Source organism: Reyranella sp., assembly GCF_004296935.1.
In the GTDB taxonomy this organism is placed as follows: domain Bacteria; phylum Pseudomonadota; class Alphaproteobacteria; order Reyranellales; family Reyranellaceae; genus Reyranella.
In genome coordinates this window covers 1-53,412 of the sequence record NZ_SCVH01000042.1, presented here as the reverse complement: position 1 = coordinate 53,412, position 53,412 = coordinate 1, and the positions used below count along the sequence as shown (strand labels likewise).

Genomic DNA, 53,412 nt, shown 5'->3' with positions numbered 1-53,412 from the left:
CGGCGCCACGGTGTGCACGCCGCGCAGGCCGCTCTGCGTCATCTGCCCGCTCAGCCCGAGCTGTCGGGCGCTAAAGCTCGGCCTCGCCGAGACCCTGCCGCGACGCGCGCCCAAGGCGGAGAAGCCGACCCGCCGCGGCCTCGCCTTCGTGCTGGCGCGCAAGGACGGCGCCGTCCTGTTGCGCAAGCGGCCGACCAAGGGGCTTTTGGGTGGCATGGACGAGGTACCGTCGAGCCCGTGGCGCGAGGGCAGGTTCGTGGCGGCCGATGCCCTGGCCGACGCGCCCGTGCCGGCGCGCTGGACGCTCCTGGACGGGTTGGTGCGTCACACGTTTACACACTTCCATCTCGAGCTCCGCGTCGCCCGCGCCACCGCCACGACCGATCGCCTGGCCCGGCTGCTGCCCGGCAGCGCCTGGTGCGCCCTCGATCTCCTCGACGAGCGCGCGCTGCCCACCGTGATGCGCAAGGTGATCGAAAAGGCCAGCCTTTCGTAAGGTCTGAGTGGACCATTTCGCGGCACACCTCGTTGTGCCACGCGATGTCCGGATGCCTGTGCCACAAACCCCAGCCAAGCCCTTGATCCGGCGGCTCAATCGCCCCCTGACAAACTGTGCCACCGAGCCCGGCCCGACGCCGTCATCGGTGTTCACGACGGAACGCCGGATTGGACCATTTCGTGGACCACGAAAAACGCCCGGAAGCGGAGCCTCCGGGCGTCATTGAGGGGGCGTCAGATGCCGCCCATCGTAGGATAAATCCTAGCCGAAACCTGCGGATTCTGCAAATCGCAGAAAGCGCCGCCTAGATCAGATTGGGCTTCGGCAGGCTCGTAGGAAGGATCTCGATCACCGAGTAGCCGTCCCGCTCGAGCGAGACCGCCTGAAGCTGGGCTTCCTTGAGGGTCGAGTAGGCGATGCCGATGCGGCGGCCGCCCTTGGGCTTTTCCACCCAGACCATGTGTTTGCCGATTGCGGTTGTTGTCATGGCGGACCCTATACAGGCAAACGCCGGCATTAGCGAACAAAGCCCATGCGCCCGTATTGACAAGAAATGAATTTGAATTCATTTCTTTGCGTATGGCCTACCGGCGCACCGAACGGGTCCAGGAGCAGCTTCAGGACAAGCGCGACCGCATCCTGCAGGCGGTCCGCGCGGTTGTGGGCGAGGTTGGCTTCCGCGGCGCCCAGGTCGCGGTCGTGGCCGAAGCGGCCGGCGTGGCGACGGGAACGGTCTATCGGCATTTCCCGTCCAAAGGCGAATTGTTCGCCGAGGCGCTGGCCCTCAATGCGGGCCACGAAGTGAGCGTCATGCAGGCCGTGGCCGACAGCGAGGGAACGGCTACGGCACGGCTGGCCGACGCGATACGCGTGTTCGCGCTCCGCGCCGTGCGGGCACGGCGGCTGGCCTGGGCGATGATCGCCGAGCCGGCCGAGCCCGAAGTCGACGCCGCCCGCCTGAAATCCCGTCGCGCCTTCGCCGATGTGCTGCAAGGCCTGATCGAGGACGGCATCGCTGGCGCAGAGTTCCCGCCGCAGAACGCCCGCATCGCCGCCGCCGGCCTGATCGGCGCCCTGACCGAGGGACTGATCGGCCCACTGGCGCAGGATGCGGAAGCACCGCCCAACGCCTTGACCCTGTCGCGCGAGATCACCGCCTTCTGCCTGCAGGCCGTCTCCGCCCGGCCTTACGAGGAGTCCCGATCATGACCATGACCGACACCGCGGCTCCCCATTGGCAGAACCTGTTCCAACGCCTTCTCGGCGAGATCGACGGACGCACCAGCCCCGACTGGCAGGCCGATGAGGCGAGCCTCGCTCCTGCCCTCTACATCGACCCGGCGCGCTTCGGACGCGAGCGCGAGCGCCTGTTCCGCCGGATGCCGCTCTGCCTCGGTCCCGTCGATCAGCTGCGCGAGCCCGGCAGCGTCATGGCGCGCGAGATCTGCGGCGTGCCGGTGCTGATCACGCGCACACGCGAGGGCGACATAAAGGTGTTCCTGAATGTCTGCCGTCATCGCGGCGCTCGGCTGATCGTGGAAGAGGACGAACCTTGCAAGCGCCAGAGCCTGGTCTGTCCCTATCACGGCTGGACCTACCGGCTCGACGGATCCCTGGCCGGCCTGCCGCGCGCAGAGGCCTTCCCGACGATCGACAAGCACACGCTGGGCTTGCGCGAGCTGCCGTCAGCCGTGCGGCACGGCATGATCTGGGCGGTGCTCGATCCCGCCGCACCCGCGCCCGACATGGCGGCGTTCCTGGGCCCGCTCGACCGCGACCTCGAGGCGATCGATCTCGGCGGCCATCGCCTCTATCGCCAGCACGCCATCAAGCGCGCCGCCAACTGGAAGCTGATCGTCGAGGCATTCCTCGAGATCTATCATCTGACGCGCCTTCACTCCGGCACGATCGGACCCTTCTTCGCCGACGCGGTCTCGGTGAGCGACGCGGTCGGCCCCCACATCCGCTTCCTCGCGGCGCGCGACCGCACGGCCGATATCCGCGAGCTGCCGCCCGAGCGCTGGAGCCCGCAGCATCACGGCACGCTGGTGCACTTCGTGATGCCCAGCAGCATCTTCATCTACCATCCCGGCTACATCAGCCATCCCGGCTACATCAGCCATCTCGGCCTGTTCCCGAGCGCGCCTGATGAGACGCTGTTCGTGCATTCCATGCTGACGCCGGATGTGTCCGAGGACGACAAGGCGGCGGCGCACTGGGCACGCTCGTTCGAGCTGATCGACGGCAAGGTATTCAACTGCGAGGACTTGCCGACCTGCGAGCAGATCCAGCGCGGCATGGGCAGCGGCGCCAACGAGCGGCTGATCGTGGGCCGGCTGGAGCAGAACCTGCAGCGGTTCCACGCCAGCCTGGATGCGGCGCTAGGGTAGAGCCCCGCCCTCGCCCCCTCCGCCCCGTAAGACGGGGCGGAGGGGGTCAGGATTGTGCGCGCTGGTCGAAGTGGAAGACCTTCGAAATGATCTGCCAGCGACCCTCGACGAAGACGAAAGTCAGAAGATCGCTGAAGAATTTGGCGCCGATGGCGCATTCGACGCGGGCGAAGGCCGTCACGGGCCCGGCGAACTCGATGGCGACGATGCGGTCCGCCCGCACCTCGTTCCGGCTCGCGGGCGATGGCCGCTGGTCGACGATCGGGAAGTACTCATCCATGCCGAGATGGACGAGCGTGCCGTCCGTCGCAGAGACATAGTGCGCCTTGGGGTGAAACACCGAGCGCAACAGGGCCGTGTCGCTGTTGTACAGCCCATCGAAATACCGGCCGAGAACGGCGGCGACGGCGGCGAAGTTCGTATCCATCGGTGCAGGCTAATCGCAGTTGGTAACCTTTGTATATGTCATAACCATATGTTACTTCATTTTCAGATAACCTCCCGGTAACCAGCGAAAGCGGCGATGGCGCTCAAGGTACGGAAGAACAAATCGCCCGCACCCCCGCCCACTTGTCCGGTTGGCGAGTGCATGGCGCTTCTTGGCGGTGCGTGGACACCGAACGTCGTCTGGCATCTCAGCGGCGGCCCGCGCCGCTTCGGCGAACTCAGGATCGACATGCCGCCGATCTCGCCGAAGATGTTGAGCGCACGGCTGAAGAAACTAGAGGCGAAGGGCGTCGTCCGGCGCGCGGTCGTTCCGACATCGCCGCCGTCGGTCGAATACGCGCTGACGGAACTAGGGTGCGAGCTCGTACCCGCGATCAACGCGATCGTCCGGATCGGACACAGGCTGAAGAGCAGGCAGGCCTAAAGCCCCGCCCGCACCTGCTGGCGGAGATGATCGATCGGCAGGCGGGCGCCCGCGACCTCGACATGCCAGAAGGTCCAGCCGTTGCAGGCCGGCGCGCCCTGTACCGCCGCGCCCACCTGGTGGATCGAGCCGCGATGCTCGCCCAGCGCATTGGCGGCCGAGAGCGATCCGTCGGCGCGCACGCGGGCATGCAGGCGGCCGCTGTGGTCGCAGAGCACCGTGCCCGGCCGCAGGAGGCCGGCCTCGATCAGCACGCCGAAGGCGATGCGCGGTTCGCTCCGCTTGCTGGGCTTGGGCGTCACGTCCTCGCCCGACAGAGGCTCGATCTCGGCGATGCGTTTGCGCGCGATGGCGGCGTAATCCGGATCGCGCTCGAGGCCGATGAAGCGGCGGCCGAGGCGGCGCGCGACGGCGCCCGTCGTGCCGGTGCCGAAGAAGGGATCGAGGATCACGTCGCCCGGATTGCTAGCCGCCATGATACAGCGGAACAGCAGTGACTCGGGCTTCTGCGTCGGATGCGCCTTCTTGCCGTCCTCGCCCTTCAGGCGTTCGCCGCCGGTGCAGAGCGGCAGCAACCAGTCGGAACGCATCTGCAGGCCCTCGTTCAGCTCCTTCATCGAGTCGTAGTTGAAGGTGTACTTCTTGTTGGCACGATCGCGCGCCGCCCAGATCAGGGTCTCGTGCGCGTTGGTGAAACGCTTGCCGCGGAAGTTCGGCATCGGGTTCGACTTGCGCCAGACGATGTCGTTCAAGAGCCAGAAACCCTGGTCCTGCAGCGCCGTGCCGATGCGGAAGATGTTGTGGTAGCTGCCGATCACCCAGAGCGTGCCCCCGGGTTTCAGCGCGCGACGGGCGGCCGCGAGCCAGGCGCGGGTGAACTGGTCGTAGCGCGCGAAGTCGGCGAACTTGTCCCAGTCGTCGTCGACCGCGTCGACCTTGCTGTGGTCGGGCCGCAGCAGCTCGCCCCCAAGCTGGAGATTGTAGGGCGGGTCGGCGAAGACCATGTCGACGGAAGCTTCGGGCAGCGCCTGCATCAGTTCGATGCAGTCGCCCACCAGGACGCGGTCGAGATTTTCCACAGGCATCTGTGGAAGATGAGTCATCCACCGAGTCCCGGTCAAGAAATTACAATTGATTCAATTATTTACGAGATCGATCCACAAGATCGAGTCGCGCGATTCGATGGACCTACCAGACCTAGGCATGGACGCGCAGCGAAGCGTCGGGTTTTGGAACGACACCCTAGCGACGTTGCTAGACTTGTCCGATCGCGGGAACAGCGACCGCCGGAGCCGCGCCGCGCGCACCTAGCCGCAGCCACGTCCGCAACAGGCTGAAAGGCTTTTCCAGCAGGACGTAGGACAGCGCGCCGGCAAGCAAGGCTGCCAGCAGCCTCACCTCGGTCGAATGGCTCTGCAGCCAGGTTTCGGTGAAGGGCTGCTGCCAGATGTAGACGCTGTAGGAGATGGTGCCGAGGAGGACGAGCGGGGCCGTGTTCAGCACACGGAACGGCCAGAGCCGCGGCCACAGAACCGAAACGACGAGGAGAAGTGCGCAGCCCACGGAGCTGATCGTGTGTCCGGTGAGGTAGAGCGCGACACTGGGGATTTCAGCCAGGCGCGCCTCGGTGGGCAACACCGTCATCGCGGCACCAACCGCTGCCAGCACTGCGGCGACCCAGAGCGGCAACTTCAGAAGACCCGGCCGAAAATGGAAGACGAGGCAGGCGGCCAAGGCGCCGAGGCTGAGCGAGTCGAGGTAGTTGAACGGCGACACCTGGGAGAAGAGGCGCTCGAGCACGCTCTCGTCGACTGACACCGACAGGGCAACGACCCGCGCCGCAACCCTGAAGCCAATAGCCACGGCAACCAGCACAACGCTCCAGATCGCCACGCGGCGTAGTGACAGCCACGGCGCCAGCAGCACGAAGAAGACCGGCCACAGGAGATAGAACTGCAGTTCGACCGACAGCGACCACAGATGGAAACTCGACCACTCGTTGCCGGAGTCGCCGAGGAAGCTCTGGGTGAAGGTGAGTGCGGCCATCCAGTCGGCGGCGGAGAAATCCGCCGCGCCCCAAGCCTGCGTGACTGCCAATACCAACAGGAACGCGACATACACCGGTAACAGGCGAAGGCCACGGCGCAGGATATAGTTGCGGAAATCGATGCCCGAGGTCCTTGCGGCTTCCGACAGCAGCGTGCAGGTGATGAGAAAGGCGCTCAAGACAAAGAAGCAGCGCACGCCCAGCAGACCATAGGCATCACCGGGGCGAACGAAGTGGCTCCACAGAACGGCGGCGCAGAAGACGGCACGCCAGCCATCGAGACAAGGCAAGCGGTCGACAAGAGGCATTGCAAGAGGTGGCAACGCATCGCCACGACGCTTGCGATACATCAGAACGGCCTGCGGGTGATGCTCGGTGCCATGACTTGCGGAGAAGCAGTACCCCGGAAGCGCTTACGACGACATTACTAGATTCGATAGCGATTCTCACTGCAAGCGAATCGCAAGACCCCATGACTCTTGTGCTTAAGCGAGTTCCTGGGCGATCGCCTTCTGCACGCCGGGACGCTCGGCCATGCGGCGGCGGTGATCGATCACCTTCGGGCTGCGCGCAGGTTCGACGCCGTCGGCTTCGAGCCATTGCGCGAGGGTGAAGAGATAGGGATCGCAGATCGTGTAGTGCTCGCCCATCACCCACGGACCTTTCAGCATGTCGCGCTCGACCAACTCGAAGGCGGCGCCGACCGACTCGGGCACCTTACGCTGCATGGCGGCGATGGAAGCCTTGTCGTCGGCATCGACCCAGCGATGGCCGCGCATGCGGTGTGCGTGCGCCACGTGCAGGTGCGAGCAGAGATAGGCGTTGAACGCCTGGACCTGGGCGAAGGCGAAGGGATCGTCCATAAGCGCGAGCCGTGATTTCGGAAAACTCTGCGCGACATAGACCAGCATGGCCGGCGTTTCGGTCAGGATGCCCCTGTCGGTGACAAGCGCCGGCACGCGGGCCTTGGGATTGACCTTGAGGAATTCCGGCGACTTCTGCTGCTCCTTGGCGAAGTCGACGCGCACGGTCGAATAGTCGGCGCCGACCTCTTCGAGCACGATGTGGGTGGCGAGCGAACAGGTGTGAGCGGCGTAGTAGAGTTTCAGCACTGATGTCTCCGTCAGACTTCGGCGTAGACTTCTATGACGTTGCCCTCGGAGTCGCGGAAGAAGATCGCGCGGTGGCCCCAGGCCGGAATGTCGCGCGGCGGGCCCAGCATCTCGACGCCCTGGGCGATCAACTCCGCCTGGCATTCGTCGATCTCGGGTGGCGACACGCGAAAGGCGAGCTGCACCGACGCCGAGCCGGGCGCGCCCGGCCCGTCCTGAAAGACGCCCTCCAGGGTGCGTGGCCGCAGGCAGAGGAGGCCCGAGCCGACATGGAAGCTCACCCACCGGGGCGTCTCCCGTTCGAGGCGGAACTTCATCACCTCGAGATAGAATTTCCGCGCGCGGACCATGTCCTCGCAGAGGAGAACCACGTAGTCGATGTTCCGGATCGAGGCGATGCCCATGCGATCAGACTAACCTGCTGAGGGGCGCGAAGCTCATACGGTGGTGCGGGGTCGGCCCGAGAAGTTCGAGGGCTTTTAGATGCTGCGCGCTGCCGTAGCCGCGGTTGCTCTCCCAGCCGTAGCCGGGAAACGTTTCGGCAAGCTTCGTCATGTGTCGGTCGCGCGCCACCTTGGCGAAGATCGAGGCGGCGGCGATCGAGTAGGAGTGCGCGTCGCCGCCGACGATGGTCTCGGCACGACAGGCGAGGCCGGGCGGGACGCGGTTGCCGTCGACCAGCGCGACGACCGGCGGTTCGGCCAACGCCTGCACCGCGCGACGCATGGCAAGGAAGGTGGCCTGCAGGATGTTGATACGGTCGATCTCCTCGACGCTCGCTTCGGCGATGGCGAACTGCACCGCACCGGAGGCGATCATGGCCTCGTAAGCCTCCTCACGCCGCTCGTGCGTCAGCTTCTTGGAATCGTCGATCAGCTTCAGGAGCTTCCGCGTCGCGCGCGCGCGATCGATGACGGCGGCGGCGGCATAGACCGGGCCGGCCAGCGGTCCGCGCCCGGCCTCGTCGATGCCGGCCACACGTCCGTCGCAACGCAGTTCGAATCGGAAGCTCGGCATTATCCCCATCGAGGCCGGCTAGACTGCGGCCATGTCCCCAAAGTCGTCAGTCGTCGCAGACATCATCGCCCAGGACCCCGTGGCAATGAAACAGCTTCGTGCAGCGCGCGAACTGGCGCTGCCCGACTGGTGCGTCGCCGCCGGCTTCGTGCGCAACCGCGTGTGGGACCACCTGCACGGCATCGTGCCGCCGCGCGCGCCTGTGGATATCGACGTCATCTATTACGACGCGACGGATCTCTCGAGGGAACGCGAGCGGGACTACGAGGCGGCGCTCGACTGCCTGCTGCCCGGCCTGCCCTGGCAGGTCCGCAACCAGGCGCGCATGCATGTCTGGAAGAACCTGCCGCAGCACAAAGATACGGCGGACTCGATGATCTACTGGCTGGAGAGCGTGACCGGGATCGGCGTGCGGCTCGAAGCCGACGACCGGCTCACCGTGGTCGCCCCGCTCGGCACCGACGATCTCCTGAACCTGCGGTGCCGGCCGACGGAATTCGGCCGCACAAAGCTTCACGAATATGAGGAGCGCATCTCGACGAAGCGCTGGCGCGAGCTGTGGCCGAAGGTGCAGTTCCTCGATTGATCGAAGCAAGGTCTCTCCACTTCGCCTCGCTGCGCTCGACTCCGGTTCGGGCGGAGTAATCTCCGCCCTGAGACGACGGTGGGTATTCCTACAACAACCTCATCTGCCGCGCGTCGCGCCTGGCGTCGACCAGCGCGGTGCGCGCGGACTCAGGCACATGGAACGCCGACGTGTCGAGCCGGTAGCGCGTGCGGTTGAGGCCGAGCCTCCTGGTGGCGGCGGCAAAGCGCGCGCTCAGCAGCTGGGCGATCGGCCCCTCGCCCTTCATGCGCGTGCCGAACTCGGCCTGGTAGAGCTCGCCGCCGCGGATCTGCCGGATCAGCGACAGCACGCGCTCGGCGCGGTCGGGCCGGTGGGTGCGCAGCCATTCCTCGAACAGTTCCTTGATCTCGAGCGGCAGGCGCAGAACGATGTAACCGGCGCGCGTGGCGCCGGCATCCACCGCGGCCTCGAGGATCGATTCCATTTCATGGTCGTTCAGGCCCGGGATCATCGGCGAGGTCATGACGCCCACGGGAATGCCGGCGCTCGCCAGGGCGTGAATGGCGTCGAGCCGGCGCTGCGGCGTCGAGGCGCGCGGTTCCATCGCCCGCGCGAGATCCTTGTCGAGGGTCGTCACCGACAGGAACACTTCCACGAGATTGCGTTTGGCCATGTCGCCCAGGATGTCGATATCGCGCGTCACCATGTGGTTCTTGGTGACGATGCCCAGCGGATTGTTGAAATCGCTCAGCACGCGGAGGATCTGGCGCGTGACCTTCAGCTCGCGCTCGACCGGCTGGTAGGGATCGGTGTTGGTGCCCATGGCGATCACGTCGCAGCGGTACTTGGGCGAGGCCAGCTCGGCCGCGAGCAGCTTGGCCGCCTCGGGCTTGAACAGGATCTTGGTTTCGAAATCGAGGCCGGGCGAGAGGCCGAGATAGGCATGCGTCGGTCGGGCGAAGCAGTAGATGCAGCCGTGCTCGCAACCGCGATAGGGATTGATCGAGCGGTCGAAGGGAATGTCGGGCGAGGAATTGCGCGCGAGGATGGTGCGCGTGGCGTCGCGCGTCAGCGTCGTGCGCAGGGGCGGCAGTTCGTCGTCCTCGGCCGCCGCCGCGACTTCGGCTTCCCAGCCGTCGGTGGTGCGGATGCGCTTCTCGGCGTCGTAGCGGCTCGTCTCGTTCGACAGCGCGCCGCGGCCCTTGTGCACGGGCTCGGCGATCGGGTCGTCGGGATAGTCGGGCGGAGCGGTTGGCCTCATGCATCGACTATTGGAACAAAAAGAGAACGAGTCAAGCTGCCACCCCTAGTAGCCGTTGTGACAGGCCGCTGCCATCCCTAGAGAGAAACCATGACCACGATCGAGTTACGCACCGCTCGCCCCGAAGACAGGGACTTCCTGCAAGCCCTGTCGCCCCGCCTGTCCAGTGTCCCCGGTCCGGCATGGCACGACCTCGCGGCAATGGAAGGCTTCCAGGCGCGCTACATGGCGGCGACCTTTGCCGCGGCTGACGACAGCTCGCAGACGCTCATCGCCTGGTCGAGCGAAGGACGACGCCTCGGCTACGTCCATATGCGGCCGGCCAAGGACGGCGTGACCGAGGAGCCCTGCGGCTATGTCTCGCTGCTCGCCGTCGACAAGGACGCCGAAGGATCGGGCGTGGCGACACGGCTCATGGCCGCGGCCGAAGACTGGGCACGAGCACGCGGCTACCGGTTCCTGAGCCTCGACGTGTTCGCCGACAATCGGCGGGCGGTCGACTTCTACAAACGCGGCAGCTTCGAGGCCGAGACGCTCCGCATGGTGAAGCCGCTATAGCCATTCGGCGCGAATGGCCCGGATGGTTTCGCGATCGAAGCACTGATCGATCCGGGATTTGAGGTGGGCCCTCATGGCCGGCTCCAATCCTGCGTCGCTCCATTGGCCGGGATCGTCCGGATCGCGGGCCTGGCTGGTCTGGACCCGCCAGCGAGCCATGAACATGGTGGTCCGGAGCCAGGTGAGCCGCCGCATCGGCACCAGCCAGGGTTCGAGCGCCGCCGCCCGTGTCTTGCCGATCCTTGCGAGATAGTGGGCGTAGAAGCCCGCCACCTGCCCCGGCGTCAGGATCTTTCCGACCTCTGGATGCCAGAGCGTCGAGGTGGGCAGCGTGGCATGCGCGAGATCGATGGCGGGCGAGCCGACGTGGACCTTTTCCAGATCGACGAACCAGGCCGTGCCATCCGGTGTCATGATGAAGTTGCCCGGATGCGTGTCGGCCAGCGCGATGGTGAGCGGCTGCGGCCGCTTGGCGATGGCCAGCGCCATGCCGCGCATCAGGCGCAGCTCCTCGGCGATCTCGGCGCGCGCGCCCTGGTCGGGCACGGCCTTGTCGAGGAAACGGAGCGCGCCCTGCTCGATCACTTCCAGCGTTTCCAGGAAGGGATTCTTCTGCCGCGGGATCGGCGAGGTGGCCGGCGGCTTCTTCAGGGAATGAATCGCCGCCAGCGAGGCCGCGATCGCGCCGAGGTCGCGCGGCAGCGTCGGAACCTGGCCGTCGATGCGATCCACGATCAGCGCACCACCAGGCAGGCCCGGGCGCGGCTCCACGATGTCGTGCAGGGCCGGCGTGCACTTGCTGGGGGCGAGAAGACGGAAGGCCGCCGCCTGGGTTTCGAGCCGCGCCGCCGCCGCCGCGTCACCTTCATAGGCATAAGCCACGCGCGCGATCAGGCCGCCGGGCAGGCTGACATGGCCATGCGCCGTGCCGGTCGCCGGCAGCGGTTCGAGATCTTCGGCGGTCAGATTGGCGAAGCGCGGCAGGTTCTTCAGGGCCGCCAGGAGGGCATCAATCACTGCCCCTCACCCGCTCCTGGGCATCTTGCCTTCGTTCAGCCGCGGCATCAGCTCGGCGAAGTTGCAGGGCCTGAAGCGGATGTCGAGCTGCTGGCGCAGGATATCGTCCCAGCCGTCCTTGCAGGCGCCGGTCGAGCCGGGCAGCGCGAAGATGTAGGTGGCGTTGGCCACGCCCGCGGTGGCGCGGCTCTGCATGGTCGAGGTACCGATCTTCTGGAAGCTGATCCAGCGGAAGGTCTCGCCGAAGCCCTCGATCTTCTTCTCGAACAGCGCCTCCAGCGCCTCGGGCGTGACATCGCGGCCGGTGACGCCGGTGCCGCCTGTGGTGATCACGACCTCGACCCTGGGATCGTCGATCCATTTCTTCACCTGGGCGCGGATCAGCGCCACGTCGTCGGTGACGATGGCGCGGTCGGCCAGGGTGTGGCCGTCGCGCTGGAGGCGTTCGACCAGGGTGTCGCCGGATTTGTCGGTCTCCAGCGTGCGGGTGTCGGAAACCGTCAGCACGGCGATGTTGACCGGCTTGAAGGGTTTGCTCTCGTCGATGCGATTCATGGCTTCATTCTATAGCCAGCACCTTGCCGAGGCGAGGTCGGCGGCCTAAATCGAGGGCATGACTGATTGGAAACACGATGGCGTCCGCGTCATCCCCGCCGGCTCGCTCGACACCAATACCGCCCAGACGCCGGGCATGAATCGCGCTGCGGCCATCAATTTCGCCCGCGTCGGCGCCCAGAAGTTGTGGGCCGGCACGGTCACCATCCATGCCCACGCCAAAACCGGCGCCCATCATCACGGTCACCTCGAGAGCGTGATCTATGTCGTGAAAGGCAAGGCGCGCATGCGCTGGGGCGACCAGTTGCAGTTCACCGCCGAGGCCGGGCCGGGCGACTTCATCTATGTGCCGCCCTACGTGCCGCACCAGGAGATCAACGCCTCGGAGACCGAGCCGCTGGAATGCGTGCTGGTCCGCTCCGACAACGAGGCCGTGGCGATCAACATCGACATCACGCCGGCCGAGAAAGTCGAAGAAGTCTACTGGGTGGATCCCACGCATCCACACCCTCATAAGCACTAGCGCTGCGCGCTAGTGCTTATGAGGGTGGGCGGGCGGCAGCGCATTCCAGCGGCTTGGCTACAAGCCGCGAATGCGCGAGAGCCCGCACCGCGCAGAATAGACATGATGCGCCACTGGAGTGGCGCGCTCCCAGCTAAGACCCCGCCCTCGCCTCCGCCGACCGGTCCCACAGGTTCGGCAGCGCCTGGTTGGTGTAGCCCGACACGAACAACTTGGGCTCGCCACTCGCCTCATCGAACGTATGCCGGCGCACGGCGCCGATGTTGCCGCCATAGACATGGATGCTGATCGAGCCGCAATCGCTCAAGGCATTCGTCACCTGATGAATGTCCCCCAGCGCCGGTAGCAGCGCCTCGACGTCGCCCGGTGCCAGCGTCGCAAGCTCTCCCATCGCGAGCGCGCCCGTCACCGGATCGCGCACAAAACGCTGCGACGTCTCCGAGCCGCGCAGCATGCCGACCAGGCCCCACATCTGATGATCGTGGACCGGCGTGCAGGCCGACGGCGCCCAGACGAAGCTCACGACGCAGAAGCGCTCGAACGGATCGCACCACAGCAGGTTCTGCGCGTAGCCGTGCGGCGGACATTTCGCCATGGCCTCGGGCAGCCAGTCGTCGTGCCTCACCAACTCGCCCAGCAGCTTGGCGCCGACCTCGATGGTCGCCGCCTCGTCCCGGTCCTGCCACGCGCCACCGACCAGGGATGTCATGTCGCCGATGAAACGGCGCAGGCGATCGACGCTCATTCGGCAGCCTTTCGCAGCCCCTCGCCGCCCAGCACGGCCTCGGTGCTGGCGCCCAGCGCCGGCGGTTCGCGACGCTTGCGAAGATCGGTGCCGGAAATCTTCACGGGCACGCCGAAGGTCTTTGTCTTCACGCCCGACGGCAGTTCCATCTCCTCGACCCAGCCCATGTGCTGGACCTGCGGATCGGCCAGGATCTCGCTATAGGTGTTGATGCGGCCCTGCGGGACGCCCGCCTTCTCGAAGGCGGCCAGCCAGTGGTCGACTCCCTGCCTGGCGAACTCGACCTCGAGCAGATCTTTTAGCGGCCCCTGGTGCTCGGCCCGCGACAAGGTCGTCTTGAAGCGCGGATCGTCCAGCAGATCGGGCCGGCCCACGACTTGGGTCACGGACTCCCACAATTTGTTGTTGCCGGCGGCAATGACGAAATGACCGTCGCTTGCCCTAAATGCCTGGTAGGGCGCGTTGCGCGGATGCGCCGAGCCCAGCTTCTTCGGGTCGCGGCCGGTGCCGAAATATTCGCTGGTCTGAAGCGCGGCCATGCCGAGGCTGCAGCCCAGCATCGAGGCATCGATATGCGCGCCCGCCCCGCCGCCCGCCACGCGACGCAGAACCGAGACGATGGAGAAGGCGGCGTAAAGCCCGGTGCCGGTATCGGAGACGGGCACACCGCATTTCACCGGCGCGCCACCCGGCTCGCCGGTCACGCTCATGATGCCGCTCATCGCCTGCACCGTGACGTCGAAGCCGCCCTCGGCGGAGCGCGGCCCGCTCTGGCCGAAGGCCGAGATCGAGCAATAGACCAGGCCGGGCTTCTCCCTGGCGAACGACTCGTAGCCGAGGCCGAGGCGATCCATCACGCCCGGCCGGTTGTTCTCAAGCACGACGTCGGCCGACAGGATCAGCTCGCGCGCCGCCGCCTTGTGCGCGGGATTTTTCAGATCGAGCACGACCGAGCGCTTGTTGCGGTTGATCGAGGCGAAATTCTCGCTGAAGCCTTCATTGATCGGCGGCCACTGGCGCATCATGTCGCCTTCGGGTGGCTCGACCTTGATCACCTCGGCGCCCATGTCGGCCAACAGCATGCCGCAATAGGGGCCGGCCAGGACCTGGCAGAATTCGACGACTTTTACCCCCGCCAACGGCAACATGGGCTAACGCCTTGTATCCTGCGCCGTGTAGCGCGGCCATTCGTGAGCGGCGATCTGGTCGAGCGACGGCGTCGGCTGGCCGAGGCGGACCTGGTACAGCCAGTAGTTCGCCAGCACGCGCTGCACGAAGTCTCGGGTCTCGTGGAGCGGGATCGAGGCGATGTAGAGCAGCGGATCCTGCGAGGCGTTGAGCGAGCCATCCCACTTCATGACGTTACCCGGGCCGCCGTTGTAGCCGGCGGTGGTGCGCACCAGATTGTTGTCGACGTCGTTCAGGAGCTGCGAGATGTAGGCTTGGCCAAGTGCCACGTTGGTCGACGGCTCGTAGGGATTGCCGGCGCCATGGTCAGGAATATACCGGGTCGCCACGAGCCGCGCGGTGCTGGGCATCAACTGCATCAGCCCCATGGCGCCGACGTAGGAGCGCGCCTTGGGGTTGAACGCCGATTCCTGGCGCATGAAACCGTAGACCAGCGCGCGATCGACGGTGAAGCCGCCCGCGGGCTGCCACGGCGGGATCGGATACATGGCGCCATCGTAGCCCTTGATATTGTGGCGCTGGTCCCAGTTGGCGTTGCCGACACGCACCGAGAGGCCGGGAAGTGCCGCCTTGTTGGCGAGACCCAGCACGGCCTCGACATACTGCGGATCGGCATCGATCGAACCGGCGTAGAGTTCGCGCTCGGCGGCCGTCGTGGCACCGAGCTGCAGCAGGGCAAGAGCGCGCTTGCCGGTGCGGTCATTACGCAGCAGATCGGACTTGCGGCGATCAAGCTCGGGCACCTTCCAGTCCGGCGCGATCTGCATGCCGAGCGCCTTCTGCGCCACCAGACCATAGAAGGTGCGACCATGCAGCGCCGCGCGCTTGAGGTAGGGCGCGAATTTCTGCGGATTGCCGGCCAGCAGGTTGGCGCGCCCGGCCCAGAAGGAGCCGGCGGAGAGCGTCCAGGACGAAGCGCGGTCGGGCGGCGCATCGGCCACCAGCTCGAAGCGACGCGCCGCCTCGGCCATGTTGCCGCGTGTAAAAGCCGACACGGCGGCGGTCCAATTGGCATCGGGCGGCAGGCCGACCTCGACCGGGACCTGCACGCCACGCTGCGAGTCGGCTTCGAGCGCGCGCGTGCGGATGCGGCCACGCCACAGCTCGACTTCCTGCGGCCCCAGTGTGTCGGCGGTCGACTTGCGGTCGAGCAGGACGAAGGCGGCGTTGTAACCGCTGTCATCGATCATGTGCTGCAGACGCGCACGAAGGTCGGCGGCCTGCGAGGCGTCGCCGCCGGTCACGGTCCGGGCGGCGGCAAAGCTCGGCGAGCCCGGCGTGAAGCCGACGAAACTCGCCGGCGTCAACGCGGGTCCGCCCGGCGTGCGACGGGCCAGCGCCAGCTTGTAGATCGCCGGCGCGTCCGGATGGTCGTTGTAGTCCTGCAGCCAGGTGGCGAGTTCCTCGTAGCGCGCCGGATAGCCCTGGCTCAGCAGGCGCTGGGCGCCGACGTAGCCCATCAGGGTCTTGTCGGTCTGCTTGGCGATCTCGGCATCTGCCTGGCTCCACTGGCCGGCGGCCTGGGCCTGGAAGATGCGCCGGTAGCGGTCGCGGCTTTCGGTATCAAGGACGGTCGGCAGATCGGCCACGACCGGCGCTTCGTCGAGTTCGATGACCGGTGCTGCCGGCACGAAGACGGGGCGGCGGGCTTGTGGAGCCGGACGGGCGGCGGGCCGGGCCGTTGCTGCCACGGGCTTGGCCGCCGCGGGCGGCTTGGCGGGCGGCTTGGTCGTCGTTGTTTGCGCCGCCGCGATCTGGATGAGGGCGGAAGCCGCCATCAGGGTCGCCGCGCCCAGCATAACGACGGGGAGGATCTTTCTCATGGTCCCACCGTAGTTGGACTTACCGTGTGGCGACAAGCGCCGGATGGCTATACTGCGCCCAAACGGAGGATCAAATGAACCTGCATCAAGAGCGTGCCGCCGCCGTGCGGCGCCTGGTCGACGAGGCGCGACGCATCGAGAAGAGTGGTGTCACCGTCGCCGCCCTGGAGAAGATCGGTGGCCTGCTGTCGTCGCTGGCGGGACGCGCCGAGCTCTTTCCCCAGGACGAGTTTCCGCTCGGCCCCGATGGCGGCATCTATCGCCTGAGCGAGGATTCCGACCATCGCTTCGCGCTCTATGCCTCGGCCGGCGGGCCCGGCAAGAAGGTGCCGCCGCACAATCACACGACCTGGGCGATCATCGCCGGCGTCCATGGCGCCGAGCGCAACGTCGTCTACGAGCGCCTCGACAACGGCGCGCGCGAGGGCTTCGTTCAATTGCGCGAGGCACAGGCCAAGGAAAAGACCCTGAAGCGCGGCGACGTCATCGCCTACCTGCCGGACGATTTTCACCACATCGAGACGCCGGCGGGATCGGGCAATGCGCTCCATCTCCATTTCTACGGTCTCAGCCTCGAACATCTGCCGGATCGCGTCAGCGTCGATATGGCCACCGGCGCCGCCAAGCGTTTCATGGCGATCCCCAAGATCCTGACTCCACTGCTCACCGTGCAGCAGGTGAAGGCGATGCTGAAATCGGGCGAGGTGTTCGCGTTCTTCGACGTGCGCGAGGAAGGCGAGTTCTCGACCCAGGGACATCCGCTGTTCGCCACGCCCCTTCCCCTCTCCCGGCTCGAGCCGCGCGCGCTCGCCCTGTTGCCCGACCCGCACACGCGCATCGTGCTGATGGACAGCGGCGAGGAGGGCCACGACAGCCAATGGGGTGGCCGCGCCAACCGCGCCGCCGCGCGCCTGTCAAAGCTGGGCTACACCAACGTCGCCGTCGTGAAGGACGGGCTGAAGGCGTGGGCCGCGGCGGGCTATGAGGTCTTCACCGGCGTCAACGTGCCCAGCAAGGCGTTCGGCGAAGTGGTCGAGCACGGCAACGACACGCCACGCATCGATGCCGCCGACGTGCAGAAGCTCTTGGACTCCAAGGCCGACATGGTGATCCTCGATTCGCGGCCGTTGCCGGAATTCACCAACATGTCGATCCCCGGCGGCATCGACTGCCCGGGGGCGGAGCTCGTCTATCGCGTCAAGGATTTCGTGCCGAACCCCGACACGCTGGTGGTCGTCAATTGCGCCGGCCGCACGCGCTCGATCATCGGCGCCCAGTCACTGATCAACGCGGGCCTCCCCAACAAGGTGATGGCGCTCAAGAACGGCACCATGGGCTGGCACCTCGCCGGCCTGAAGGTGGCGCGCGGCGAGACCAGGAGTTTTGGGCCGCAAGGCCTGGAGGCGGCAAAGTTCGCGCAGGCGGCCGCGGCCAATATCGCCAAGAAGATGAACATCAAGAAGATCGACAAGGCGGGCCTCGCCAGGCTCGAGGCGAAGGGCGGTCCGCTCTACCGCCTCGATGTGCGCGATCCGGCCGAATACGCCCAGGGCCATCTGAAAGGTTTCAGGCATGCCGCCGGCGGCCAGCTCGTGCAGGCGACCGATCAATATGTCGGCGCGCGCAACGCCACCATCGTGCTGCACGACAACGACGGCGTGCGCGCCACCATGACGGCGCACTGGCTGGTCCAGATGGGCTGGAACGACGTCCACGTCCTCGGCCACAAGCCTGTGCCGGCCGAACTCACGACCGAGGCCGAGCCGCGCTACCCGCAAGGCTTCGTGGTGCCCAAGCCCAAGTCGGTGACGGCGCCTGAGCTCGACACGTCGCTCGCGGCCACCCTGGTGATCGATCTCGACACCAGCCTTCGCTATCGCGACGGCCATGTGCCGGGCGCCTGGTTCGCCGTACGCGCCAACCTGGCCAAGACCATTCCCGAGATGCTGGCGCAACAGAAAGGGGTGACCCGCATCGTGCTGGTCTCGCCCGACGGCGAGATCGCGGCCCTGGCCGCATCGGAGGCCAAGGCGGCGGCCGGCGCGCTGCCGGTGGCCATACTGGCGGGCGGCATGCAGGCTTGGCGCGACGCCAAGCTCGCGCTCGAGACCGGGCACGTCCGGATGGCCGACCCGCCGACCGACGTCTGGTACCGGCCTTACGACTTCAAGGAGGACGTCGAGGCGGCCATGCGCCAGTACCTCGATTGGGAGGTCGATCTGGTGCCGCAGGTGGTGCGCGACGGCGATGCGACCTTCTCGGTTTTGAAGGCGCCGGCGAGCTCTGCTGGAAGCCACTAACCGGTTGTCAAACAACGGAAATCGGTTCCTTGACAGGGCCCGACCCACCCCCTAGACATCGCCCCGCCTGGGGGGCGGCGAGGATATTCATCTATCGACGTCGTCCGAGGGCAGAAGCGATGGAAACACCCGATCCCGTAGGCGACCGCCGGCGTGTCGACGACCTGGATGCCCGCCTCAAGGCGGCACGCGGAAAGGTCGAGAAACCGCCTCAGAATGGCGGCCAACGCAGCGGAATGTCGCACCGGCAAACGAGCGTTGCCTATCGCGTCTTGGTGGATATGATCGCGGGCCTTTTGGTCGGGGGGTTCTTCGGCTACTGGCTCGACCGCTGGCTGGGCTGGGCACCGTTTGCCTTGGTGGTCGGCCTCTTGGTGGGGTTCGTCGCAGGCGCCTACAATGCATGGCGCGCCATCCGGGTCTATTCGGATGCGGCGGCGAAAGGCGACGACGAAGGTCGGCGCCTGCCCTAGTAGCGGTTCGTGGGCGTTGATTGAGTGGGGAAGGCCTAAATGCATAGCCCGATGGAGCAGTTCGAGATCAAGCGACTGCTCGATTTCAAGATCGGCGGCCTCGACGCCTCTTTCACGAATTCCTCCCTCTGGATGATCATCGCCGTCATTCTGGCGACGGGCGTGTTCGTGATGGGCATGCGCCAGCGGGCGCTGGTGCCGGGCCGCCTGCAGTCGGTCGCCGAACTGGGCTACGAGTTCATCGCCGGCATGGTGCGCGACAACGTCGGCGACCAGGGCAAGAAGTACTTCCCGTTCATCCTGACGCTCTTCATCTTCATCCTGTTCGCCAACGTGCTGGGCATGGTGCCCTACTCGTTCACGCCGACCAGCCATATCGTCGTCACCTTCGCGATGGCGCTGTTCGTGTTCGTGGGCGTCACCCTCATCGGCCTCGCCAGGCACGGCCTGCACTTCTTCTCGCTGTTCGTGCCCAAGGGCGTTCCCTGGGTGCTCCTGCTGCTGCTGGTGCCGATCGAGATCATCTCCTACTTCATCCGCCCCTTCAGCCTGTCGATCCGCCTGTTCGCCAACATGCTGGCCGGCCACACCATGCTGAAGGTGTTCGGCGGCTTCGTCGTCATGCTGGGCCTGATCGGCGGCTGGGCGCCGCTCGCCTTCATCGTCGTGTTCACCGGCCTGGAACTCCTGATCGCGTTCCTGCAGGCCTATGTGTTCGCCATCCTGACCTGCCTTTATCTGAACGACGCCATCCACCTGCATCACTAACGAAGGGATAATCATCATGGACGCTTCTGCAGCCAAGCTCATCGGTGCCGGCCTCGCCACCATCGCCCTCGCCGGCGTCGGCGTCGGCATCGGCAACATCTTCGGCAGCTTCGTCTCGGGCGCGCTGCGCAACCCGGAAGCCGCTCCCCGCGTGTTCGGCAACGTGCTGCTGGGCTTCGCGCTCACCGAGGCGGTCGCGCTGTTCGCGCTGGTCATCGCCTTCATGATCCTGTTCGTGTTCTAAGCCAGCCGGCTTGGAACTGAAGATCATGCGTACACCGGTCTACAGCGCACTCGCGGCGGGACTAGTCTCGTTCGCCGTGAGCGGCACGGCGGCGGCAAAGTCCGGCGGCATGCCGCAGCTCGACGTCCACAGCTTCGCGCCACAGCTCGTCTGGCTCGTGATCGCGTTCGTGGCGCTGTACCTGGTGATGTCGAGGCTCGCGGTGCCCGCGATCTCCGACACGCTGGCCAAGCGGCAGGCCAAGATCCAGGGCGACCTCGACGCGGCCGAGAAGGCCAACGAGGACACGCGGGCACTGGTCGCGGCCTACGAGAAGCGCCTGGCCGACGCGCGCGAGGAATCGCGCCGTCTGCAGCGCCAGCAGGCCGAAGCCGACAGCACCGTGGCCACGGCGCGCTTCAACGAACTCGCCGAGCGGCTGAACGGCCGCATCGCCGAGGCCGAGAAGCGCATCGCCGGCCAGCGCGATACGGTCATGGCCGGCCTCGAGCAGATGGCGGGCGAGATCGCCCAGAGCGCCTATGCCAAGCTCGCCGGTCAGCCGGCCGACGGCGCGGCGCTCGGGGCCAAGGTCGCCACCGCCGTGAAGGGGACCAGCCGATGATCGGCACTGCCTGGGCCGCCGGCGCCGGCGCCGGCCAGGAAAGCCTGTTTTCCGACCCGGCCTTCTGGGTCGCCGTCGCCTTCCTCCTGTTCTTTGCCCTCGCGGGCAAGGTCCTGTGGAAGAAGATCACGGAGATGCTCGACAAGCGCACGGCGGGCATCGCCAAGGCGCTCGCCGACGCCGATCAGCTGCGCGCCGATGCCCTGAAAGCCAAGACCGAAGCCGACCGCACGCTCGCCCAGGCGGCGACCGAGGCCGGCGCCATCGTCCAGCAGGCCCGCGAGGAAGCCGCCCGCATGCAGGCGCGCGCCGCCGCGAACCTCGAGACCGCCGTCGCGCTGCGCGAGCAGCAGGCGCTCGACCGCATTGCCCAGTCCGAGGCCCAGGCGACCAAGCAGGTGCGCGACACCGCCGTCGACGTGGCGCTCGCGGCCACCCGCGCACTGCTGCGCGAGCAGGTCGGTTCGGGCCGCACGCAGGCCCTGGTCGACGAGGCGATCGCCGAACTGCCGAAACGCCTGCACTGATCTTTCGAAATTCGGATCGCCCGCACAAAACCAATCGCGGGCTACCTGGTGCCCCCGCCGCAAGGCGGGGGCTTTTTCTTGGCCCAGATTCTTGGCCCAGGCCTGGCCCAACTTTTCGATTTTGGCCCAAACCGACATACACAAAATCGGCTCTCCGCGCGCCGGAAAGCCAATGAATCTGCGATTTTACCCGGCCCGGCGGGCCCACCTGAAACGTGGGAGTATTGGGCCCGAAAGTGGGCCCGGAAGAGGCCCCCGGCGGGCCCCAGTTCCCCCTCATCGGCCGTCGTCATCTCCTGCCCCGTCGCGCCCGCTTGCAGCAGCGTCGTTTCGTGCCTTGCCGACGGCCGTCGGGAAGGCGGGGTCCGTTGTTGTCTCATCCACGGGTCAGGACCCGTGGCGGCTGCACCAAGCGCTTCTGCGCGAACCCGCGGGCGGCCGCGGGCAGGTCTTGCCGGAAAACGAAAAAAGCCGGCACGAGAAGGGCCAGCCTATCGAAAATATAGGCTAAAACCTGCTGAAATGTCAAATCTATCTTCGTGCCTTCAGGTCTGCGGCCTGTAGACCGTCGGAATCCGGGCCAGGTCCTGCAGCAGGTCGGGCGGCAGGTCGGCCGGTTTCGAGGAATTGGCGCTGGCGCTGATGGAATCGACCAGGCCGCCGAAGCGCGCCTCGATCGCCTGGGCGATCTGGTCATGGCGGCCGACCGCGGCGAACAGGTGCACGACATCGTCCGGCACCTCGGCGGCGATCTCGTTCCATTGGCCCGCCTTGGTCATGGCGTTGAGCTTGCGGCCGAGATCGCCCAGCCCGTGCTCCTCGAACACCGGCCAGTAGGCCGGCGTCGAGCCATAGAAGGCCACGCGATAGCGCACCCAGTCGAACAGCTTCTGGACCGCCGCGTCGTCCTTGCCGGTGACGACGAAGCCGCCACCCGAGATCTCGAATTTTTCCCGCGCGCGTCCCGTCCTGGAAAGCCCCTCCGAGAGGATCGGCATGACCTTGTTCTCGAGGTACTTGCGTGTGCAGAAGACGTGGAGCTTGGCGCCGTCGCTTTCCTCCGCCGCCACCTTCAGCATGGCCGGGCCGACGGCGGCGAGGCCGATGCGCGGCGCGGGAGCGTCATAGGCCTCGGGCACGAAGTTGGGCGTCATCAGGGTGAAGCGGTAGTGCTTGCCCTCGTAGCTGAGCTTGCCGTCGCCCTTCCACGCCGCCCAGATCGCCCGCACCGCCTGGATGTATTCGCGCATGCGCGGTGCCGGCGGCGACCACGGCACGGAGAAGCGCCGCTCGTTGTGGGCGCGGATCTGCGAACCGAGACCCAGCGTGAAGCGCCCGCCGGTGCTGGCCGCGAGGTCCCAGCCGATGTTGGCCGCGACCATCGGCGAGCGCGGAAAGGAGATGGCGACGCCGGTGTGCAGCTCGATTTTCCTAGTCGCAACGCCCGCGACGGCCAGCGCCAGGAACGGGTCGTGCCGGTTCTCCTGGGTGCTGACGCCGGTGTAGCCGGTCGCCTCGATCGCCTGAGCGGCAGGACCGACCTTGCGCAGGTCTTCCTGCGGGAGGGTGGTGAAGACTCTCATTAGCGCTATCCTGCCCCCGGATCGGGCCGCAGCCCAGAATCTTTCCGACGATCGCCTTCAGACTCCTCTCCCCCGATAGGGGGAGAGGGCGGGTGAGGGGGTTACGCACGTCGACTCCCCCTCACCTAACCTCTCCCCCTAGCGGGGGAGAGGAAAATGAAATGGAGGAAGCATGAGTGTCTACTCCGCCGCCTGCTTCACCGGATCGGTCTCCGGCGGATTGTTCGACGGCTTCCAGCGCAGGATCGGCTTGCGGGCGGCCAGCGTCTCGTCGAGGCGGCGGCGTGGGGCGTAGAGCGGGGCTGCCTTGAACGCCTCGGCCGCGGTGCCGGTCTTGGCCCTGGCGGCGAGCGAGCGCAGCGCGCCGATGAACTGGTCCAGGTCTTCCTTGGCCACGCTCTCGGTCGGTTCGATCAGCATCGCGCCATGCACCACCAGCGGGAAGTACATGGTCATCGGGTGATAGCCCTCGTCGATCATCGCCTTGGCGAAGTCGAGGGTGCTGACGCCGGTGTCCTTGAGGAAGCTGTCGTCGAACAGCGCCTCGTGCATGCACGGGCCGTCGAAGGCCGGGCTCATCGTGTCCTTGAGCGCCGCCATCACATAGTTGGCGCTCAGCACCGCATCCTCGGAGGCCTGCTTCAACCCGTCGGCGCCGTGGCTCATGATGTAGGCCAGCGCGCGCGTGAACATGCCCATCTGACCGTGGAACGCCTTCAGCCGCCCGAGCGGCGTGCCCTCGACCTTTGATTCGTCCTCGGCCACGCGCCACGTCGCGCCGTCCTTCACGATCCATGGATAGGGCGCATAGGGCGCCAGCGCCGCCGACAGCACGACCGGTCCCGCACCCGGCCCGCCGCCGCCGTGCGGCGTCGAGAAGGTCTTGTGCAGGTTGATGTGCATGCAGTCGACGCCAAGGTCGCCCGGCCGCACGCGGCCGGCAATGGCGTTGAAGTTGGCGCCGTCGCAGTAGAAGTAGGCACCTGCCGCATGCACGGCCTGGGCGATCTCGACGATCTCGCTCTCGAACAGGCCGCAGGTGTTGGGATTGGTCAGCATGATCGCCGCCACGTCGGGGCCGAGCGCGGCCTTCAACGCGGTGAGATCGACTCGGCCGCGGTCGTTGGCCGGGATCGGCTTCACGGTGAAGCCGATCGCCGCCGCCGTCGCGGGATTGGTGCCGTGCGCCGACTCGGGCGCCAGCACCGTCTTGCGCTGGGCGCGTTCACCGCGCGCCTTGAGGGCGGCGGCGATCGCCATCATGCCGCACATCTCGCCGTGCGCGCCGGCGGCCGGCGACATGGCCACGGCCGGCATGCCGGTCAGGGTCTTCAGCCAATGCGCGAGGCGGTCGATCAGTTCCAGCGCGCCCTGCACGGTCGAGACCGGCTGCAGCGGGTGGAGATCGCCGATGCCGGGCAGGCGCGCCACCTTCTCGTTGATGCGCGGATTGTGCTTCATGGTGCACGAGCCCAGCGGATAGACGCCCATGTCGATGGCGTAGTTCTTCTGGCTGAGCCGCGTGTAGTGCTGCACCACCTGCGGCTCGGAAAGACCCGGCAGGCCGATGTCGCCGGTGCGGCGCAGGCCGTTGAGCCGATCCTTGACCCTGGGCGGCTCCGGCAGATCGACGCCGCAGCGTCCCGGCTGACCCATCTCGAAGATCAAGGGTTCCTCGATCTGCAGCGCGCGGTTGCCGGTGTAGGTGGCAGCCTCGGCGGTACCGCCCGATACGATGCCGCCGGTCCGTCCTTGAGAGCGATCCTGCGAGCTGGCCATCACAGCACCTCCTTCATCGCGGCGACGAGCGGACCCATGCCGTGCTCGGTCGCCGTTTCGGTCGCCGCCAGCAGCAGCAGGTTCTCGACCGAGGGATCATTCGGGATCAGGCGCGACACCGGCAGGCCGCCCAGGATGCGCCTGGCCGCCAGCGCCTCGACCACCGGCGCGGCGGGCCTGGGCAGCCGCACGGTGAACTCGTTGAAGAAGCTCCCGTTCAGCAGTTTCACGCCGGGGATGGCCGCGACGCGATCGGCCAGCTCCGAGGCCTTGGCGTGGTTGATCTCGGCCAGGCGCCGGAAACCCGCCTCGCCCAGCAGGGTGAGGTGCACCGTGAAGGCGAGCGCGCAGAGGCCCGCATTGGTGCAGATGTTGGATGTCGCCTTCTCGCGGCGGATGTGCTGCTCGCGCGTGGAGAGCGTCAGCACAAAGCCGCGCTTGCCGTCGGCATCGACGGTCTCGCCCACGAGGCGGCCCGGCATCTGCCGCATGTATTTTTCGCGCGTCGCGAACAGGCCCACGTAAGGACCGCCGAAGCCCAGGCCATTGCCGATCGACTGGCCCTCGCAGACCACGATGTCGGCGCCCATCTCGCCCGGCGGTTTCAGCAAGCCCAGCGACACGACCTCGGTCACGACCACGATCAGCAGCGCGCCGGCGGCATGGCAGGCGGCGGCCAGCCTGGCGAAGTCGCGGACATGCCCGAAGAAGCTCGGGTTCTGCACGACGACGCAGGAGGTCTCCTTGTCGACGGCGGCGATCAGGTCTTCCAGCCCCTCGACATCGGGCTTGCCGATAACGGCGTTAAAGCCTTCCCACTTGGCGGTGGTCTCGATGATGCGGCGGTATTGCGGATGCAGCCCGCCCGAGATCAGCGCCTTGTGCCGGCGCGTGACGCGGTTGGCCATCAGCACGGCCTCGGACGTACCGGTCGAGCCGTCGTACATCGAGGCGTTGGCCACCTCCATGCCGGTCAGCAGCGTGATCTGGGTCTGGAACTCGAACAGGTACTGCAGCGTCCCTTGCGTGATCTCGGGCTGGTAGGGCGTGTAGGAGGTCAGGAACTCGCCGCGCTGGATCATGTAATCGACGGTCGAGGGCACGTGATGGCGGTAGGCGCCGGCGCCGATGAAGAACGGCGTCGTGGCGGGCGACAGGTTCTTCGCCGCATAGGCCTGGAAGGCACGCTCGACCTCAAGCTCGCCCTGGTGATCCGGCAGCCCGCCGATCTTGGCGCCGAGATGGGCCGAGGCCGGCACGTCGCGGAACAGTTCATCGACCGACCGGGCGCCGATCACGCTCAGCATCTCGCGGCGGTCAGTATCGGTGAGGGGGAGGTAACGCATGGAAGCTCCTAGTGGATTTGAGCCCGTTGTCATCCCGAGCGAAGCGAGGGACCTTTGGTTTTCGCTCCAGCAAAGGTCCCTCGCTTCGCTCGGGATGACAAAGTTGCTGGGGTTGCTAGCCGAGACTCTTCACGAAAGCCGCGTAGGCGGCCTCGTCCATGAGGCCGGCAAGGTCGCCCTTGTCGGACATCTTGACCTTGAAGAACCAGCCCTTGCCCATCGGCTCCGTATTGACGTCGCCCGGCGTGTCGGCGAGCGCTGCATTGGCTTCGATCACCTCGCCCGACACCGGTGCGTAGATGTCGGATGCGGCTTTCACCGATTCGACTACCGCCACGGCCTCGCCCTTGGCGACCTTGCGGCCGGCCGCGGGCACTTCGACGAACACCACATCGCCCAGCTGCTCCTGCGCATACTGGGTGATGCCGATCGTGCCCGTGTCGCCCTCGACGCGGATCCACTCGTGTTCTTCGCTGTATCTGACGTCGGCCATGAAAGGCTCCCTATCCGCGGTAGTAGGTGTGTTTGACGAAAGGCATCGGCACGATCTCGGCCGGCACGGGCTTGCCGCGCACGAGCAGCTCGACCCTGGTGCCGTTGGCAGATTGGGCGCGCTCGACGTAACCCATGGCGATGGCGCGGCCGAGCGTCGGGGCGAAGCCGCCCGACGTGACGATCCCCACGATCTTGCCGGCAATGGCGATCTCCGCGCCTTCGCGCGCGATGGCCTTGCCCTCGGGCAGGAGACCGACACGCTTGCGCGGTGAGCCCTCGGCGATCTGCTTCTGAATGACAGCCGCGCCAGGAAAGCCGCCCTGCACCCGGCGCTCCTTGCCGACGCTCCACAGCAGCACCGCCTCGACCGGCGTGGTCGTGGTGTCGATGTCGTGGCCGTAGAGGCAGAGGCCGGCTTCGAGGCGCAGCGAATCGCGGGCGCCGAGGCCGATCGGCTTCACTTCGGGATGCGACAAGAGCTTGCGCGCGATGGGGTCGGTCGCATCGGCCGGGGTGGAAATCTCGAAGCCATCGCAGCCGGTGTAGCCCGAGCGCGTGACGTAGCAGCGCGCGCCGTCGATCACGACGAAGGCGCCGGTCATGAACTTCATGCCGGCGACCTGGGGCGCCAGCCGCGACAGCACGGTCACGGCCTGTGGCCCCTGCAACGCGAGCAGGCCGCGCGAAAACATCGGCTCGATCTCGCAGGCGTCGGAGAGCTTGGCCTGGATATGCGCCAGATCGGCATCCTTGCAGGCGGCGTTGACGACCAGCTGCAGGTGATCGCCGGTGCTGGTCACCATCAAATCGTCGAGGATGCCGCCGGTCTCATTGGTGAACTGCGTATATCGCTGCTGCCCGGGCTGCAGCCCTGCGATGTCGGCCGGCACCAAAGTCTCCAGCGCCTTGGCGGTCGTATGACCGGCCTTGGCCGTCAGCCGCACCTGGCCCATGTGGGAGACGTCGAACAGGCCGCAAGCATTCCGCGTGTGTGCATGCTCGACCAGGATGCCGGTCGGATACTGCACCGGCATCTCGTAGCCGGCGAACGGCACGATGCGGGCGCCGAGTTCACGATGAAGATCGTAAAGCGGCGTGCGCTTCAGAGGGCCAGCGGCGGGTTCACTCAAAACGGTCTCCTAGAGTCGCGACTCCCCGACGCAAGGACTGCGCCGTTCGCGACCCCCTCTGTCCGGAGACCTGAAAGATTCGCCGAATGCGATTCGGCTTACTTCGTCGGTGGGCGTGCGCCAGATGAGGCGCCCGCCACTTTCCAGAGACCCATCCTCCTGCGGTCCGTTTGCCTGAGAGTTTCCGGGGCCGGTTGCTCCTTCGGCGCCGCCCCCTCTTAAGCGAATAAGATAAAGGCGGGCTCTCCCACAGGTATCGTCTGGGTGGACCGACCATAGGGACCGGTCCCAGGGCCGTCCACGGACAAAGCCCCGCAGCCTCCCCGAATCCCGGGGAAAAGCCGGTGACCCCGCGACGCAGCCGTCGAACTTTCAAATATGAGCGCGCCCTCATAGAGTGGCTCGCATGGGCAAGGCCGAGGAAACCAAGGCGCGGGTGGAGCGGGCGGCGCTCGTGCTGTTCGTGGCGCGCGGCGTGGCCGAGACCACGACCCGGGAAATCGCCATGGCGGCGTCGATCGCCGAGGGCACGATCTACCGCTACTTCCCGAGCAAGGAGAGGCTGGCGGTCGACCTGTTCCTGCGCCATCACCGGGCGCTGGCCGAGGCGCTGGACGAGGCGCAACGGCCTCATGCGGCGCTCAGGTCCAAGATCGAGGCCATCGTGCGCTGCTATTGCGACTGGGCCGACCGCGACTGGACGCTGTTCGCCTACCATCTGCTCAACCAGCATTCGTTCCTGGTCCAGGTGCCCGACGGCACGCCCAACCCGGTGAACGTCGTGCGCGACGTCATCGCCCAGGCGATGAAGGCGGGCGAGATCCCGCGGCGCAATGCCGACCTTGCGGCCGCCTCGGCGATCGGCGCCGTAATGCAGCCCGCGACCTACAAGGTCTACGGCCGCTTCGAGGGTCCCCTCTCCGCCCATGTCCGCTTCTTCGCCGACGCCGCCTGGGCGGTGCTGGCGGTCAAGGCAAGCTAGGACCGGGACGATGCAGCTCATCGCGTTCGTGGCCGCGGCCATAACCCTGCTTCTCACCGGGACGATGGCGGGCTTCTTCTTCGCCTATTCGAGCTCCGTCATGCTCGGCCTCGACGCGGCCGGCCCCGGGCACGCCATCCCGGCGATGCAGGCCATCAACCTCACGGTCAGAAATCCGGTCTTCTTCGTGGCCTTCTTCGGAACGCCGGCTGCCGCCCTCGTGAGCGCCGTGGTCTTCCTCGCCGCACGACGACCGATGGCGGCGGCGCTCTTCCTGTTCGCCGGCTTGGTCTATTTCCTGGGCGCACTCCTGCCCACGGCCCTCGTCAACGTGCCGATGAACGAGGCGCTTGCGACCGCGACCGTGCCGGCCGATCCGCGAGCGGCCCTGAAACTCTGGTCCGACTTCTCGGTGCCGTGGACCTGGTGGAACACGCTGCGCACCGCCTTCAGCACGCTCAGCCTTCTTGTCGTCGGTCTGGCGATCTTCGTGAGCGGGCGGCACCAACCCGCCCACAAATTCCGCGGCCGATGACAAATCCAAAGGGTGCGCTCATGTGCGGCCCGATACGATCCGAGTGAGCGTCTTGGGCGACCTACTGGCGTGTAGGCAGGCAATGACGACGACCTCGGCGCCAAGAATCTGGAAATAGAGCTGATAGCGGAATGGCCGAAGGTTGACCCGCCGTATGTCACCCGACGGTGTTTCCCTGACGACTCGGTAGATGGCGGGGTTTCGCTTGAGATGACTCTCGGTCCGATCGATCGCCTTCAGGAGATCGATCGCCGCAGCCGGCACGCGACTGGCCAATCATTCGAAGGCGGCATCGATATCGTCAGCTGCATCCTCTGCATAAACAACAGCAAACGTCATAGCTTGGCGTTGTGACGCGCCGCTATTTCCTGGAGCGTATATTTCTTCTGGTTCGGGTCGCGCGCCAGCGCATCGGCACGCTCATCGAGCATCCTTCCAATCTCTTCCGGAATCGGACCTGCGTCGAGTTCACTATCGATGCTATCCCACAGGTCGTCGATCAGCGCTCGACGCTCCTCGATGCTGAGCTTCGACAATTCTTTCATCAGCATGGCGTTCATGACGATAGGGTAATCCAGAGCGGCAAAACTTCAAGGACTGGTCGAGGGCAAAGTACCTGCCAGCGACCGCCACCTCAATTGTACTTGGCGAGCTCGAGCTTGCCGATCTGGTTGCGATGGACCTCGTCCGGCCCGTCGACCAGGCGCAGCGTGCGCGCCGAGGCGTAGGTCGCCGCCAGGCCGAAGTCGTCGGAGACGCCCGCCCCACCGTAGGCCTGGATCGCCATGTCGGCCACCCTGGTCAGCATGGCCGGCACCGCCACCTTGATCATGGCGATCTCGGCCTTGGCGACCTTGTTGCCGACAGTGTCCATCATGTAGGCGGCCTTCAGCACCAGGAGCCTGGCCTGCTCGATCATGATGCGGGCCTCGGCGATGCGTTCCAGCGTCACGCCCTGCTGGGCGATCGGCCGGCCGAAGGCGACCCGCGACTTCACGCGCTTGCACATCTTCTCGAGCGTCCGCTCGGCCGAACCGATGGCCCGCATGCAGTGATGGATGCGGCCGGGACCGAGGCGGCCCTGGGCGATCTCGAAACCGCGGCCCTCGCCCAGCAGGATGTTGGCCACCGGCACGCGCGCGTTCTCGAACAGGACCTCGCCATGGCCGTGCGGGGCATGGTCGTAGCCGAACACCGGCAGCGCGCGCACGACCGTCACCCCGGGTGTCTCGCGTGGCACCAGGACCATCGATTGCTGGCGGTGGCGGTCGGCGGACTTGTCGGTCTTGCCCATGAAGATGAAGATCTTGCAGCGCGGATCGGGCGCGCCTGTCGTCCACCACTTGCGGCCGTTCAGCACGTAGTGGTCGCCGTCGCGCACGATCGAGCTCTCGATGTTGGTGGCGTCGGACGAGGCGACCGCCGGCTCCGTCATGGCGAAGGCCGAGCGGATGCGGCCCTCCAACAACGGCACCAGCCACTGCTTCTTCTGCGCCGGGGTGCCGTAGAGCTCGAGCGTCTCCATGTTGCCGGTGTCGGGGGCGGAGCAGTTGAAGGCCTCGGGTGCGATCGGCGAACGTCCCATGATCTCGCAGAGCGGCGCATATTCGAGGTTGGTGAGGCCGGCGCCATGCCCACCCGGCAGGAACAGGTTCCAGAGGCCGGCGGACCTGGCCTTGGCCTTCAGTTCCTCCATGAGGGCGACGGGCTGCCAGCGGTCGCCGCTTTCGACCTCGCGCTCGTAAGGCTCTTCGTTGGGATAGATGTGGGCGTCCATGAAGGCGCCGAGCTTCTCCTGCAGCGCCTTTACCTTGTCGGAATAGGTGAATTCCATGCGGCGATCTCCTTCGATCCGGGTTGACCGAACCTAGGGAGGCGCAAAGAATGAATGAAATGATTGTTTGTCATGAATATTCATCGATATGGATCATGTCACATGGCTCCTGAGCGACGTATCGACCTCAACCTCCTGCAGGTCCTCGAAGCCATCCACGACGAAGGCGGCGTGACGCGCGCCGCCCAGCGACTCAATCTCAGCCAGTCGGCGATCAGCCATTCGCTGGCGCGGCTGCGCGTGATGTTCGGCGACCCGCTGTTCGCGCGCGACGGGCGGCGCCTCACAGCCACGCCGCTGACCCGCGGCCTGATCGGGCCGCTGCGGCAGGGCCTGCAATCGCTCGACCAGCTCGTCGCCCACGCCGGCCGCTTCGACCCGGCGCGGGCCGAGGCGCAATACACGATCGGCCTGCGCGACCCCACGGAAACGCTGATGCTGCCGGCGATCATGGGCCGCATCGCCCGCGCCGCGCCCGGCGTCGACCTCAGGACCGTGCAGGTGAGACGACGGAACCTCGAAGCGGCGCTCGCCAGCGGCTCCATCGACCTTGCCATCGACATCGCCCTGCCGCTCTCCGAGGGCGTCCGGCGGCTGAAGCTGGTGGCCGACCGGATGGTGATCGTGGCGCGGCGCGGCCACCCGCGTGTCACCAAGGGCCTCAAGCTCGAAACCTATCTCGCCCAGGACCATGTGCTGGTGACGTCGCGGCGCAAGGGCCCGGGCCTCGAGGATGTCGAACTGAGCGCGCGCGGGCTCAAGCGGCGCATCCGGCTGCGCTGCCGCAACCATCTCGCGGCACTCCGCGCCGTCGCCCGGACCGACCTGGTGCTCACCATGGCGGAACGCTATGTCCGCGCGCTCACGGCCGGCTTGCGGACCCAAACCCTGCCGCTGCCGTTCCGGACGCCGACCCTCGACCTCTATCTCTACTGGCATGCCTCGGTCGATCATGACGCGGCGAACCGCTGGCTGCGGGGCCTGGTGGTCGACGCCTTCAGGGACGATGGCTGATCAGACGATGGCCGATCAGACGGTGGCTGATCAGCCGCCGACGTAGACGAAGGCCTCGAGGCCCGACTTCAACCGAACGGCAATGCGCTTGTAGTCCGACACCTCGTAGGTGTCGGCGGCAGCAAGCTCGGCCGGCGTGATCCTGAAGACGACGCCCGGCACCTCGTCGGCAGCGCGGCCGGTGGGACGGGCCATGAAATGATGGGTCTTGCCGCTCGTCTTCACGACCTCGACGTCCGCGATCTCGAACAGCGACGTGGCGTAGCCCGGCAGGGCATCGGCACGGCCTTCCAGCAGGCGACCGAAAGTCGCGCGCTGTACTTCCTCCTGCTGCAACGTGCCGTACGAGAAGAGCCAGATGCTGGCGCCGTCGACCAACGCCCGTCAGCCCTCTTTCGCCAGCGCCGTGAAGGCCTGGGCGAAGGCGTCGCGCGAGCCGGCGAGGCCGGTCTCGTTGAAGATGTCGGCGGTCAGCGACTGTACCGAGGCCTCGTCGACGCGCACGCCGTTGTCGGCGAGGAAGCGGCGCGCCGCCGCGACCGCCTCGTCCATCGCACCGCCGGCCTTGTAGAGGCGGTAGTAGTCGGGATGGCCGCCGCGGCCCAGCGCCTCGGCCAGGATGTCGGTGAAGTTCACGACGCGCAGCGGATAGGCGGCCTCGGCGCCGGCCAGCGCGCGATGGCAGGAATGGTACATGGTGACGATGGTGTCGGCACCGGCCGCGACCGCGCCTTCGGCCAGTCCGCGATGGATCGCCTGTTCGCGGTCCTTGAATTTCGCCGCCTGGCCGCCACAGGCGTAGGAGAAGCCGGAATCCTGCACCAGCTCGACCAGCTCGAGGTTGGGCACGGCGCCCAGCAACTTGCGGATGCTGTCGACGGTGGCGCCGATGCCGAGATGCTCGTGGATCACCACGCGGCGCCTGGGCTGGTCGACGAAGCGCGCCTTCAGCGCCTCGAGGTTGGCGGCGAGGAACTCGCTGACGTGGCCGAGGTCGAAGAACGGCTCCTCGACGTCCTTCTCCAGCTCGTCGAAATTCTTGGTGCAGGTCGGACACCAGGTCAGAACCTTGGAGGCGCCGGACCGGCCGAAGCGCTGGAACGTACGGTGGCCCATGCGCTCGTAGGTCGGCAGGTCGGCTTCCTGGAATTGGTAGACGCCGCAGCAGTGCGAGGCGCCGCCGACGACGTCGAAGTCGAGCTGCAGCGCGTCCAGGATGTCCATGACATTGAGCACGATGTGAGGTGTGCGCAGCACATTGCAGCCGGTATAGAACAGGATTTCGGCGGTGCGCCGCTCGGCCGGCTGCAGGATCTTCTTCAGGGTCTCCGAGGGCAGCTGCATGCTGGCCAGCAGCCGCACCGCCTGCGCCATGTGGCGGAACCGGCCGGCGGCGTTGGCCGCACCCACCTCGCGCGGCCTGGCCGCATCGATCGCCTTCATCTTGGCGATGGTCACCCACTGGCGGACGTTGATGCCCTCCGGGCAGGCATCGGTGCAGCGGGCACTGCCATCGCAGGCGTCGAGCCATTTCCGCAGACCGTCGGCAGCAGGACCGCAGTTCAGCGTCAGGGCCGAGAGTTCGCCGACGCGCGCGCGCGCCTCACCGGCGTCGAGGCCGATCTCGCGCGCCGTCGGGCAGACTTCGAAGCACTTGCCGCAGCCGGTGCAACGGTCGGCCGCGTCGGCCGCCAGCGCTTCCAGCCTGTCGGCATAGGCGCTCACCGGCCGGCCGCCCGCCGGTTGTAGTTGAGCTCCTCGGGACTGGGCTTCAGTCCGACGGCGATGCGGTAGCCGGTGAGGTCCTTCAATTCGCCGAACGGAATGGTCAGCGCCAGCTCCTCGCGCGATTCGCCGCGCGGGCTGGCGCTCGACAGCTTGAAATCGGCCGTGAAGTCCTGGCCCTGCACCACCGTGCCGCTGCCGTCGAGGACACGTACGAAGTACGGCACGCGCGTCTGGCCGGGCGTGACGGACGGTCCAGCACTAACGGCCACGACCATCACCACGGTGACGTCGAGGGCCCGGGAGCCGAGCTGGCAGGACGAGCCGGAGCTCACGAGTGCTGCCTCATAGGCGATGTCGCGTGGATCGCGGCCCGGTCCATCCCTGAAATGGGTGATGCGACTGGCGTCCTGCACGGTGAGCGGCGGAGGGCAGACGAACGAAGGCGGCGGCGGGCCACCGCCACAGCTTCCGAGCGTGAGTGCAAGCAGGGCCACGGCCGGCACGCCAACGATGAACTTTCTCAAGACCGATTTTCCAGGGCTCGATTTTCCAGGGCTCATGGCAGGGTCTTGTGCGTGCCGTCACACAGCGGCTTCTTGCTGGAATGCTTGCAGGCACAGAGCCAGTAGTCGCCGGCCTTCTCGGGCGTGTACTTCATCGGCGAAAAGCCGCTGCCCTTGTGGGTCCCGTCGCAGAACGGCTGGTTCTTGCTCTGCCCGCAGGCGCACCACCAATAGTCCTTGCCCGCCTCGAGCGTCACTTTCGCAGGCACCCTGCCCGCGACAACCGGCTCGGTCATGTTGCTTTCCCCGTTGCGGCGGCTTTGTTACGGTGCCGCGCCAATCCGCTCAACTCAATCTCTCGAGGGCGGAGTCTAGGCAATGGTCCGCGGACCCGCAAGCGAGCGGGTCGGCATCCCGTAGAACGAATTCTCATGCCCGCGATGAAGCCGCTCACGATCCTGCTCGCCAGCCCGCGCGGCTTCTGCGCCGGCGTCGACCGCGCCATCCAGATCGTGGAGCGCGCGATCGAGCGCTATGGCCGGCCGGTCTATGTCCGCCACGAGATCGTCCACAATCGCTATGTGGTCGAGAATCTCGAAGCCAAGGGCGCGGTGTTCGTCGACGAACTCGACGAGGTGCCCGACGATCGGCCGGTGGTGTTCTCCGCCCACGGCGTGCCCAAGGCGGTGCCGGCCGAGGCCGGACGGCGCAACCTGCTCTATGTCGATGCCACCTGCCCCCTGGTCTCCAAGGTCCACCGCGAGGCCGAGCGCCACCACGAATCGGGGCGGCGCGTGGTGCTGATCGGTCATGCCGGCCATCCCGAAGTGATCGGCACGATGGGCCAGCTGCCCGCCGGCGCGGTGCTGCTGGTCGAGAACGTGGCGCAGGCCGAGACGCTCGAGGTGTCCGACCCGCATAACCTCGCCTACGCCACGCAGACAACGCTGTCGGTCGACGACACGACCGAGATCGTGACAGCACTTCGGCGCCGCTTTCCCGCCATCCAGGGCCCGAAGATGGAGGACATCTGCTACGCCACCACCAACCGCCAGGCAGCGGTCAAGGCGATCGCCGAACGCTGCGATGCGCTGGTGGTGATCGGCGCGCCCAATTCTTCCAACTCGATGCGGCTGGTCGAGGTTGCCACCAACTACGGCTGCGCCCGGTCGCGCCTCGTCCAGCGCGCCGCCGACATGGACTGGGACTGGCTCGACGCCGATTGGTCGGAAGGCGCGCGGCGGCTCGGCATCACGGCCGGCGCCTCGGCGCCCGAACTGCTGGTCGACGAACTGATCGAGGCCTGCCGCGCGCGCTACGACGTCACTGTCGAGGAAGTGCGCACGACCGAGGAAAGTGTCGTATTCAAGCTGCCCCGCCAGCTGGTGGCGTGACAGGTGATGTGACATGGCGGTCTACACGGAAGTCGGCGATGCCGAACTCGAGGCCTTTCTCGTCGACTACGACATCGGCGAGGCCGAGGCGCTGAAAGGCGTGGCCGAGGGCGTCGAGAATTCCAACTACCTGCTGACCACGACCAAGGGGCAATACTTCCTCACGCTCTACGAAAAGCGCGTGGACCCGAAAGACCTGCCCTTCTTCCTCGGCCTGATGGACCATCTCGCGGCCCGCGGCATCACCTGCCCCAGGCCGATCCACGGCCGCGACGGCAATGCGATCCGCTCCCTGGCTGGCAAGCCCGCCGCCGTCACCACATTCCTGCACGGCCTGTGGCCGCGCCGTATCGGCGTGCATCACTGCGGCCCGATCGGCGAAGCCATGGCCCGACTGCACCTCGCCGGCCGCGATTTCGCGATCAAGCGGCCCAACGCGCTCTCGGTCCAAGGCTGGCGACCCTTGTTCGACGGCGTGCGCGCCCATGCCGACGACGTGGCCCGCGGCCTGGCACGCGAGGTCGACGCCGAGATCGACTTCTTCGAGGCCAACTGGCCGCAGGGCCTGCCGGGCGGCGTCATCCATGCCGATCTCTTTCCCGACAACGTGTTCTTCCTGCACGAGAAGCTGTCGGGGCTGATCGATTTCTACTTCGCCTGCAACGATGCCCTGGCGTACGACGTCGCGATCTGCCTCAACGCCTGGTGCTTCGAGCCCGACCGCTCGTTTAACGCCACCAAGGCGCGCGCGCTGCTGCAGGGCTACGACAAGGTGCGGCCGCTCACCGCCGAGGAGCGGCGCGTCCTGCCGCTGCTGGCGCGCGGTGCGGCGCTGCGCTTCCTGCTGACCAGGCTCTACGACTGGGTCCACACGCCGACCGACGCGCTGGTCAAGCGCAAGGACCCGCTCGAGTATCTCGCCTATCTGCGCTTCCACAGGCGCGCCGAGTCGCTGGCGGATTACGGCCTGTGACCCCCCCACCTGCAAAGCATGGCCCCGAGGTCGAAATCTTCACCGATGGCGCGTGCAGCGGAAACCCCGGTCCAGGTGGCTGGGGCACCATCCTGCGGATGGGAGAGAAGGAACGGGAGCTTTCGGGCGGCGACGCCGCCACCACCAACAACCGCATGGAACTGATGGCGGTGATTGCCGGCCTCGAGGCGCTGCAACGGCCCTGTCGCGTGCGGCTGACCACCGACAGCAAATACGTCCTCGACGGCGCCACCAAGTGGATCAAGGGCTGGAAGAGGAACGGCTGGAAGACTGCCGACAAGAAGCCGGTGAAGAACGTCGAACTGTGGCAGCGCCTCGACGCCGCGCATGCACTGCACAAGGTCGACTGGCATTGGGTGAAAGGCCACAGTGGCCATCCCGAGAACGAGCGCGCCGATCAGCTCGCGCGCGACGAGATCGAGAAGCTGCGCTAGCTGCGTTTCGGCTGAGTCGGGACGGGCTTCTTCTCGACCGGCTTTTCATAGACCAGATCGAAGCCCTCGCGCGTGCCATCGCAGGGATTGTCGCCCTCGGCGAGGCGCCACACCTGCGACTTGCCGGAACGGCGGAAGGTGAGCGTTCCCGCCACCTTGCAGGGCGTGCCCTTCTCGACCTTGGCGACGCGGAAGGCGACTTCGCCGCGGATCTGCACGACACCGGCGGAGATCCGCTCGACCACGCCGTCGATCGACGCCCAGTCGCCTTCGGTGCCGGGCGCCACGCTGTCGATGCGGCCCTTGATGGTCCAGAGATTGCCCTGCTTGGTCACCACGACGTCGCCCGCCTTGGCGCCCTTTATCTTGGCGTGGCGACCCCACACGATCTTGCGGGCATCGATGAAGAGCTGTGCCTCGGTGTCGGCGGCGATCTCGGTGCGCTCGACCTTCTGTGCCGCCGGCAGCGGCGAGGAGAGGCCGGTGGTCGGCACGCCCTGCTGGACCGACGGCGCCTGCAAGGGTGGCGGTGCCGGATAATATGAGGACGGTGGCTGCGGCGCGGCCGGGCCGGTCGGCGCAGCCTGGGCAAACGCCTGAGTCGCAAGCAGCGAGAGCAGTGCGATCGATGAAAGAAGTCGGTTCATTGCTGTGGCTCTTACCTCAGTCGTTCCCCGCATACTACCGCTTCCCGGAGGCTTTGGGCGCGGCGTTTGGCGCGGCGGGAGCCGTACCCGGACCGGCGGGGGCAAGGGTGGCGGCCGGTCGTTCGCCGCGCAACCCCGCCTCGGCCCGTCGCGCGCTGTCGGAGCCGGGAGGCACGATGCGCAGCACCCGGTTGAAGTCGTCGTTGGCCCGGGCCCGGTCGCCTCCTGCCAGGTTGGCAAAGCCGCGCTCGAGCAGGGCCTCGGTATGGTCGGGCGCGATCCGGAGCGCCCGCCCGGCGTCGGCCAGAGCCTGGCTCGTATTGCGGGCGTTGCGCCAGGCGGCGGCGCGCAGCACCAGGATCTCGACGTCGTCCGGCCGCAGGCGAAGCGCCTGATCGAAATCGGAAATGGCCCGCGGCCAGGCGAGCATGGCGGCGTTGCTGAGGCCACGATCGATCCACAGGTCGGGGTCGTTGCCCTTGAGCTCGATCGCCCGGGTTTGCGCCTGCGACGCCTTGTCGGCCTGTCCGCCTTCGATCCAGGCCTGGCCGGCCTGGGCCCAAAGTTCAGCCCTGAGGCCAGGGCGGTCCAGGCCCATGTCACGGGCGATCGATTCGAATTGCGCCGCCGCCTGGAGGTACTTGCCGGCCTGGAACATCGCCACGGCAACACAGTGGCGGGCACCCAGGCCACCGCCCTCGGCGTTCCATTTCTCGGCCGCCGGGAGCGCTTTGAGCGGCTCTTTGCGCGCCAGTTTCATGCACTCGGTGTAGCGCAACAGATGATCGGGCGTGCTCTCGAACGCGCTCAGGCCCTGGGCGGCCACAGAGGAGGCGAGGACCAGACCGAGCAGCACCGCAAGTACGGGAGCGCGAAACAACATCCTTGAAAAGAAGCGCGCCGGAGCGATCCTGACAAGATGACCAAACGCCTTTTCATTTTCGGCCTGGGCTATAGCGGCCTTGAAATCGCCCAGCTTGCGAAGGCCAGCGGCTGGACCGTGGCCGGCACCTGCACTGGCGCCGACAAAGCCGAACGACTGCGCGCCATGGGCATCGAAACCCATCTGTTCGACGGCACGGCGCCGTTGCCTGCCCAGGCTATGGACGGCGCCTCGCATGTTCTCTGCACCATTGCACCGGGCCCGACCGGCGATCCAGCACTCAGGACCTGCGCGTCGCTGCTGGGCCAGACGCGGTGGCTCGGCTATCTGTCGACCACCGGCGTCTATGGCGACCACGGCGGCGGCTGGGTCGACGAGGACACGCCGCCCACCCCCGGGCAGCCGCGCAGCATTGAGCGCCTGGCCGCCGAGCGCGGCTGGCAGGCGATGGCGCTCGAGGCCGGTGCCCGCCTCGACATCTTCCGGCTGCCCGGCATCTACGGTCCCGGCCGCAGCACGATCGACCAGGTGAAGGCCGGCACCGCGCGGCGCATCGACAAGCCTGGCCAATTCTTCTCGCGCGTCCACGTCGCCGACATCGCCGGCACCGTGCTGAAGGCGATGACCGAGCCACATCCCGGCGGCCTCTACAACGTGGCCGACGACCTTCCGGCGCCGAACAGTGAAGTCGTGGGCTTCGCCTTCACATTGCTGGGCCGGCCGGTGCCGCCGGCGATCCCGTGGGAGGAAGCGGCACCCACGATGACCGCGATGGCGCGCTCCTTCTATGGCGAGAACCGGCGTGTCAGGAACGACCGCCTCAAGCGCGAGTTGGGCGTCGTGTTGCGCTACCCGACCTATCGCGAAGGCCTGCGCGCGATCGCCGAATTGGGCTAGCGCGCCAGCTCTTCCACGATGGCGATCAGGCGGGCGATGTCGGCCGGCGTGCTGAGGCGGTGATCGCCCCCCTTGATCAGCGTCGTGATGACCTCGGGCGCCTCGAGGTGCGCCGCGATCTGCAGCGAATATTCCCATGGCACGTCCGGATCGCTCTGGCCGTGCAGCAACCGCACGGCACAGGGCAGCGCGAGTTTGCTGTCGAGCAGGAGATGGTTGCGTCCCTCCTCGATCAGCTTCCAGGTGAAGACCGAAGGCTCGGGCGAATATTGCGACGGCCGCTCCAGCCGGCCATCGCGCTCGAGGGCGATACGGTCCTCGGCCGAGAGTCCCTTCAGCAGCATGCGCTCGGTGAAATCGGGCGCAGCCGCGATCAGCACCAGCCCGGCCAGACGATCCGGCCTGTGGCGAGCCACCAGGAGCGACAACCAGCCGCCCATGCTCGAGCCCACCAGGACCAGCTTGCCGGTGGTGAGCTGATCGATCGCGGCCAACGAGTCATCGAGCCAGCGGCCGATCGTGCCATCCTCGAAACGGCCCGAGGACTGGCCGTGACCGAGATAGTCGAAGCGCAGGAAGGCACGACCGGTCTTTTCGGCCCAGGCTTCGAGCGCCATCGCCTTGGTGCCGGTCATGTCGGATCGGAAGCCGCCCAGGAACACCAACGCGGGCGTGCGGCCGTCGGTTTTTGCATAGGCGACGGTGTTGCCGTCGGGGCGCTGAAGCCGCTCGACTCTACCCACGTTGGCGCTCCCGTGTTACCTGCTCTTTCCTTTCCACTCATACGAAAAATCAGACGCCGTGTCCGCGCCCACGCTCCTGCAGATCGTGCCCACCCTCGCTGGTGGCGGCCTCGCCCGCGCCACGCTCGACGCGGCGCAGGCCGTGGTCGCCGCAGGCGGTTCGGCGCTCGTCGCCTCGCCTGGCGGTGCCCTGGTGCCCGACCTGCTGCGGCTGCGCGCGACGCACATCGAACTGCCCCTCGGCCGGCAGCGGCTGTGGGGACGACTTACCCTGCCGGCCAAGCTCGCGAGTTCGCTGCGCGATGCCCGGGTCGATGTCGTACAGGCCCGTTCCCCGGCCACCGGCTGGATCGCCCGCGCGCTGGCGCGACGGCTCGAGATCAAATGGATCGCCACGCTCCACCGGCCGTTCATCGCCGCGGATTTGATGGGACGCTTTCTCGAGCGGCGCCAGGTGCGCGCCGATGCCGTGATCGCGGTGTCCGATCACGTTGCGCGCGACGCGCTGCAGCGCTTTCCCACGCTCACCGACCGCCTCGAGACCATTCCGCCCGGCATCAATTTCGACCGTTTCGATCCGGCGATCGTGCGCGCCGACCGGCTGATCCGCCTCGCCGGCGAGCTGCGCGTGCCCGACGGCAGCCATCTCGTGCTCTGTCCCGCACGCTTCGGCGAGGACAACGGCCAGAAGATCCTGATCGAGGCGCTGAAGCGGCTGGGCCGCGACGACGTGTTCTGCCTGCTGCTGGGCTCGGTCGGCCCGCCGACACCGTTCGAACGCGAACTCGAGCGCGCGATCGAGGCCGCCGAGCTGCACGGCCGCATTCAGATCGGACCCTACGTCGACGACATGCCGGCAGCCTACATGCTGGCCGACGTGGTGGTGGCGACGGGCGGCAGCCGGCAGGGCTTCAGCCGCACCCTGGTCGAGGCCCAGGCGATGGGCCGGCCGGTGGTGGCGGAGGATGGCGGCGGCGCCGCCGAGACCGTGCGCCCCGGCGTCACCGGATGGCTGGCGCCGGCGGGCGATGCCTCGGCGCTGGCCGAGGCCTTGCGGAGCGCCCTGTCGCTATCGACCGAGCGGCGCGCCGAACTCGCCCGCGCCGCCCAGGAACATGTCCGTGGCCGCTATAGCCTGGCGCAGTCCAACAGCCGGCTGCTGCAGCTCTACGAACGCCTGTCCGCCGGCTCCAAGGCGTCATGACGCCAAAGTCTGGTCCGGCCCGTTCAGCCAGCCGAACTTGACTCTAGGCCACCGCGCAACTATCTCCGGGCGCATGGACCGGCTGTTTTCCAGCTTCCTGGCTTTCCCGACCACCGACCGAACTTGATTCGGCCGGGCGCGCGCGTTTGTGCCGCTTCCCGGCCGTTTACGACCGACGCTCCGCGTCGGGCGATGAAGCGCGTTCGGACTCCCAAGCGGTGGTTGCCATGATCAATATTTCCCTGCCGGATGGCTCGATCCGGAAATTCGACAAACCGGTGAGCGGCACGGAGATCGCCGCCTCGATCGGTCCCGGCCTCGCCAAGGCAGCTTTGGCTCTGCGCGTCGATGGCAAGATGGTCGACCTTGCCCATGTCGTCGACCACGACGCCAAGATCGGCATCGTGACGTCGAAGGACCCCGCGGCGCTGGAGCTGCTGCGCCACGACGCGGCGCACGTGCTGGCCCAGGCCGTCCAGGAACTCTACCCCGGCACGCAGATCACGTTCGGCCCGGCGACCGAGGATGGCTTCTACTACGACTTCGTACGCGAGCAGCCGTTCTCTCCGGAGGACTTCGCCAGGATCGAGCAGCGGATGGCCGAGATCGTCGACCGCAACCTGCCGATCGTGCGCGAGGTGTGGGACCGCGCCAGGATCAAGGAACACTTCCAGAAGCACGGGGAGAGCTTCAAGGCCCAATGGGCCGACGAACTGCCCAAGGACGAGGTGATCTCGGTCTACAAGCAGGGCGACTGGCTCGACATGTGCCTCGGCCCGCACCTGCCCTCGACGGGCAAGCTCGGCAAGGCGTTCAAGCTCACGAAGGTGTCGGGCGCCTACTGGCGCGGCGACAGGAACAACGCCCAGCTCCAGCGCGTCTACGGCACGGTCTTCTTCACGACCCAGGATCTGAAGGAACACCTGCACCGCATCGAGGAGGCCGAGAAGCGCGACCATCGCAAGATCGGCCGCGAGATGGGCCTCTTCCACCAGCAGGAAGAAGCGGCCGGCATGGTGTTCTGGCATCCCAAGGGCTGGACGTTCTGGCGCACGCTCGAGGGCTACCTGCGACGCAAGCTCGAGGCCGGCGGCTATGTCGAGGTGAAGACGCCGCAGCTCGTCGACCGCAAGCTGTGGGAAGAATCGGGTCACTGGGAGAAGTTCCGCGAGAACATGTATCTCAGCGAGAACGAGGATGGCCTGCGCGACTACATGGCCGATCCGGCGCAGCGCATCTTCGCGCTGAAGCCGATGAACTGCCCGTGCCACGTCGAGATCTTCAACGTGGGCCTCAGGAGTTACCGCGAGCTGCCGCTGCGCATGGCCGAGATGGGCTCGTGCCACCGCTTCGAACCGTCGGGCGCGCTGCACGGCATCCTGCGCGTGCGCAACTTCACGCAGGACGACGCCCATATCTTCTGCACCGAGGAACAGATCGAGAGCGAGACGATCCGCTTCTGCAAGCTCCTGGACGAGGTCTATCGCGACCTGGGCTTTACGGACTATTTCGTGAAGTTCTCCGACCGTCCGCCGGTGCGCGCCGGCACCGATGCGGTGTGGGACCAGGCCGAGGAGGCGCTGAAGTCGGCGTCCAAGGCCGCGGGACTCGACCTCATCCTCAATCCCGGTGAGGGCGCGTTCTACGGGCCCAAGCTCGAGTTCGTGCTGCGCGACGCCATCGGCCGCGACTGGCAGTGCGGCACGCTTCAGGTCGATTTCGTCCTGCCCGAGCGGCTGGATGCGCACTACGTAGCCGAGGACGGATCGCGCAAGCGGCCTGTCATGCTGCATCGCGCCATCTTCGGCAGCTTCGAACGCATGATCGGCATCCTGATCGAGAACTATGCCGGTCGCTTCCCACTGTGGCTGGCGCCGACGCAGGCGGTTGTGGCCACGGTCGTGAACGACGCCGACGGCTATGCCAACGAAGTCGCCGACGCGCTCCGCGCCGCCGGCATGCGGGTCGACACCGACCTCAGCAACGAGAAGATCAACTACAAGGTCCGCGAGCATTCGCTGGCGCACGTGCCGCTGATCATCGCGGTCGGCCGGCGCGACATGGAAGCCCGCACGATCGCCATCCGGCGCCTCGGCTCGGAGAAGCAGGAGGTCCTTGAACTCGGGGCCGCCGTCACTACACTTTCAAATGAGGCCCGGCCGCCCTTCTAGGGCGGCCGCGGTTTCGCATCCCGCCCCGTCCGTATCGCAAGAAGGGGGGCTTCAACGAAGGAGAGAAAGCCATAGCCAGACCTGCTCAACAGAGCGCGCCCACCCGCGAGGGTCCGCGCGTTAACGGCGAAATCAAGTCGCCGCAAGTCCGACTGATCGACGAGAACGGCGAGATGGTCGGCGTCGTCAGCACCCGCGAGGCCATCGAGATGGCCGAGGAAGCCAGTCTCGACCTGATCGAGATCTCGCCCAACGCGGTTCCGCCGGTCGCCAAGATTTCCGACTACGGCAAGTACAAGTACGAAGCGCAGAAGAAGGCTCACGAGGCGCGCAAGCACCAGAAGGTCATCGAGGTCAAGGAGATCAAGATGCGCCCGAACATCGACGAGCATGACTACGAAGTGAAGATGCGCGCCATGAAGCGGTTCATCGAGGAAGGCGACAAGGTGAAGGTCACCCTGCGTTTCCGTGGCCGCGAGATGGTTCACTCCGAGCTCGGACTACAGGTCCTCAACCGCGTGCGTGGCGAGATGGACCCCCTGACCAAGATCGAATCGATGCCGCGCATGGAAGGCCGGCAGATGATCATGGTACTGGCGCCCAAGTAGGCGCCAGAACTGCCGCCTATTTCTTCAGGGACCGCGCGCGCAACGTCACGCTTCCGACGTCGCGCGAGGCGTCCGGGTCGAACTGGCCGCCAGCCACCGCACCGTCCGGCCAGCGCACGCTGTAGACCATCTCGCCCGGGAACAACATCGGACCGTCCGCCCTGGCGTTCATCCAATAGTCGCAGCGCACGGGGTCGTCGGCGTCGAGCTGCTGGGCGCGGCAAATCTGGTGCAGCACGTAAGGAATGAATCGCACACGGCCACCTTCGGGGGCCGTCTTGTGGTTGAGCGCCGTCGATCGGATTTCCAGGCCGCAACGGTTGGCCTTGAAGATCCTGGCCGCGCCCGTGGCGGCACGGCGAATTTCCTCGAGGCTGCCAGTCATGGCGTCGAGGGCGCGCTCGCGCGCCGCGTCGGTGAAGCCCGCGGCAATCAACGCCGCCTCGTAGTGGCCGATCACCTCGCCGACCGTCGCCGCGGGATAGCCAGCGCGCACCAGATCACGCGCCCAGGAATGGGTTTCCAGCGCCCGGGTGACCATGGCGCCGGTGAGGCCTGCATGCTCCGACCAGTCGCCGAGCACGTTGGCCACGGCCCAACAGTATTTCAGCAGATTGTAGCCCTCGGGCTCGACCGGCAGCGCCCGCGCATGGATGATGCCGATCGACTGGCCGACCACCGTCTTGATCAGCACGTACTGGCTGGATGGGTTGTCGCGCACGCGCTCGGAGCTGGACTTGGGCGGGCTGGGCACGATTGAAGCCGTTTGCGCCGCCGCCGGCGGCGCGGCGGCGGCCAAGCCCACGACCACGGCCGCCACGACGATCCTTGCGGCCTTCCACATCCGGCAATGGTAGCCTCGGTCTCCGGAGATGCCCGCATGAGATGGTTGATAGCGACGCTCGTCCTCGCAGCGTCGATCGCGACGGCCGAAGCCCAGCTGGCCACACAGCCCACCCCCCAGCCGCTCAATGCGGAGGCTGCCCGCCTCTTCAACGATTTCCAGAACTTCGCGCCGCACCGCGCCTTCGTGGTCGGTGCGGACGGCAAGGCGAACTGGCAGGCCGGCGTCAGCGGTCCCAATCCTGCCAGTGCCATCGCCTCGGCAATGAAGCGCTGCGAAGACCGCGGGCCGCAAACCTGCACCCTGCACGTCGTCAACAATTACACCGTCACGGGCCAGGACTGGCGGCAACTGGTGCCGGCACGCGCCGCCGACGCCCCGGATATCGGTCGTCTGCGGCCGCAACCCTACTGGTCGATGCGCGGCCCGCAGCTCGCCACCGGCCTGATCGTCTGGAGCCACGGCTACATGGCGGGCAAGAACGCCACCGACAGCGCGCCGCAATCCTGGGTCGGGCGCTTCACCCGCCTGGGCTACGACCTCTATCGTTTCGACCGCGAGTGGATTTCCGACTGGGCGAGCGACGCCACGGCCCTGGCAACCGCGGTCGGCAAAGCCCGCGAACTGGGCTATCGCCGGGTCGTGCTGGCCGGCCAGTCGGCCGGCGCCTGGGTGTCGCTGGCGGCCGCCATGCGCGGCGCCAAGGTCGACGGCGTGATCTCGATCGCGGCGGCCCACCACGGCACCGTCGACAAGATGCGCGACACCACACGGGCACGCTCGGAATGGCAACAGGTGATCAAGGGCCTGAAGCCGGGTCCCGCCATCGTGGTGGTGAATTTCGCCGACGATACCTACGACGTCGGCGGCCGCATGGCCGATGCCAAGGCCGCGTTCGCCGCCTCCGGCGTCACCGGTCTGGTGATCGACGATCCCGACGGCTTCAAGGGCCACGGCGCCGGCAGCGAGTCTGGCTTCGCGCGCAAGTTCGGTCCCTGTCTCGTGGCCTTCGTCGAGACACGCAAGAAGCAGGCGCCGTGTGGCGACTAGCATGCGATTCACGGCATGTATGAGCCGCCGTTGACGTGCAGCACCTGGCCCGTCGTGGCGTTGGATTCGTCGGAAGCGAGGAACACGGCGGTACGCGCGATCTGCTCCGGCGTGAGCAGGCGGCCGCCGAGCGGAATGGTGGTTCGAGCCATTTCGACGAGTTCGTCGTCGCTGTTGCCGTAGCGCGGCTGCGCGGTGTCGGTGAGGCCGGGTGCAATGGCATTGACGCGGATTCCGCGCGGCGCGAGTTCGAGCGCCAACGCCCGGGTCATCGACACCACGCCACCCTTGCTGGCGCTGTAGTGGACGCCGCGCACGGCGCCCCGGATGGCCGACGAGGAAAGATTGATCACCGAACCGCCCTGCTTGCCTGACGCAATCAACGCTTTGGCCATCGCAATGGTTGCAAAGCAGCCAGCCTTCAGGTTGACGTCGAGGACTAGGTCCCAGTCGCTCTCGCGCATCTCCAAGAGCGGCACCCGCGGATAGACGCCGGCATTGTTGACCAGGATATCGGGCGCCCCGAGCTGGCGGACGGTCTCGGCCACCATGGCCTCGACCTCGGCGAGCCGGGCGACGTCGACCTTGACCAGGTGGGCACGGCACCCGGCCGCCCGCACCCTGGCCGCCACGGCCTCGGCGCCGGCCCGGTCGTCGAGCCAGGTAAGGGCCACGTCGGCCCCCTCGCCGGCCAGCGCCGCCGCTATGGCGGCCCCGATGCCCTGCTGGGCGCCGGTCACGAGCGCCACTTTCCCGGCCAGTTTCATGGCAAAATCCCCCTGCAAAGACTGACTTTGGCACATCCGCCCGTGCTTGCATGGGCGAACCCCCGCCGCTATAAGCCCCGTTCCTTCGAGCGGCCTGGCCAATAAGGGCATTGCCTCGGCTGCTTTGTAAGGACTTTTCGACCCCCTTTCACGAGAGGGTCGGGACCTGCGCTCAGGCGCTAACCCTTTGAAAAGGAACAAAAATGCCCAAGATGAAGACCAAGAGCGGGGCCAAGAAGCGTTTTCGCTTCACCGCCTCGGGCAAGATCAAGCATGGCGTGGCCGGCAAGCGGCACGGCATGAGCAAGCGGGGTAACCGCTTCCTCCGCCAGGCGACCGGGATGGCCATCGTGTCCGAGCCGGACACGCGGATCATCAAGCGCAACTTCTTTCCGTACGAGAGGTAGACCATGTCACGCGTCAAGCGGGGCGTGACTGCACACGCTCGTCACAAGAAGGTTCTCAAGCTCGCCAAGGGCTATCGCGGCCGCGCCAAGGCGGCGTTCCGCGTCGGCATCGAGAAGGTCGAAAAGGGCCTGCAATATGCCTACCGTGATCGCCGCAACAAGAAGCGTGCGTTCCGGGGTCTCTGGATCCAGCGCATCAACGCCGCGACCCGTGAGCATGGCCTCACCTACTCGCAGTTCATGAACGGCATCCTCAAGGCCGGGATCGAGGTCGACCGCAAGGTCATGGCCGATCTCGCCGTGCGGGAGCCGGCGGCGTTCAAGGCCTTGGTCGATCAGGCCCAGGCCGCCCTCAAGTAAGTTCGCGGCGCCGTACAACGGCGCAACGGGCAGAGACAGCAAAGAGGGAGCCTGGACCGCAGGCTCCCTTTTTCGCGTTCGGTTCGGAGAGAGCGACGGATGAGTGATCTTTCGACCATACGCAGCGAGGCGCTTGAGGCCGTGTCGGCCGCCGCCGATCTGACGGCGCTCGAGGCGGCGCGCGTGGCCGTGCTCGGCAAGAAGGGCAGCGTCACCGGACTGATGAAGACGCTGGGCGCGATGGCGCCGGAGCAGCGCAAGGAGTTTGGTGCGAAGGTCAACGAGCTGAAGGGCGAGGTCGAAGCCGCGCTCGAGGCGCGCAAGAGCACGCTCGGCGCCTCGGCGCTGGAAGCACGACTGGCAGCGGAGAAGATCGACGTCAGCCTGCCGACGCGGCCGGCCCGCGAAGGAACGCTGCACCCGATCGGCCAGGTGATGGATGAACTCGGCGTCATCTTCGGCGAGATGGGTTTCACCTGGGCCGACGGTCCCGACATCGAGGACGACTGGCACAACTTCACCGCGCTCAACATCCCGCCCGACCATCCGGCTCGGCAGATGCAGGACACGTTCTATCTGCCGCCGCGCGCCGACGGCACGCCCGTCGTGCTGCGCACCCACACCTCGCCGGTGCAGGCGCGCACCATGCTGAGCAAGGATGTGCAGAAGATGCTGGCCGCCGGCGGCTCTCTTCGCATCATCGTGCCGGGCCGCACCTTCCGCATCGACAGCGACGCCACGCACACGCCAATGTTCCACCAGGTCGAGGGGCTGGTGATCGACCGCACGACGCACATGGGCCATCTCAAGGGCTGCCTGGTCGATTTCTGCCGAGCCTTCTTCGAGGTCGACGACCTGCCGCTGCGCTTCCGCCCCTCCTACTTCCCCTTCACCGAGCCGTCGGCCGAGGTCGACATCGGCTGTTCGTGGAAGGACGGCGAACTCAAGATCGGCGCCGGCGATTCGTGGCTGGAAATCCTGGGCTCCGGCATGGTCCATCCCAATGTGATCCGGAACTGCGGGCTCGATCCCGCCGTCTACCAGGGCTTCGCCTTCGGCATGGGCATCGATCGCATCGCCATGCTGAAGTACGGCATCCCCGATCTACGCTCGTTCTTCGACGCCGACCTGCGCTGGCTGCGTCACTACGGCTTCTCCGCCCTGGAGGCCGTGCGATGAAATTCACGCTCTCCTGGCTGAAGGAACATCTCGACACCAAGGCGACGCTCGCCGAGGTGCGCGACACGCTGACCATGCTCGGCCTCGAGGTCGAGGGCATCACCAATCCCGCCGAGGCCCTGAAAGGCTTCGTGGTCGGCTATGTCGTCGAAGCCATCCAGCATCCCAACGCCGACCGGCTGCGCGTCTGCAAGGTCGACACCGGCACGGGCACCATCGTCCAGGTCGTGTGCGGCGCGCCCAACGCGCGGGCCGGCATGAAGGGCATCTTCGCGCCGCCGGGCAGCTATATCCCCGGCACCGACCTGCACCTGAAGGTCGGCAAGATCCGCGGCGAGGAGAGCAACGGCATGCTCTGTTCCTCGCGCGAGCTGCAACTCGGCGACGACCACAGCGGCATCATCGACCTCGCCCCTGAAGCCGTGATCGGGCAGCCGGCCGCGGAAGCGCTCGGCCTCGACGACGCCGTGATCGAGATCAAGGTGACGCCCAACCGCGGCGATTGCCTGGGCGTGCACGGGATCGCGCGCGACCTCGCTGCCGCTGGCCTCGGCACGCTGAAGCTCGTGAAGGCTGACGCTGTCGAGGGCGGTTACGCCAGCCCGATCAAGTGGACGCATGGTTACGAAGCCAAGCCCGACAGTCCCTGCCCCATCGTCGTCGGCCGGCATTTCCGCGGCATCAAGAACGGGCCCTCGCCCGACTGGCTGCAGCGCCGGCTGAAGGCCATCGGGCTTCGGCCGATCTCGGCCCTGGTCGACATCACCAACCTGGTGACGTTCGATCTCAACCGGCCGCTGCACGTGTTCGATGCCGGCAAGCTGGCGGGCGATCTCGTCATGCGCCAGGCACGCGAAGGCGAGCAGATCCTGGCGCTCGACGGCAAGACCTATACGCTCGACCCAACGATCTCGGTGATCGCCGATTCGAAGGGCGTGCACGGCGTCGGCGGCATCATGGGCGGCGAGGATACCGGCGTACGCGACGACACCACCGAGGTGTTTCTGGAGGCCGCATACTTCCAGCCGATCGGCATCGCGGCCTCGGGCCGCAAGCTCGGCATTCTCTCCGACGCGCGCTACCGCAACGAGCGCGGCATCGATCCCGAATCCTGCCTGTGGGGCGCCGAGGTGGCGACCCGACTGATCCTCGAGCTGTGCGGCGGCGAAGCGAGCGAGATCACCAGAAGCGGCGTGATGCCGAACTGGCAGCGGAGTTTTACGCTGCGCCCGGATCGCGTGAAGACTCTCACCGGCATCGATGTGCCGGGCGCGGATACCGCTTCCATTCTGGGCAAGCTCGGCTTCAAGGTCGACGGCCAGGGCCCGTGGACGGCCGCCGTCCCCTCCTGGCGCCCCGACATCGTGGGCGAGGCCGACCTGGTGGAAGAAGTGACCCGCGTCTGGGGCTTCGACAAGATCCCGACGACCTCGCTGCCGCGGCTGTCGGCCACCTCAAAGCCGGTGCGCGACCCGATCCAGCGCCGGGTGCCACAGGCCCGCCGGGCGCTGGGCGCGCGCGGCATGAACGAGGCCGTCACCTGGTCATTCCTGCCCTACAAGAAGGCGGAACGCTTCGGCGGCGGCCAACCCGACCTCAGGCTCCTGAACTCGATCGATGCAACGCTCGACACCATGCGGCCATCGATCCTGCCCAACCTGATCGAGGCGGCGACGCGCAACGAGGCGCGCGGCCTTTCCGATCCGGCATTGTTCGAGGTCGGCCCGCAATACAAGGACGCGAGCCCCACCGGGCAGCGCACCGTGGCCGCGGGGCTGCGGCACAACATGGCCGTGCCGCGCAACTGGGCCGGCCCCGCGCGAACGGTCGATGCCTTCGACGCCAAGGCCGATGCGCTCGCCGTGCTGGCCAGCATCGGCGCGCCGGTCGAGAACATGTCGGCGCAAGCAGGCGCGCCGGACTGGTATCACCCCGGCCGCTCAGGGGCGATCAAACTCGGCGACCGCGTGATGGCGCATTTCGGCGAGTTGCATCCGGAAATCACCGCCGCTGCCGACCTCAAGGGCCCGGTCGCGGCCTTCGAGGTCTTCCTCGACGCCCCACCGCCGCCCAAGGCCAAGGCCACCAAGGCGCGGCCAAAGCTCGTGCTCTCGGCCTTCCAGCCAGTCGAGCGCGACTTCGCCTTTCTGGTCGATGCCGCGATCGAGGCTGAGAAGATCGCCCGGGCCGCGCGCAACGCCGACAAGGCGCTGATCGCGGGCGCGCGCGTGTTCGACCTCTACGCCGGCAAGGGCGTGCCCGAGGGTAAGAAATCCATCGCCATCGCCGTCACCCTGCAGCCGGTCGAGCGCACGCTGACCGACGCGGAGATCGAGGCGGTGTCGACCAAGATCGTCGCGGCTGTCGTAAAGGCAACCGGCGCCGTGTTGCGTGGGTAGAGTTCAAGTGAAATGACCGATCTGTCGTTGATCCGCAATTTCTCGATCATTGCCCATATCGACCATGGCAAGAGCACGCTGGCCGACCGGCTGCTGATGGCCTGTGGCGCGGTGAGCGAACGCGAGTTCCACGACCAGATGCTCGATTCGATGGATATCGAGCGCGAGCGCGGCATCACCATCAAGGCGCAGACCGTGCGCCTCAACTACAAGGCAAAGGACGGCAAGGCCTACGTCCTGAACCTGATGGACACGCCCGGCCACGTCGACTTCGCCTACGAGGTCAGCCGTTCGCTGGCCGCCTGCGAGGGCTCGCTGCTCGTGGTCGATGCAAGCCAAGGCGTCGAGGCGCAGACCCTGGCCAACGCCTATCACGCCATCGACGCCAACCACGAGATCATTCCGGTCCTGAACAAGATCGACCTGCCCTCGGCCGATCCGCAGCGCGTATGCACCGAGATCGAGGACGTGGTCGGCATCGACACGTCCGAAGCCGTCATGGTCTCGGCCAAGACCGGCCTCGGCATCGACGACCTGCTCGAGGCCATGGTGAAGCGCCTGCCGGCGCCGAAGGGCAGCCGCGAGGCTCCGCTGAAGGCCCTGCTGGTCGACAGCTGGTACGACCCGTACCTCGGTGTCGTCACTCTGGTGCGCGTGCAGGACGGCGTGCTGCGCCGGGGCATGAAGATCCGCATGATGGCGGCCGCCGCGGCGTACGACCTCGACAAGGTCGGCATCTTCGCGCCCAAGGCCACTGACGTGGCCGAGCTGGGTCCGGGCGAGATCGGCTTCATCATCGCCGGCATAAAGACCATCGCCGACTGCAAGGTGGGTGACACGATCACCGACGACCGCAAGCCCGCGACCGAGATGCTGGCGGGCTTCAAGCCCAGCGTCCCGGTGGTGTTCTGCGGTCTCTTCCCCGCCGATGCTGCCGAGTTCGAGGTGCTGCGCGAGTCGCTCGCCAAGCTCCGCCTCAACGACTCATCGTTCCATTTCGAGGCCGAGACCAGCGCGGCCCTTGGCTTCGGCTTCCGCTGCGGCTTTCTGGGCCTGCTCCATCTCGAGATCGTGCAGGAGCGGCTGGAGCGCGAATTCAATCTCGACCTCGTCACGACGGCGCCCTCGGTCGTGTACAAGGTGAAGCTGACCGACGGCACGTCGATGGAGCTGCACAATCCGGCCGACTATCCCGATCCGATGAAGATCGAGTCGATGGAAGAGCCGTGGATCAAGGCCACGATCATCACGCCCGACGAGCATCTCGGCTCCGTGCTGACGCTTTGCCAGGAGCGCCGCGGCCAGCAGATCGAGCTCACCTATGCCGGCACGCGCGCCATGGCGATCTACCGCCTGCCGCTGAACGAGGTCGTGTTCGACTTCTACGACCGGCTGAAGTCGATGACGCGCGGCTATGCGAGCTTCGACTACGAGATGGACGGCTACGAGGAGAGCGACCTGGTGAAGCTCACCATCCTGGTGAACGCCGAGCCGGTCGATGCGCTGTCGATGATCGTGCACAAGAACGCCGCCGAGAGCCGCGGCCGTGCGCTGTGCGAGCGGTTGAAGGACCTGATCCCGCGCCAGCTCTTCAAGATCGCCATCCAGGCGGCGATCGGCGGCCGCGTTGTCGCGCGCGAGACCATCAGCCCGATGCGCAAGGACGTGCTGGCCAAGTGCTACGGCGGCGACATCAGCCGCAAGAAGAAGCTCTTGGAGAAGCAGAAGAAGGGCAAGAAGCGCATGCGACAGATCGGCGAGGTCGAGATCCCGCAGTCGGCCTTCATCGCCGCGCTGAAGATGGACAACCGTTAGGCCCGATCGGGCGGTGGCTCAGAGTCCGCGGCTGCGCCGGCGCCGGGGTGGCCTGGAGCCGATGACGAAGCCGCCTTCCGCGCCCTCACCGTCTCGCCCGCCCAGCCACAGAAAGACGACGCCAAGCACGAGGAAGGCGGGCAAAGCCGGGATCATCAGGACCGGCCGCACCAGCCAGTTCCACAGCGAAACCGACAGATGGCGCTGGACCGCATTCTGGGCATCGCCCAGCGAACGGATATCGAGATGCGACCAGAGATCCCCCAGCCCCAACAGGTGGAAAGTCCCTTCCGTCCACCAGGCGAGGCAATCATGCACGACCGCTGCCACGGCCATGGCCAGCAGCAGCCACCCCAATACGCGAAACACCACCATCGATCCCCCAAATGGCGGCCGGCACCCTAGCCAAGACGAGGGGCCGGGGGAAGATGCCGTTGCCCCTTGCCCGCACCCCTTGTCCGTTGCTCTGGCCAACTGCCGCGCTATAAGAGCGGCCGACCGCGCTTCCCGGACAGGTGGCCGAGCGGTTTAAGGCACACGCTTGGAAAGCGTGCGTGGTGTAACAGCCACCGCGGGTTCGAATCCCGCCCTGTCCGC

The 53,412-nt window shown here is 66.8% G+C and carries 60 protein-coding genes, 1 tRNA gene and 2 riboswitches (1 of these 63 only partly in view); of the genes, 30 read left to right on the top strand and 31 right to left on the bottom strand.

Annotated features, from left to right (window positions below):
- Window positions 1-496, top strand: the 3' end of a protein-coding gene (gene mutY, locus EPO55_RS05515) for an A/G-specific adenine glycosylase (RefSeq protein ID WP_296335496.1). It extends 560 nt beyond the left edge of the window; 496 of the gene's 1,056 nt are visible here — the last part of the coding sequence; the start codon falls outside the window, past its left edge; it ends in the stop codon at window positions 494-496.
- Window positions 497-803: 307 nt separating this feature from the next.
- On the opposite strand, the gene EPO55_RS05510 is transcribed toward mutY, so the two are convergent.
- Window positions 804-986 carry a hypothetical protein gene (locus tag EPO55_RS05510; protein ID WP_296335495.1) on the bottom strand — a complete coding sequence of 61 codons (183 nt, stop codon included), beginning with the start codon at window positions 984-986 and terminating at the stop codon, window positions 804-806.
- Window positions 987-1,078: 92 nt separating this feature from the next.
- Between EPO55_RS05510 and EPO55_RS05505 the strand changes: the two genes are divergently transcribed.
- Together EPO55_RS05505 and EPO55_RS05500 are read left to right on the top strand one after the other, a co-directional pair.
- A complete protein-coding gene (locus tag EPO55_RS05505) occupies window positions 1,079-1,708 on the top strand; it encodes a TetR family transcriptional regulator (RefSeq protein ID WP_296335494.1) in 630 nt (209 codons plus the stop codon).
- Window positions 1,705-2,889: an aromatic ring-hydroxylating dioxygenase subunit alpha gene (locus EPO55_RS05500; protein WP_296335492.1), complete on the top strand. Its 1,185-nt coding sequence runs from the start codon at window positions 1,705-1,707 to the stop codon at window positions 2,887-2,889. The genes EPO55_RS05505 and EPO55_RS05500 overlap by 4 nt, the downstream gene beginning before the upstream one ends.
- A 46-nt stretch (window positions 2,890-2,935) precedes the next feature.
- Here EPO55_RS05500 and EPO55_RS05495 read toward each other — a convergent pair whose 3' ends face one another.
- Window positions 2,936-3,316, bottom strand: a complete 381-nt coding sequence (locus EPO55_RS05495; RefSeq protein ID WP_296335491.1) for a nuclear transport factor 2 family protein — start codon at window positions 3,314-3,316, stop codon at window positions 2,936-2,938.
- Window positions 3,317-3,478: 162 nt separating this feature from the next.
- Here EPO55_RS05495 and EPO55_RS05490 point away from each other — a divergent pair, with 162 nt between their 5' ends.
- The gene (locus EPO55_RS05490) at window positions 3,479-3,760 is read left to right on the top strand and encodes a helix-turn-helix domain-containing protein (protein WP_296335490.1); all 282 of its coding nucleotides are present in this window, start codon (window positions 3,479-3,481) and stop codon (window positions 3,758-3,760) included.
- Here the strand turns inward: EPO55_RS05490 and EPO55_RS05485 are convergent.
- The 5 genes from EPO55_RS05485 to EPO55_RS05465 form a co-directional block, all read right to left on the bottom strand.
- Window positions 3,757-4,863 (bottom strand): site-specific DNA-methyltransferase, encoded by a 1,107-nt coding sequence (locus EPO55_RS05485; RefSeq protein ID WP_296335489.1) that lies wholly within the window; start codon window positions 4,861-4,863, stop codon window positions 3,757-3,759. The two genes, EPO55_RS05490 and EPO55_RS05485, sit on opposite strands and share 4 nt — an antisense overlap.
- 151 nt (window positions 4,864-5,014) lie before the next feature.
- A complete protein-coding gene (locus EPO55_RS05480; RefSeq protein WP_296335488.1) occupies window positions 5,015-6,157 on the bottom strand; it encodes an acyltransferase in 1,143 nt (380 codons plus the stop codon).
- 135 nt (window positions 6,158-6,292) lie between these two features.
- Window positions 6,293-6,919, bottom strand: a complete 627-nt coding sequence (locus tag EPO55_RS05475) for a glutathione S-transferase family protein (RefSeq protein ID WP_296335487.1) — start codon at window positions 6,917-6,919, stop codon at window positions 6,293-6,295.
- Window positions 6,920-6,930: 11 nt separating this feature from the next.
- Complete coding sequence (locus EPO55_RS05470) at window positions 6,931-7,323, bottom strand: VOC family protein (protein WP_296335486.1); 393 nt, start codon at window positions 7,321-7,323, stop codon at window positions 6,931-6,933.
- Between the two features lie 4 nt (window positions 7,324-7,327).
- Window positions 7,328-7,936, bottom strand: coding sequence for a ribonuclease HII (locus tag EPO55_RS05465; protein WP_296335485.1), 609 nt, complete (start codon window positions 7,934-7,936; stop codon window positions 7,328-7,330).
- A gap of 85 nt (window positions 7,937-8,021) precedes the next feature.
- On the opposite strand from EPO55_RS05465, the gene EPO55_RS05460 reads away from it, so the two are divergent.
- On the top strand, window positions 8,022-8,522 hold the full coding sequence (locus EPO55_RS05460) for a nucleotidyltransferase family protein (protein WP_296335484.1): 501 nt from the start codon (window positions 8,022-8,024) through the stop codon (window positions 8,520-8,522).
- Between the two features lie 88 nt (window positions 8,523-8,610).
- On the opposite strand, the gene EPO55_RS05455 is transcribed toward EPO55_RS05460, so the two are convergent.
- Window positions 8,611-9,765 (bottom strand): PA0069 family radical SAM protein, encoded by a 1,155-nt coding sequence (locus EPO55_RS05455; RefSeq protein ID WP_296335482.1) that lies wholly within the window; start codon window positions 9,763-9,765, stop codon window positions 8,611-8,613.
- Between the two features lie 90 nt (window positions 9,766-9,855).
- Between EPO55_RS05455 and EPO55_RS05450 the strand changes: the two genes are divergently transcribed.
- On the top strand, window positions 9,856-10,323 hold the full coding sequence (locus EPO55_RS05450; RefSeq protein WP_296335480.1) for a GNAT family N-acetyltransferase: 468 nt from the start codon (window positions 9,856-9,858) through the stop codon (window positions 10,321-10,323).
- Here EPO55_RS05450 and EPO55_RS05445 read toward each other — a convergent pair.
- Both EPO55_RS05445 and moaB read right to left on the bottom strand, forming a co-directional pair.
- Window positions 10,318-11,340, bottom strand: coding sequence for a phosphotransferase (locus EPO55_RS05445; RefSeq protein ID WP_296335479.1), 1,023 nt, complete (start codon window positions 11,338-11,340; stop codon window positions 10,318-10,320). The two genes, EPO55_RS05450 and EPO55_RS05445, sit on opposite strands and share 6 nt — an antisense overlap.
- Before the next feature lie 6 nt (window positions 11,341-11,346).
- The gene (gene moaB / locus EPO55_RS05440; protein ID WP_296335478.1) at window positions 11,347-11,895 is read right to left on the bottom strand and encodes a molybdenum cofactor biosynthesis protein B; all 549 of its coding nucleotides are present in this window, start codon (window positions 11,893-11,895) and stop codon (window positions 11,347-11,349) included.
- Window positions 11,896-11,953: 58 nt separating this feature from the next.
- Between moaB and EPO55_RS05435 the strand changes: the two genes are divergently transcribed.
- Window positions 11,954-12,418: a cupin domain-containing protein gene (locus EPO55_RS05435; RefSeq protein WP_296335477.1), complete on the top strand. Its 465-nt coding sequence runs from the start codon at window positions 11,954-11,956 to the stop codon at window positions 12,416-12,418.
- Window positions 12,419-12,551: 133 nt separating this feature from the next.
- Here EPO55_RS05435 and EPO55_RS05430 read toward each other — a convergent pair whose 3' ends face one another.
- Genes EPO55_RS05430 through EPO55_RS05420 form a run of 3 tightly spaced genes read right to left on the bottom strand, consistent with a single transcriptional unit; the run spans window position 12,552 to window position 16,174 of the window.
- A complete protein-coding gene (locus EPO55_RS05430; protein WP_296335475.1) occupies window positions 12,552-13,163 on the bottom strand; it encodes a cysteine dioxygenase in 612 nt (203 codons plus the stop codon).
- Window positions 13,160-14,311, bottom strand: a complete 1,152-nt coding sequence (locus EPO55_RS05425) for a CoA transferase (protein ID WP_296335473.1) — start codon at window positions 14,309-14,311, stop codon at window positions 13,160-13,162. The genes EPO55_RS05430 and EPO55_RS05425 overlap by 4 nt, the downstream gene beginning before the upstream one ends.
- Window positions 14,312-14,314: 3 nt before the next feature.
- Complete coding sequence (locus EPO55_RS05420) at window positions 14,315-16,174, bottom strand: lytic transglycosylase domain-containing protein (RefSeq protein WP_296335471.1); 1,860 nt, start codon at window positions 16,172-16,174, stop codon at window positions 14,315-14,317.
- Between the two features lie 74 nt (window positions 16,175-16,248).
- On the opposite strand from EPO55_RS05420, the gene EPO55_RS05415 reads away from it, so the two are divergent.
- The 6 genes from EPO55_RS05415 to EPO55_RS05390 all read left to right on the top strand — a co-directional run bounded on the left by EPO55_RS05415 (window position 16,249) and on the right by EPO55_RS05390 (window position 21,090).
- Window positions 16,249-18,474, top strand: a complete 2,226-nt coding sequence (locus tag EPO55_RS05415) for a rhodanese-like domain-containing protein (RefSeq protein ID WP_296335469.1) — start codon at window positions 16,249-16,251, stop codon at window positions 18,472-18,474.
- Between the two features lie 119 nt (window positions 18,475-18,593).
- On the top strand, window positions 18,594-18,947 hold the full coding sequence (locus EPO55_RS05410) for an AtpZ/AtpI family protein (RefSeq protein ID WP_296335467.1): 354 nt from the start codon (window positions 18,594-18,596) through the stop codon (window positions 18,945-18,947).
- A 39-nt stretch (window positions 18,948-18,986) separates the two neighbouring features.
- Window positions 18,987-19,715: a F0F1 ATP synthase subunit A gene (locus tag EPO55_RS05405; RefSeq protein ID WP_296335465.1), complete on the top strand. Its 729-nt coding sequence runs from the start codon at window positions 18,987-18,989 to the stop codon at window positions 19,713-19,715.
- 16 nt (window positions 19,716-19,731) lie between these two features.
- A complete protein-coding gene (locus EPO55_RS05400; RefSeq protein ID WP_147156091.1) occupies window positions 19,732-19,959 on the top strand; it encodes a F0F1 ATP synthase subunit C in 228 nt (75 codons plus the stop codon).
- Window positions 19,960-19,984: 25 nt separating this feature from the next.
- The gene (locus tag EPO55_RS05395) at window positions 19,985-20,563 is read left to right on the top strand and encodes a hypothetical protein (protein WP_296335461.1); all 579 of its coding nucleotides are present in this window, start codon (window positions 19,985-19,987) and stop codon (window positions 20,561-20,563) included.
- Window positions 20,560-21,090 carry an ATP synthase F0 subunit B gene (locus EPO55_RS05390; RefSeq protein ID WP_296335459.1) on the top strand — a complete coding sequence of 177 codons (531 nt, stop codon included), beginning with the start codon at window positions 20,560-20,562 and terminating at the stop codon, window positions 21,088-21,090. The genes EPO55_RS05395 and EPO55_RS05390 overlap by 4 nt, the downstream gene beginning before the upstream one ends.
- Window positions 21,091-21,635: 545 nt before the next feature.
- Here EPO55_RS05390 and EPO55_RS05385 read toward each other — a convergent pair.
- The 5 genes from EPO55_RS05385 to gcvT form a co-directional block, all read right to left on the bottom strand.
- On the bottom strand, window positions 21,636-22,673 hold the full coding sequence (locus EPO55_RS05385) for a TIGR03617 family F420-dependent LLM class oxidoreductase (protein ID WP_296335457.1): 1,038 nt from the start codon (window positions 22,671-22,673) through the stop codon (window positions 21,636-21,638).
- A gap of 180 nt (window positions 22,674-22,853) precedes the next feature.
- A complete protein-coding gene (gcvPB, locus tag EPO55_RS05380; protein WP_296335455.1) occupies window positions 22,854-24,452 on the bottom strand; it encodes an aminomethyl-transferring glycine dehydrogenase subunit GcvPB in 1,599 nt (532 codons plus the stop codon).
- Window positions 24,452-25,798 (bottom strand): aminomethyl-transferring glycine dehydrogenase subunit GcvPA, encoded by a 1,347-nt coding sequence (gene gcvPA, locus EPO55_RS05375; RefSeq protein WP_296335453.1) that lies wholly within the window; start codon window positions 25,796-25,798, stop codon window positions 24,452-24,454. The genes gcvPB and gcvPA overlap by 1 nt, the downstream gene beginning before the upstream one ends.
- Before the next feature lie 115 nt (window positions 25,799-25,913).
- Window positions 25,914-26,291, bottom strand: coding sequence for a glycine cleavage system protein GcvH (gene gcvH / locus EPO55_RS05370; protein WP_296335451.1), 378 nt, complete (start codon window positions 26,289-26,291; stop codon window positions 25,914-25,916).
- 10 nt (window positions 26,292-26,301) lie between these two features.
- Window positions 26,302-27,423 carry a glycine cleavage system aminomethyltransferase GcvT gene (gene gcvT, locus EPO55_RS05365; protein WP_296335448.1) on the bottom strand — a complete coding sequence of 374 codons (1,122 nt, stop codon included), beginning with the start codon at window positions 27,421-27,423 and terminating at the stop codon, window positions 26,302-26,304.
- 56 nt (window positions 27,424-27,479) lie between these two features.
- Window positions 27,480-27,572: riboswitch (glycine riboswitch) on the bottom strand.
- A gap of 3 nt (window positions 27,573-27,575) precedes the next feature.
- Window positions 27,576-27,683, bottom strand: a riboswitch (glycine riboswitch).
- 146 nt (window positions 27,684-27,829) lie between these two features.
- Here gcvT and EPO55_RS05360 point away from each other — a divergent pair.
- A complete protein-coding gene (locus EPO55_RS05360) occupies window positions 27,830-28,405 on the top strand; it encodes a TetR/AcrR family transcriptional regulator (RefSeq protein ID WP_296335446.1) in 576 nt (191 codons plus the stop codon).
- 10 nt (window positions 28,406-28,415) lie between these two features.
- A complete protein-coding gene (locus tag EPO55_RS05355) occupies window positions 28,416-28,940 on the top strand; it encodes an anthrone oxygenase family protein (RefSeq protein ID WP_296335445.1) in 525 nt (174 codons plus the stop codon).
- 18 nt (window positions 28,941-28,958) lie between these two features.
- Here the strand turns inward: EPO55_RS05355 and EPO55_RS05350 are convergent, their stop codons facing one another.
- The 3 genes from EPO55_RS05350 to EPO55_RS05340 all read right to left on the bottom strand — a co-directional run bounded on the left by EPO55_RS05350 (window position 28,959) and on the right by EPO55_RS05340 (window position 30,774).
- Complete coding sequence (locus tag EPO55_RS05350) at window positions 28,959-29,204, bottom strand: type II toxin-antitoxin system RelE/ParE family toxin (protein ID WP_296335444.1); 246 nt, start codon at window positions 29,202-29,204, stop codon at window positions 28,959-28,961.
- Between the two features lie 71 nt (window positions 29,205-29,275).
- Window positions 29,276-29,500, bottom strand: coding sequence for an addiction module protein (locus EPO55_RS05345; protein ID WP_296335443.1), 225 nt, complete (start codon window positions 29,498-29,500; stop codon window positions 29,276-29,278).
- A 74-nt stretch (window positions 29,501-29,574) separates the two neighbouring features.
- Window positions 29,575-30,774, bottom strand: coding sequence for an acyl-CoA dehydrogenase family protein (locus EPO55_RS05340; protein ID WP_296335442.1), 1,200 nt, complete (start codon window positions 30,772-30,774; stop codon window positions 29,575-29,577).
- Between the two features lie 102 nt (window positions 30,775-30,876).
- On the opposite strand from EPO55_RS05340, the gene EPO55_RS05335 reads away from it, so the two are divergent.
- Window positions 30,877-31,788, top strand: coding sequence for a LysR family transcriptional regulator (locus tag EPO55_RS05335; protein WP_296335440.1), 912 nt, complete (start codon window positions 30,877-30,879; stop codon window positions 31,786-31,788).
- A 30-nt stretch (window positions 31,789-31,818) separates the two neighbouring features.
- On the opposite strand, the gene EPO55_RS05330 is transcribed toward EPO55_RS05335, so the two are convergent.
- From EPO55_RS05330 to EPO55_RS05315, 4 genes are read right to left on the bottom strand one after another with little or no spacing between them, the layout of a single operon-like run.
- Window positions 31,819-32,166, bottom strand: coding sequence for a gamma-glutamylcyclotransferase family protein (locus tag EPO55_RS05330; RefSeq protein WP_296335439.1), 348 nt, complete (start codon window positions 32,164-32,166; stop codon window positions 31,819-31,821).
- A 6-nt stretch (window positions 32,167-32,172) separates the two neighbouring features.
- Entirely contained in the window at window positions 32,173-33,513 is a 1,341-nt protein-coding gene (locus EPO55_RS05325) for a (Fe-S)-binding protein (RefSeq protein ID WP_296335438.1), read from the bottom strand.
- Window positions 33,510-34,040 (bottom strand): hypothetical protein, encoded by a 531-nt coding sequence (locus EPO55_RS05320; protein WP_296335437.1) that lies wholly within the window; start codon window positions 34,038-34,040, stop codon window positions 33,510-33,512. The genes EPO55_RS05325 and EPO55_RS05320 overlap by 4 nt, the downstream gene beginning before the upstream one ends.
- Window positions 34,041-34,072: 32 nt before the next feature.
- Window positions 34,073-34,315 carry a CDGSH iron-sulfur domain-containing protein gene (locus tag EPO55_RS05315; RefSeq protein WP_296335436.1) on the bottom strand — a complete coding sequence of 81 codons (243 nt, stop codon included), beginning with the start codon at window positions 34,313-34,315 and terminating at the stop codon, window positions 34,073-34,075.
- Between the two features lie 135 nt (window positions 34,316-34,450).
- Between EPO55_RS05315 and ispH the strand changes: the two genes are divergently transcribed.
- From ispH to rnhA, 3 genes are read left to right on the top strand one after another with little or no spacing between them, the layout of a single operon-like run.
- Window positions 34,451-35,413, top strand: coding sequence for a 4-hydroxy-3-methylbut-2-enyl diphosphate reductase (gene ispH / locus EPO55_RS05310; RefSeq protein WP_296335435.1), 963 nt, complete (start codon window positions 34,451-34,453; stop codon window positions 35,411-35,413).
- A gap of 13 nt (window positions 35,414-35,426) precedes the next feature.
- Window positions 35,427-36,386, top strand: coding sequence for a homoserine kinase (locus tag EPO55_RS05305; RefSeq protein ID WP_296335434.1), 960 nt, complete (start codon window positions 35,427-35,429; stop codon window positions 36,384-36,386).
- Entirely contained in the window at window positions 36,383-36,841 is a 459-nt protein-coding gene (gene rnhA, locus EPO55_RS05300) for a ribonuclease HI (RefSeq protein WP_296335433.1), read from the top strand. Before EPO55_RS05305 ends, rnhA begins: the two co-directional genes overlap by 4 nt.
- On the opposite strand, the gene EPO55_RS05295 is transcribed toward rnhA, so the two are convergent.
- Complete coding sequence (locus EPO55_RS05295) at window positions 36,838-37,488, bottom strand: hypothetical protein (RefSeq protein ID WP_296335432.1); 651 nt, start codon at window positions 37,486-37,488, stop codon at window positions 36,838-36,840. The two genes, rnhA and EPO55_RS05295, sit on opposite strands and share 4 nt — an antisense overlap.
- A 34-nt stretch (window positions 37,489-37,522) precedes the next feature.
- The gene (locus EPO55_RS05290; RefSeq protein ID WP_296335431.1) at window positions 37,523-38,371 is read right to left on the bottom strand and encodes a tetratricopeptide repeat protein; all 849 of its coding nucleotides are present in this window, start codon (window positions 38,369-38,371) and stop codon (window positions 37,523-37,525) included.
- Window positions 38,372-38,407: 36 nt separating this feature from the next.
- Between EPO55_RS05290 and EPO55_RS05285 the strand changes: the two genes are divergently transcribed.
- Window positions 38,408-39,268: an SDR family oxidoreductase gene (locus tag EPO55_RS05285; protein WP_296335430.1), complete on the top strand. Its 861-nt coding sequence runs from the start codon at window positions 38,408-38,410 to the stop codon at window positions 39,266-39,268.
- Here the strand turns inward: EPO55_RS05285 and EPO55_RS05280 are convergent.
- Window positions 39,265-40,011 (bottom strand): alpha/beta hydrolase, encoded by a 747-nt coding sequence (locus EPO55_RS05280; RefSeq protein ID WP_296335429.1) that lies wholly within the window; start codon window positions 40,009-40,011, stop codon window positions 39,265-39,267. The genes EPO55_RS05285 and EPO55_RS05280 overlap by 4 nt on opposite strands.
- Window positions 40,012-40,069: 58 nt before the next feature.
- On the opposite strand from EPO55_RS05280, the gene EPO55_RS05275 reads away from it, so the two are divergent.
- From EPO55_RS05275 to infC, 3 genes are all read left to right on the top strand, one after another.
- Complete coding sequence (locus EPO55_RS05275; RefSeq protein WP_296335428.1) at window positions 40,070-41,215, top strand: glycosyltransferase; 1,146 nt, start codon at window positions 40,070-40,072, stop codon at window positions 41,213-41,215.
- 227 nt (window positions 41,216-41,442) lie between these two features.
- Entirely contained in the window at window positions 41,443-43,386 is a 1,944-nt protein-coding gene (gene thrS / locus EPO55_RS05270; RefSeq protein ID WP_296335427.1) for a threonine--tRNA ligase, read from the top strand.
- A 71-nt stretch (window positions 43,387-43,457) separates the two neighbouring features.
- On the top strand, window positions 43,458-43,994 hold the full coding sequence (infC, locus tag EPO55_RS05265) for a translation initiation factor IF-3 (RefSeq protein WP_296335508.1): 537 nt from the start codon (window positions 43,458-43,460) through the stop codon (window positions 43,992-43,994).
- 16 nt (window positions 43,995-44,010) lie between these two features.
- On the opposite strand, the gene EPO55_RS05260 is transcribed toward infC, so the two are convergent.
- Complete coding sequence (locus tag EPO55_RS05260) at window positions 44,011-44,838, bottom strand: hypothetical protein (RefSeq protein WP_296335426.1); 828 nt, start codon at window positions 44,836-44,838, stop codon at window positions 44,011-44,013.
- A 36-nt stretch (window positions 44,839-44,874) separates the two neighbouring features.
- On the opposite strand from EPO55_RS05260, the gene EPO55_RS05255 reads away from it, so the two are divergent.
- A complete protein-coding gene (locus tag EPO55_RS05255; RefSeq protein ID WP_296335425.1) occupies window positions 44,875-45,888 on the top strand; it encodes a hypothetical protein in 1,014 nt (337 codons plus the stop codon).
- An 8-nt stretch (window positions 45,889-45,896) separates the two neighbouring features.
- On the opposite strand, the gene EPO55_RS05250 is transcribed toward EPO55_RS05255, so the two are convergent.
- The gene (locus tag EPO55_RS05250) at window positions 45,897-46,655 is read right to left on the bottom strand and encodes an SDR family NAD(P)-dependent oxidoreductase (protein ID WP_296335424.1); all 759 of its coding nucleotides are present in this window, start codon (window positions 46,653-46,655) and stop codon (window positions 45,897-45,899) included.
- A 203-nt stretch (window positions 46,656-46,858) separates the two neighbouring features.
- Here EPO55_RS05250 and rpmI point away from each other — a divergent pair, with 203 nt between their 5' ends.
- The 5 genes from rpmI (at window position 46,859) to lepA (ending at window position 52,815) form a co-directional block, all read left to right on the top strand.
- On the top strand, window positions 46,859-47,062 hold the full coding sequence (rpmI, locus tag EPO55_RS05245) for a 50S ribosomal protein L35 (RefSeq protein ID WP_296335423.1): 204 nt from the start codon (window positions 46,859-46,861) through the stop codon (window positions 47,060-47,062).
- A 3-nt stretch (window positions 47,063-47,065) separates the two neighbouring features.
- Window positions 47,066-47,422 (top strand): 50S ribosomal protein L20, encoded by a 357-nt coding sequence (rplT, locus tag EPO55_RS05240; protein WP_296335422.1) that lies wholly within the window; start codon window positions 47,066-47,068, stop codon window positions 47,420-47,422.
- Between the two features lie 99 nt (window positions 47,423-47,521).
- Complete coding sequence (gene pheS, locus EPO55_RS05235; protein ID WP_296335421.1) at window positions 47,522-48,601, top strand: phenylalanine--tRNA ligase subunit alpha; 1,080 nt, start codon at window positions 47,522-47,524, stop codon at window positions 48,599-48,601.
- Window positions 48,598-51,000, top strand: a complete 2,403-nt coding sequence (pheT, locus tag EPO55_RS05230) for a phenylalanine--tRNA ligase subunit beta (protein WP_296335419.1) — start codon at window positions 48,598-48,600, stop codon at window positions 50,998-51,000. The genes pheS and pheT overlap by 4 nt, the downstream gene beginning before the upstream one ends.
- Before the next feature lie 12 nt (window positions 51,001-51,012).
- Window positions 51,013-52,815, top strand: a complete 1,803-nt coding sequence (gene lepA / locus EPO55_RS05225) for a translation elongation factor 4 (RefSeq protein WP_296335418.1) — start codon at window positions 51,013-51,015, stop codon at window positions 52,813-52,815.
- Between the two features lie 18 nt (window positions 52,816-52,833).
- Here lepA and EPO55_RS05220 read toward each other — a convergent pair whose 3' ends face one another.
- Entirely contained in the window at window positions 52,834-53,190 is a 357-nt protein-coding gene (locus EPO55_RS05220) for a hypothetical protein (RefSeq protein ID WP_296335417.1), read from the bottom strand.
- A gap of 134 nt (window positions 53,191-53,324) precedes the next feature.
- Here EPO55_RS05220 and EPO55_RS05215 point away from each other — a divergent pair.
- Window positions 53,325-53,411 (top strand) — tRNA-Ser (locus EPO55_RS05215).
- Window position 53,412: the final 1 nt, after the last annotated feature.

Excerpts from the sequence above, each read along its gene's own strand:
- EPO55_RS05510 (WP_296335495.1), bottom strand. The coding sequence starts at position 986 with ATGACAACAACCGCAATCGGCAAACACATGGTCTGGGTGGAAAAGCCC.
- EPO55_RS05505 (WP_296335494.1), top strand. The coding sequence starts at position 1,079 with ATGGCCTACCGGCGCACCGAACGGGTCCAGGAGCAGCTTCAGGACAAG.
- EPO55_RS05500 (WP_296335492.1), top strand. The coding sequence starts at position 1,705 with ATGACCATGACCGACACCGCGGCTCCCCATTGGCAGAACCTGTTCCAA.
- EPO55_RS05495 (WP_296335491.1), bottom strand. The coding sequence starts at position 3,316 with ATGGATACGAACTTCGCCGCCGTCGCCGCCGTTCTCGGCCGGTATTTC.
- EPO55_RS05490 (WP_296335490.1), top strand. The coding sequence starts at position 3,479 with ATGGCGCTTCTTGGCGGTGCGTGGACACCGAACGTCGTCTGGCATCTC.
- EPO55_RS05485 (WP_296335489.1), bottom strand. The coding sequence starts at position 4,863 with ATGACTCATCTTCCACAGATGCCTGTGGAAAATCTCGACCGCGTCCTG.
- EPO55_RS05480 (WP_296335488.1), bottom strand. The coding sequence starts at position 6,157 with ATGTATCGCAAGCGTCGTGGCGATGCGTTGCCACCTCTTGCAATGCCT.
- EPO55_RS05470 (WP_296335486.1), bottom strand. The coding sequence starts at position 7,323 with ATGGGCATCGCCTCGATCCGGAACATCGACTACGTGGTTCTCCTCTGC.
- EPO55_RS05465 (WP_296335485.1), bottom strand. The coding sequence starts at position 7,936 with ATGCCGAGCTTCCGATTCGAACTGCGTTGCGACGGACGTGTGGCCGGC.
- EPO55_RS05460 (WP_296335484.1), top strand. The coding sequence starts at position 8,022 with ATGAAACAGCTTCGTGCAGCGCGCGAACTGGCGCTGCCCGACTGGTGC.
- EPO55_RS05455 (WP_296335482.1), bottom strand. The coding sequence starts at position 9,765 with ATGAGGCCAACCGCTCCGCCCGACTATCCCGACGACCCGATCGCCGAG.
- EPO55_RS05450 (WP_296335480.1), top strand. The coding sequence starts at position 9,856 with ATGACCACGATCGAGTTACGCACCGCTCGCCCCGAAGACAGGGACTTC.
- moaB (WP_296335478.1), bottom strand. The coding sequence starts at position 11,895 with ATGAATCGCATCGACGAGAGCAAACCCTTCAAGCCGGTCAACATCGCC.
- EPO55_RS05435 (WP_296335477.1), top strand. The coding sequence starts at position 11,954 with ATGACTGATTGGAAACACGATGGCGTCCGCGTCATCCCCGCCGGCTCG.
- EPO55_RS05430 (WP_296335475.1), bottom strand. The coding sequence starts at position 13,163 with ATGAGCGTCGATCGCCTGCGCCGTTTCATCGGCGACATGACATCCCTG.
- EPO55_RS05425 (WP_296335473.1), bottom strand. The coding sequence starts at position 14,311 with ATGTTGCCGTTGGCGGGGGTAAAAGTCGTCGAATTCTGCCAGGTCCTG.
- EPO55_RS05420 (WP_296335471.1), bottom strand. The coding sequence starts at position 16,174 with ATGAGAAAGATCCTCCCCGTCGTTATGCTGGGCGCGGCGACCCTGATG.
- EPO55_RS05415 (WP_296335469.1), top strand. The coding sequence starts at position 16,249 with ATGAACCTGCATCAAGAGCGTGCCGCCGCCGTGCGGCGCCTGGTCGAC.
- EPO55_RS05410 (WP_296335467.1), top strand. The coding sequence starts at position 18,594 with ATGGAAACACCCGATCCCGTAGGCGACCGCCGGCGTGTCGACGACCTG.
- EPO55_RS05405 (WP_296335465.1), top strand. The coding sequence starts at position 18,987 with ATGCATAGCCCGATGGAGCAGTTCGAGATCAAGCGACTGCTCGATTTC.
- EPO55_RS05400 (WP_147156091.1), top strand. The coding sequence starts at position 19,732 with ATGGACGCTTCTGCAGCCAAGCTCATCGGTGCCGGCCTCGCCACCATC.
- EPO55_RS05395 (WP_296335461.1), top strand. The coding sequence starts at position 19,985 with ATGCGTACACCGGTCTACAGCGCACTCGCGGCGGGACTAGTCTCGTTC.
- EPO55_RS05390 (WP_296335459.1), top strand. The coding sequence starts at position 20,560 with ATGATCGGCACTGCCTGGGCCGCCGGCGCCGGCGCCGGCCAGGAAAGC.
- EPO55_RS05385 (WP_296335457.1), bottom strand. The coding sequence starts at position 22,673 with ATGAGAGTCTTCACCACCCTCCCGCAGGAAGACCTGCGCAAGGTCGGT.
- gcvPB (WP_296335455.1), bottom strand. The coding sequence starts at position 24,452 with ATGGCCAGCTCGCAGGATCGCTCTCAAGGACGGACCGGCGGCATCGTA.
- gcvPA (WP_296335453.1), bottom strand. The coding sequence starts at position 25,798 with ATGCGTTACCTCCCCCTCACCGATACTGACCGCCGCGAGATGCTGAGC.
- gcvH (WP_296335451.1), bottom strand. The coding sequence starts at position 26,291 with ATGGCCGACGTCAGATACAGCGAAGAACACGAGTGGATCCGCGTCGAG.
- EPO55_RS05360 (WP_296335446.1), top strand. The coding sequence starts at position 27,830 with ATGGGCAAGGCCGAGGAAACCAAGGCGCGGGTGGAGCGGGCGGCGCTC.
- EPO55_RS05355 (WP_296335445.1), top strand. The coding sequence starts at position 28,416 with ATGCAGCTCATCGCGTTCGTGGCCGCGGCCATAACCCTGCTTCTCACC.
- EPO55_RS05345 (WP_296335443.1), bottom strand. The coding sequence starts at position 29,500 with ATGAACGCCATGCTGATGAAAGAATTGTCGAAGCTCAGCATCGAGGAG.
- EPO55_RS05340 (WP_296335442.1), bottom strand. The coding sequence starts at position 30,774 with ATGGAATTCACCTATTCCGACAAGGTAAAGGCGCTGCAGGAGAAGCTC.
- EPO55_RS05335 (WP_296335440.1), top strand. The coding sequence starts at position 30,877 with ATGGCTCCTGAGCGACGTATCGACCTCAACCTCCTGCAGGTCCTCGAA.
- EPO55_RS05315 (WP_296335436.1), bottom strand. The coding sequence starts at position 34,315 with ATGACCGAGCCGGTTGTCGCGGGCAGGGTGCCTGCGAAAGTGACGCTC.
- ispH (WP_296335435.1), top strand. The coding sequence starts at position 34,451 with ATGCCCGCGATGAAGCCGCTCACGATCCTGCTCGCCAGCCCGCGCGGC.
- EPO55_RS05305 (WP_296335434.1), top strand. The coding sequence starts at position 35,427 with ATGGCGGTCTACACGGAAGTCGGCGATGCCGAACTCGAGGCCTTTCTC.
- EPO55_RS05295 (WP_296335432.1), bottom strand. The coding sequence starts at position 37,488 with ATGAACCGACTTCTTTCATCGATCGCACTGCTCTCGCTGCTTGCGACT.
- EPO55_RS05290 (WP_296335431.1), bottom strand. The coding sequence starts at position 38,371 with ATGTTGTTTCGCGCTCCCGTACTTGCGGTGCTGCTCGGTCTGGTCCTC.
- EPO55_RS05285 (WP_296335430.1), top strand. The coding sequence starts at position 38,408 with ATGACCAAACGCCTTTTCATTTTCGGCCTGGGCTATAGCGGCCTTGAA.
- thrS (WP_296335427.1), top strand. The coding sequence starts at position 41,443 with ATGATCAATATTTCCCTGCCGGATGGCTCGATCCGGAAATTCGACAAA.
- EPO55_RS05260 (WP_296335426.1), bottom strand. The coding sequence starts at position 44,838 with ATGTGGAAGGCCGCAAGGATCGTCGTGGCGGCCGTGGTCGTGGGCTTG.
- EPO55_RS05255 (WP_296335425.1), top strand. The coding sequence starts at position 44,875 with ATGAGATGGTTGATAGCGACGCTCGTCCTCGCAGCGTCGATCGCGACG.
- EPO55_RS05250 (WP_296335424.1), bottom strand. The coding sequence starts at position 46,655 with ATGAAACTGGCCGGGAAAGTGGCGCTCGTGACCGGCGCCCAGCAGGGC.
- rpmI (WP_296335423.1), top strand. The coding sequence starts at position 46,859 with ATGCCCAAGATGAAGACCAAGAGCGGGGCCAAGAAGCGTTTTCGCTTC.
- rplT (WP_296335422.1), top strand. The coding sequence starts at position 47,066 with ATGTCACGCGTCAAGCGGGGCGTGACTGCACACGCTCGTCACAAGAAG.
- pheS (WP_296335421.1), top strand. The coding sequence starts at position 47,522 with ATGAGTGATCTTTCGACCATACGCAGCGAGGCGCTTGAGGCCGTGTCG.
- pheT (WP_296335419.1), top strand. The coding sequence starts at position 48,598 with ATGAAATTCACGCTCTCCTGGCTGAAGGAACATCTCGACACCAAGGCG.
- lepA (WP_296335418.1), top strand. The coding sequence starts at position 51,013 with ATGACCGATCTGTCGTTGATCCGCAATTTCTCGATCATTGCCCATATC.
- EPO55_RS05220 (WP_296335417.1), bottom strand. The coding sequence starts at position 53,190 with ATGGTGGTGTTTCGCGTATTGGGGTGGCTGCTGCTGGCCATGGCCGTG.